Genomic DNA, 57,671 nt, shown 5'->3' on the forward strand with positions numbered 1-57,671 from the left:
GCCGCCTGGAAGCCATGCTGGCCGTGGCCAACAAGGACGCCTCGCTGATCATCACTGGTAACGGCGACGTGGTCGAACCCGAGGACGGCCTGATCGCCATGGGTTCCGGCGGTGCCTACGCCCAGGCCGCGGCCCGCGCCCTGCTGAACAAGACCGACCTCTCGGCCCGTGAGATCGCCGAGACAGCCCTGAACATCGCCGGCGACATTTGCGTGTTCACCAACCACAACCTGACCATCGAGGAGCAGGACCTGGCCGAGTGATCAGCTGTTCTGGCGCCCCATCCCGGTGATGGGGCTTTTCCACGCTGACCCACTTTGCCGAAGGACCACATTCATCATGTCCATGACCCCCCGCGAAATCGTTCACGAACTGAACCGCCACATCATCGGTCAGGACGACGCCAAGCGCGCCGTCGCCATCGCCCTGCGCAACCGCTGGCGGCGCATGCAGCTCCCTGCCGAGCTGCGTGCCGAAGTGACGCCCAAGAACATCCTGATGATCGGCCCCACCGGTGTCGGCAAGACCGAAATCGCCCGCCGCCTGGCCAAGCTGGCCAACGCGCCGTTCATCAAGGTCGAGGCGACCAAGTTCACCGAAGTTGGCTACGTTGGCCGTGACGTCGAGTCGATCATCCGCGACTTGGCCGACGCCGCGCTGAAGATGCTGCGCGAGCAGGAGATCGTGCGCGTGCGCCACCGCGCCGAGGACGCCGCCGAAGACCGTATCCTCGACGCCCTGCTACCGCAGGCGCGGGTCAGCAGCTTCAGCGAGGAAGCCCAGCAGTCCAGCACCGACTCCAACACCCGCCAGCTGTTCCGCAAGCGCTTGCGCGAAGGCCAGCTGGACGACAAGGAAATCGAGATCGAAGTCGCCGAGAACATGGGCGTCGAGATCGCCGCGCCGCCCGGCATGGAAGAGATGACCAACCAGCTGCAGAGCCTGTTCGCCAACATGGGCAAGGGCAAGCGCAAGAGCCGCAAGCTGAAGGTCAAGGACGCCCTGAAGATGGTCCGCGACGAGGAAGCCGGCCGCCTGGTCAACGAGGAAGAGCTCAAGGCCAAGGCCCTGGAAGCGGTCGAGCAGCACGGCATCGTGTTCATCGACGAGATCGACAAGGTGGCCAAGCGTGGCAACGTCGGCGGCGCCGATGTCTCCCGTGAAGGCGTACAGCGCGACCTGTTGCCGCTGATCGAGGGCTGCACCGTCAACACCAAGCTGGGCATGGTCAAGACCGACCACATCCTGTTCATCGCCTCCGGCGCGTTCCACCTGAGCAAGCCAAGCGACCTGGTGCCCGAGCTCCAGGGCCGCCTGCCAATCCGTGTCGAGCTCAAGGCGCTGACCCCGGAAGACTTCGAGCGCATCCTCAAGGAGCCGCATGCCTCACTGACCGAACAGTACAGCGCCCTGCTCAAGACCGAGGGCCTGAACATCGAGTTCGCCGACGAAGGCCTCAAGCGCCTGGCCGAGATCGCCTACCAGGTCAACGAGAAGACCGAGAACATCGGTGCCCGCCGCCTGCACACCTTGCTCGAGCGCCTGCTCGAAGAAGTGTCGTTCAGCGCCGGCGACCTGGCCAGCACCCACGACGAGACGCCGATCCACATCGACGCCGCCTACGTAAACAGCCACCTGGGTGAGCTGGCGCAGAACGAAGACCTGTCGCGCTATATCCTGTAAGACCGCTGGGGGCTGCTTTGCAGCCCCCTTGCACAATCCCCTGAATCTCCCGAAGCTTGCACCATCAGCTCACCAGAGATTCCAGCCATGGCCCGCCTCCCCACCGCCATCAACCTGCACAAAGCCTCCAAGACCCTCACCCTCACCTACGCCCCCGGCGAGGTCTACCACCTGCCCGCCGAATTCCTGCGCGTGCATTCGCCGTCCGCCGAGGTCCAGGGCCACGGCAACCCCATCCTGCAATTTGGCAAGATCAACGTCGGCCTCAGCGGTCTGGAACCGGCCGGTCAATATGCACTGAAACTGACCTTCGACGATGGCCATGACTCCGGATTGTTCACCTGGGAGTACCTCGAGCAGCTGTGCCTGCGCCAGGAGCAGCTGTGGGCCGAGTACCTCGACGAATTGCACAAGGCCGGCAAATCCCGCGACCCGTCCGAATCGGTGGTGAAATTGATGCTCTAGCTCAAGGCTCGCAGGCTTTAGAGCGCATTTTCTAATCTCATCTGCTTGAATGCCTTGATGACAGCCAAAGATTGGCTGTCTTGCGCATTACACGAAAGTCGGGTAACCAATGGAGCTGGCAAGTTCCCTGCATCGCCTTGAAGGCAGGCAGGGCCGGGCCGGTATGTAGAGGTCGCGAGCGAAAGCAGGTTGTCTTCACACGCAGAAACCCACGCAGCTCATCATCGGCACGCATCCGGTCGCAGCACCGCTGTTCCTTATCACTGGTCACCCGAGTAGCAGTACCGGGCTGTCACAGCACACCGGTACTCGTCTCAGGACAACGGAGCGTCGTAGATGAGTAACAAGAACAACGATGAGTTGCAGCGGCAGGCCTCGGAAAACACCCTGGGGCTGAACCCGGTTATCGGCATTCGCCGCAAGGATCTGCTGACATCGGCGCGCACGGTGTTGCGCCAGGCAATACGCCAGCCCTTGCACAGCGCCAAGCACGTGGCGCATTTCGGCCTGGAGCTGAAGAACGTGCTGCTGGGCAAGTCGGCCCTGCAGCCCGAAGGCGACGACCGTCGCTTCGCCGACCCGGCGTGGAGCAAGAACCCCCTGTACCGCCGCTACCTGCAGACCTACCTGGCCTGGCGCAAGGAGCTCAACGACTGGATCAGCGAAAGCGACCTGTCGCCCCAGGACATCAGCCGCGGGCAGTTCGTCATCAACCTGGTGACCGAGGCCATGGCCCCCACCAACACCCTTTCCAACCCCGCCGCGGTCAAGCGCTTCTTCGAGACCGGCGGCAAGAGCCTGCTCGACGGGCTGTCCAACCTGGCCAAGGACATCGTCAACAACGGCGGCATGCCCAGCCAGGTGAACATGGAGGCCTTCGAGGTCGGTAAGAACCTCGGCACCAGCGAAGGCTCGGTGGTGTACCGCAACGATGTGCTGGAGCTGATCCAGTACAGCCCCATTACCGAGCAGGTGCACAGCCGTCCGCTGCTGGTGGTACCGCCCCAGATCAACAAGTTCTACGTGTTCGACCTGAGCCCGGAAAAGAGCCTGGCACGCTTCTGCCTGCGCTCCCAGCAGCAGACCTTCATCATCAGCTGGCGCAACCCGACCAAGGCTCAGCGCGAGTGGGGCCTTTCGACCTACATCGACGCGCTCAAGGAAGCAGTCGACGCGGTGCTGGCGATCACCGGCAGCAAGGACCTGAACATGCTTGGCGCCTGCTCCGGCGGCATCACCTGCACCGCGCTGGTGGGCCACTACGCCGCGCTCGGCGAGAAAAAGGTCAACGCCCTCACCCTGCTGGTGAGCGTGCTCGACACCACCGTCGACACCCAGGTCGCGCTGTTCGTCGACGAGCAAACGCTGGAGGCGGCCAAGCGCCACTCCTACCAGGCTGGCGTGCTCGAAGGCAGCGACATGGCCAAGGTATTCGCCTGGATGCGCCCCAACGACCTGATCTGGAACTACTGGGTCAACAATTACCTGCTCGGCAACGAACCGCCGGTGTTCGACATCCTGTTCTGGAACAACGACACCACCCGCCTGCCGGCCGCCTTCCACGGCGACCTGATCGAAATGTTCAAGAACAATCCGCTGACCCGCTCCGACGCCCTCGAAGTGTGCGGCACCGCCATCGACCTGAAGAAGGTCGACTGCGACATCTACAGCGTCGCCGGCACCGCCGACCACATCACCCCGTGGCAATCGTGCTACCGCTCGGCGCACCTGTTCGGCGGCAAGATCGAGTTCGTGCTGTCCAACAGCGGCCATATCCAGAGCATCCTCAACCCGCCGGGCAACCCCAAGGCACGCTTCCTGACCGGCGAGGACCGCCCGGACGACCCGGTGGCCTGGCAGGAGAACGCCATCAAGCACGCCGACTCCTGGTGGCTGCACTGGCAGGCCTGGCTGGGCGAGCGCGCCGGCGAACTCAAGAAGGCGCCTACAAAGCTGGGTAACCGCACCTATACCGCAGGCGAGGCCGCACCGGGAACATACGTGCACGAGCGTTGAACCGAACCGCCGCGATGGGCCAGTCGGCGCATCGCGGCGCTACCTTCACCACAGAGTCACGCGCATGCCGCAACCGTACATCTTCAGGACCGTCGAGCTGGACGATCAGTCCATCCGCACCGCGGTCCGCCCGGGCAAGCCACACCTGACGCCGTTGCTGATCTTCAACGGCATCGGCGCCAACCTCGAGCTGGTATTCCCTTTCATCGAGGCGCTGGACCCGGACCTGGAAGTCATCGCCTTCGACGTACCCGGGGTCGGCGGCTCGTCGACGCCGCGCCACCCCTACCGCTTTCCCGGCCTGGCCAAGCTGACCGCGCGCATGCTCGACTACCTGGACTACGGCCAGGTCAACGTCATCGGTGTGTCCTGGGGCGGCGCCCTGGCCCAGCAGTTCGCCTACGACTACCCGGAGCGCTGCAAGAAGCTGGTGCTGGCCGCCACCGCCGCCGGCGCGGTGATGGTACCGGGCAAGCCCAAGGTGCTGTGGATGATGGCCAGCCCAAGGCGCTACGTGCAACCCTCCCATGTGATCCGCATCGCCCCGCTGATCTATGGCGGCGGCTTCCGGCGCGACCCTGAGCTGGCCATGCACCACGCCTCCAAGGTCCGTTCGGGCGGCAAGCTGGGCTACTACTGGCAACTGTTCGCCGGACTCGGATGGACCAGCATCCACTGGTTGCACAAGATCCACCAACCCACTCTGGTGCTGGCCGGCGACGACGATCCGTTGATCCCATTGATCAACATGCGCTTGCTGGCCTGGCGAATTCCCAATGCCCAGCTACACATAATCGACGACGGCCACCTGTTCCTGATCACCCGGGCCGAAGCCGTCGCGCCGATCATCATGAAATTCCTCGAGCAGGAACGCCAACGCGCGGTCATGCACCCCCGGCCAGCGGCAAGGGGGTAGGAAGGCTTTTTATGCGTCAGCACAGGCTAGTTGCAGCCAAGCCCAGTGCGCCTTCGCGCGGGCGAGCCCGCGACAAGGCCAACGCGGAAATGGATCTGACGAAGGAGTGTTGGCATGAAGGACAAACCGGCCAGAGGGATGACACCGGTCCCCGCCACGAGCATGAACGTGCAGAACGCCATCACCGGCCTGCGCGGTCGCGACCTGATCTCGACCCTGCGCCAGGTCGGCCGGATCGGCCTGCGCAACCCGCTGCACACCGCGCACCATCTGCTGAGCCTGGGCGGCCAGCTGGGCCGTGTGCTGATCGGTGACAGCGCCTATCAACCCCACCCCCGCGACGCGCGCTTCAGCGACCCGACCTGGAGCCAGAACCCGTTCTACCGTCGCGGCCTGCAGGCCTACCTGGCCTGGCAGAAGCAAACTCGCCTGTGGATCGAGGAAAGCAGCCTGACCGACGATGACCGCGCCCGGGCGCAGTTCCTGTTCAACCTGGTCAGCGACGCCTTCGCGCCGAGCAACTCGCTGCTCAACCCGCTGGCGATCAAGGAGCTGTTCAACACCGGCGGCCTGAGCCTGCTGCGCGGGGCCAGCCACCTGCTCGACGACCTGCGCCACAACGATGGCCTGCCGCGCCAGGTGGACGAACGGGCCTTCGAAGTCGGTGGCAACCTGGCCGCCACCCCCGGCGCGGTGGTGTTTCGCAACGAGCTGCTGGAACTGATCCAGTACAAGCCCATGAGCGAGAAACAGTACGCCCGGCCATTGCTGGTGGTACCGCCGCAGATCAACAAGTTCTACATCTTCGACCTCGGCCCGACCAACAGCTTCGTCCAGTACATGCTCAAGCAGGGCCTGCAGGTGTTCATGGTCAGCTGGCGCAACCCTGACCCGCGTCACCGCGAATGGGGCCTGTCCAGCTACGTGCAGGCCCTGGAGGAGGCGCTCAACGCCTGCCGCAGCATCAGCGGCAGCCGTGATCCCAACCTGATGGGCGCCTGCGCCGGCGGCCTGACCATGGCCGCCCTGCAGGGCCACCTGCAGGCCAAGAAGCAACTGCGCAAGGTGCGCAGCGCCACCTACCTGGTGAGCCTGCTCGACAGCCATTTCGACAGTCCCGCCAGCCTGTTCGCCGACGAGCAGACCATCGAGGCGGCCAAGCGCCGCTCGTACCAGCGCGGCGTGCTGGACGGCGGCGAAGTGGCGCGCATCTTCGCCTGGATGCGCCCCAACGACCTGATCTGGAACTACTGGGTCAACAACTACCTGATGGGCAAGACCCCGCCGGCGTTCGACATCCTCTACTGGAACGCCGACAACACCCGCCTGCCCGCCGCCCTGCACGGCGACCTGCTGGACTTCTTCAAGCTCAACCCGCTGACCTTCCCCGAAGGCCTGGAAGTGTGCGGTACACCTATCGACCTCAAGCAGGTCGGGCTGGACAGTTTCACCGTGGCCGGCAGCAACGACCACATCACTCCGTGGGACGCGGTCTACCGCTCGGCGCTGTTGCTCGGTGGCGACCGACGTTTCATCCTGGCCAACAGTGGGCATATCCAGAGCATCATCAACCCGCCCGGCAATCCCAAGGCCTACTACCTGGAAAACCCCAAGCTCTCCAGCGACCCGCGGGCCTGGTTCCACGATGCCCAAAGGCGCGACGGCAGCTGGTGGCCGTTGTGGCTGGAATGGATCAGTGAGCGCTCCGGCACGCTGAAGGCGCCACGCGAGGAACTGGGCAACGCCACCTATCCACCGCTGGGCCCCGCGCCGGGCAGCTACGTATTGGCGCGCTGACCGGATGAAGACCCGCGACCGTATCCTTGAATGTGCCTTGCAGCTGTTCAACCGCCAGGGCGAGCCGAACGTCTCGACCCTGGAGATCGCCAATGAACTGGGGATCAGCCCCGGCAACCTGTACTACCACTTCCACGGCAAGGAGCCGCTGGTGATCGGCCTGTTCGAGCGTTTCGAAGAGGAGCTGATGCCACTGCTCGATCCGCCCCTGGATGTGCGCCTGGACGCCGAGGACTACTGGCTGTTCCTGCACCTGATCGTCGAGCGCATGGCCCAGTACCGCTTTTTGTTCCAGGACCTGTCCAACCTCACCGGGCGCCTGCCCAAGCTGGCGCGGGGCATGCGCAGCCTGATCAACGCCCTCAAGCGCACCCTGGCGGCGTTGCTGGCCAGCCTCAAGGGCCAGGGCCAGGTGACCAGTGAGACCCAGGCGCTGGGGCAACTGGTGGAGCAGATCACCCTGACCCTGATGTGCTCGCTGGACTACCAGCGGGTGCTGGGGCGCGAGGGCGATGTGGGGGTGGTGGTATACCAGGTGATGATGCTGGTGGCGCCGCATCTGCAGGCACCGGCGCGCAGGGCGGCGGAGCAGTTGGCGATGCGCTATCTGGAAGGCTGAAACGATCACGGGGCAAGCCCACCCCCACGCGTCCTGTGCAGGCTTCGTGGGAGCGGGCTTGCCCCGCGATCAGGGCGACGCGGTGTGTCAGGCCTGGGTGGCCGCGTTTACCGGTGCCGACGGCGTGCTGCTGGCCGGGGCCGCGCTCGGAGCCGGAGCCGCGGTGGCGGCGGGCGCCGGAGCGGCCGGCTTGGCTGCCGCAGGCTTGGTCGGAGTCGCTTTCTTCACGGCCGGCTTTTTGGCCGCAGTGGGTTTGGCAGCGGGTTTGGCCGCCGCTGGCTTGGCTGCCGGTTTAGCCGCCGCGGTTTTCGCCGCAGGCTTGGCCGCCGGTTTGGCCGCAGCGGTCTTGGCCGCAGGCTTGGCTGCCGCCTTGGCCAAGGGCTTGGCCGCGGTCTTGCTGGCACTGGCCTTGGAGATCGGGGTCACCGACGCGCCGGTCAGCTTCTCGATCTGCTTGGTCAGCGAGTCGACCTGCTGGTGCAGGGCCTTGATCTCATTGCGGCTGGGCACGCCCAGGCGCGAGATGGCGCTGTTCAAGCGCTTGTCGAAGGCCTCTTCCAGCTCGCTCCACTTGCCCAGCGCGCGGTCCTTCACGCCAGACACCCGGGAGTTGGTCGACGACTTGGCGCTTTCGGCCACGTCTTCGGCGGTTTTCTTCGCCTGCTTCTCAGCCTTTTCGCCATCCTTCACCAGCGAATCGAACAGCTTGGGACCGTCCTGGTCGATCTTGGAGTAGATACCCAGGCCAGCCAACCAGATCTTGCGGGAATACTTCTCGATTCCGCCGATCCAGGAACTGCCTTCTTTCTCGGTGTTCTTCTTGCCAGCCATCCTGCTCTCCTTATGGTTTGTGCGCGACACGCTCGAGCAGCTCATGCAGCTGTTCAAGCTTGATGGACAACGCCTCAACGTCATGTTTAGACGGAATGCCGAGGCGATTCAAGGCGCGACCGACACGGGCGTCGAAGGCTTTCTCGATTTTGTCCAGTTGGACCTCGACCTTGCCGCGTACCCGGCTGACTTCCTGGGTGGCTTCGTCGAGATGGCCGTTGGCGGCTTCGATCTCTTTACCCAGGCGCTTCTTGCCGCGTTTTTCGACGCCTTCGCCGGCCTTCACCAGCTCCTTGAAGTAGTCGGAACCTTCCTGGCCGACGCGGGCGTAGGCACCGATGCCCGCCAGCCAGATCTTGCGGGCGTAGCCGCGCACCTCACCCAGGGTACTGCCTTGGGCGTCGTCTTTCTGCTTGAGATTCACTTTGGCCATGCTCTGCACCTCATGCTCGTTCAAGGGAGGGAGGAACTGCCCTGGGAGGCAGGGCTTGAGCGTGAAGGTAGGCGGAAAAATTAGAATCCTCACCCTAAGGTGGGCCGTATTGCCGCTTCAGGCCTGCTGGATGTAGGCGCGGCCTTGTGCCACGCCTACAAGGGATCGGGACGGTACGGGCGAATCAGGCCAGTGCCTTGTCCAGCGCCCGCTCGATCTCGCCCTTGATGCTGGCGCTCATCATCGACAGCATCATGCCCAGCTTCAGCTCGACGCGGATGGTGTCCTCGCCAATGTGCACGCTGCCATTGGCACCACTGCGCGTCACATCGACGCGGTCGCCGTTCCAGGTGGCCTTGAGGTCGTATTCGCGGCTGAGCCTGTCGACCAGCGCCTCGGCCTTGGCACGGGCGGCGTCACGGCCGAGGGAGTGTTTGCGTTCGACGCTGATCTGGGTCATGCGGGTGATCCTGGATATGAAGACATAATCGCCATTATGCCCGCCCCCTCTGCATGACACACCCCGCCAAGACAAATCCGCCCGCAGCCCCTAGAATGGCCGTAATTTTTTTCTGGTGAAGCGATATGACCGACCAGCGCAAAGGCGACCACGCCGAACCCACTACCCACTTCGGCTACCAGGACGTGCCCGAGAGCCAGAAGGCGAAGAAAGTCGCCGAAGTGTTCCACTCGGTGGCCGCCAAGTACGACCTGATGAACGACGTGCTGTCCGGCGGCATGCACCGCCTGTGGAAGCGCTTCACCATCGAGCTGTCCGGCGTGCGCAGCGGCAACCGGGTGCTGGACATCGCCGGTGGCACCGGCGACCTGGCCGCCAAGTTCTCGCGCCTGGTCGGCCCGACCGGCCAGGTGGTGCTGGCCGACATCAACGACTCGATGCTCAAGGTCGGCCGTGACCGCCTGCTCGACCGCGGCGTGGCCGGCAACATCGAGTTCGTCCAGGCCGACGCCGAGAAGCTGCCGTTCCCGGACAACCACTTCGACTGCGTGACCATCGCTTTCGGCCTGCGCAACGTGACCCACAAGGACGAAGCCATCCGTTCCATGCTGCGGGTGCTCAAGCCTGGTGGCCGCCTGTTGATCCTGGAGTTCTCCAAGCCGACCAACAAGTTGATGTCCAAGGCCTACGACGCCTATTCGTTCGCCTTCATGCCGCTGGCCGGCAAGCTGATCACCAACGACGCGGAAAGCTACCGCTACCTGGCCGAATCGATCCGCATGCACCCCGACCAGGAAACGCTCAAGAGCATGATGGTCGAGGCTGGCTTCGACCGCGTCACCTACCACAACATGACCAGCGGCATCGTCGCCGTGCACCGGGGGATCAAGCCCTGATGCTCCTGGCCGGCCTGCTCGCCAGCGCCGAGCACGGGCTCAACCGTGTCCTGCGCCTGGACAGCACCGCCCTCCCGCGCCTGGCGGCGCTGGAGGGCCGGGTGATCGAGATCGACTGCGTGCAGCCGGCCCTGAAGGTGTTCGTGCTGCCCGACGAGGAAGGCCTGATGCTCGCCGCCCACTGGGAGGGCGAGGTCGACTGCACCCTGCGTGCCCCCGCCGGGCGCCTGGCGCAGCTGGCCCTGGCCAAGGACAAGACCGCCGTACTGCACAGCCCCCAGGTCGAACTGCATGGCGACAGCGCCGTGCTGCTCGACCTGTTCGGCATCGTGCAAGACCTGGAGCTGGACTGGGAATACGAGCTGCAGCGCTGGCTGGGCCCGGTGCCCACCGCGCTGATCGCCGGCCACCTGCGCCTGCGCGCGCGCTGGACCCGCCAGGGTCTGGCCCGTTTCGGCGAGAACCTCTCCGAGTACCTGGCCGAGGAATCCCGCACCCTGGTCGGCAAACGCGAAGCCGAAGCGGCGTTCAGCGAGCTCGATGCGCTGAAAGTCGACATCGAACGTCTCGAGGCGCGCCTGCGCCGCCTCGCCCACACTCTTGATACCAGCGATAACGCATGAAGCTGCTCGCCGTCCGCCGTCTGTTGCGCATCCAGCGCGTCGTGATCCGCTACCGCCTCGATGACCTGCTGTTCGAACAGCCCCTGCTGCCCTGGTGGCTGGCCAGCCTGCGCCTGCTGATGCCCTGGCGCTGGCTGCCGCGCAAGCCCCTGGAGCTGAGCCGCGGCGCGCGCCTGCGCCTGGCGCTGCAGGACCTGGGGCCGATCTTCATCAAGTTCGGCCAGTTGCTCTCCACCCGCCGCGACCTGCTGCCCACCGACATCGCCGACGAGCTGATGCTGCTGCAGGACCGGGTACCGCCGTTCGACCCGCAGCACGCCGTGGCGCTGATCGAGGGACAGCTCGGGGCTAAGGTGGCCGAGGTGTTCAGCCGCTTCGACGTCGAGCCGCTGGCCTCGGCCTCGGTGGCCCAGGTCCACGCCGCGCGCCTCAAGAGCGGCGAGGAAGTGGTGGTCAAGGTGGTGCGCCCGGGCCTCAAGCCAGTCATCGCCCAGGACCTGGCTTGGCTGTTCCTGATCGCCAAGGCCGCCGAACGCGCCTCGGCCGATGCCCGTCGCCTGCACCCGGTGGAGATCGTCGGCGACTACGAGAAGACCATCTACGACGAGCTCGACCTGCTGCGCGAGGCGGCCAACGCCAGCCAGCTGCGGCGCAACTTCGAAGGCTCCGAGCTGATGTACGTGCCCCAGGTGTACTGGGACTTCTGCCGGCCCAAGGTGCTGGTGATGGAGCGGATCTACGGCGTACCGGTCACCGACATGGTCACGCTGGCGGACCAGCGCACCGACATGAAGATGCTCGCCGAGCGGGGTGTGGAAGTGTTCTTCACCCAGGTGTTCCGCGACAGCTTCTTCCACGCCGACATGCACCCGGGCAACATCTTCGTCAGCACGGTCAAGCCATGGAGCCCGCAGTACATCGCCATCGACTGCGGCATCGTCGGCAGCCTCACCGCCGAGGACCAGGACTACCTGGCCCGCAACCTGATCGCCTTCTTCAAGCGCGACTACCGCCGCGTGGCCCAGTTGCACATCGATTCGGGCTGGGTGCCGGCGCAGACCAAGGTCAACGAATTCGAGGCGGCGATCCGCACCGTGTGCGAGCCAATCTTCGAAAAGCCGTTGAAGGACATCTCCTTCGGCCAAGTGCTGATGCGCCTGTTCCAGACTGCCCGGCGCTTCAACATGGAAGTCCAGCCGCAGTTGGTGCTGCTGCAAAAGACCCTGCTGAATATCGAAGGCCTGGGCCGCCAGCTTTATCCCGACCTGGACCTGTGGAGCACCGCCAAGCCGTTCCTCGAACGCTGGATGCGCGAGCGCATGAGCCCGAAGGCGGTTATCGGCAACCTGTACAGCCAGGCCGAGCAGTTGCCGCACCTGGCCGACATGACCCGCGACCTGCTCGAGCGCCTGTCGCAACCGCACCTGCACGATGCGCAACTGCCCGAGCGACGCCGCGCCGGCGACAACTGGGCGCTGCGCCTGCTCGGTGCCGGCCTGCTCGGCGGCGGAGCGACGCTGGCCGCCGGCGCCGTCAGCCTCAGCGCCCCGGCCACCTGGCCGGCGTGGCTGATGCTGGCCGCGGGCCTGTACCTTATCGTGCGCCGATAGCCAGCCGCGCCGTCGGCTGGCACACTAGCGTACAGGGGCCCGGTACGGGAGCGGGCCTGGTTTGGAGTCGACGATGAAAGACTGGCTGGACGAGATCAAGTGGAACAGCGATGGCCTGGTGCCGGCGATCGCCCAGGACCACAAGACCGGGCGCGTGCTGATGATGGCCTGGATGAACCGTGAATCCCTCGCCCTGACCGCCGCCGAGCATCGCGCCATCTACTGGTCGCGCTCGCGGGGCAAGCTGTGGCGCAAGGGCGAAGAGTCGGGCCATGTGCAGAAACTGCATGAAATGCGCCTGGACTGCGACGCCGACGTGATCATCCTGATGGTCGAACAACTGGGCCATATCGCCTGCCATACCGGCCGCGAAAGCTGCTTCTACCGCGTCTTCGAGGACGGCCAGTGGAAAACCGTCGACCCGGTCCTGAAGGATCCGAACGCCATCTACAGCGCAGGACACTGACATGAGCGACACCCTGAACCGCCTCGCCGAGGTGCTGGAAGAACGCAAGCACGCGGCGCCGGACAGCAGCTACGTGGCCAGCCTGTATCACAAGGGCCTGAACAAGATCCTCGAGAAGCTCGGCGAAGAGTCCATCGAGACCATCATCGCCGCCAAGGATGCCGCCGTCAGCAAGGATTACAGCGATGTCATCTATGAAACCGCAGACCTGTGGTTTCATAGCCTGGTCATGCTCAGCGCGCTCGGCCAGCATCCGCAGGCGGTGCTCGACGAGCTGGAGCGTCGGTTCGGATTGTCCGGGCATGATGAGAAGGCTGCGCGTCAGCCGTCTGCCTGAAGATTGCCGGGGGCGCGTTGCGCCCCTTTCCGACCGGTCCGACGCCTCGGCAAGGCCGCTCCTACAGGGGGCCGCGTCGCCTGAACAATTCGCTGAACCCTGTGATGGGCTGCAAGGCAGCCCCAGGGCCCGATAGACCGACACACATTTTTCAGGAGTACGAAATGGGCATTTTTGACTGGAAACACTGGATCGTCCTGCTGGTCGTCGTGGTGCTGGTGTTTGGCACCAAGAAACTGAAGAACTTCGGCAGCGACCTGGGCGAATCGATCAAGGGCTTTCGCAAGGCCATGAACGAAGAAGAAACCAAGCCCGCCGAGCAGACCCCGCCGCCGGCCCAACCGGTTCCGCCGGTGCAGAACACCGCGCAGCAGGCCCAGGGCCACACCATCGAGGGCCAGGCCCAGCCGGTCCAAGAGCCACAGCGGAAAGACTGACCCATGTTCGGCATCAGTTTCAGCGAGCTGCTGCTCGTCGGCCTGGTCGCCCTGCTGGTGCTCGGTCCCGAGCGCCTGCCGGGGGCCGCGCGCACCGCGGGCCTGTGGATCGGCCGCCTCAAGCGCAGCTTCAACGCGATCAAGATGGAGGTCGAGCGCGAGATCGGCGCCGACGACATCCGCCGCCAGTTGCACAACGAGCACATCCTGCAGATGGAGCAGGAGGCCAAGCGCATCCTCAACCCGCTGACGCCACCGGCGCAGCCGCCGACCAGCGCTGAAACGCCCGCCACACCCGCCGTCGAAGCCGCCCCCGCGCAGCCGACCGCGACGCCACCCTCCGAGCCGCCCCAACCGCCACGAGCCCCATGAGCGAGAATCCGGAACATGACCAGCCGATGCCGCTGGTCTCGCACCTGACCGAACTGCGCACCCGCCTGCTGCGCTGCGTCGCCGCCATCTTCCTGATCTTCGCCGGGCTGTTCTCCTTCGCCCAGCAGATCTACACCCTGGTCTCGGCGCCGCTGCGCGCGCACCTGCCGGCCAACGCGACGATGATCGCCACCGACGTGGCCTCGCCGTTCCTGACGCCGTTCAAGCTGACCATGATCGTCTCGCTGTTCCTGGCGATCCCGTTCATCCTGCAGCAGATCTGGGGCTTCATCGCTCCGGGCCTGTACCGCCACGAAAAGCGCATCGCCATCCCGCTGCTGGTATCGAGCATTTTCCTGTTCTATGCCGGCATGGCCTTCGCCTACTTCCTGGTGTTCCCGCTGATCTTCGGCTTCTTCGCCAGCGCCACCCCCGAGGGCGTGTCGATGATGACCGACATTTCCAGCTACCTCGACTTCGTCATGACCCTGTTCTTCGCCTTCGGCGTCGCCTTCGAGATCCCGGTGGCGGTGGTACTGCTGGTGTGGATCGGCGTGGTCGACGTGCAGTACCTGAAGAAGATCCGCCCGTACGTGATCATCGGCTGCTTCGTGGTCGGCATGATCCTCACCCCGCCGGACATCTTCTCCCAGACCCTGCTGGCCGTGCCCATGTGGATGCTGTTCGAGGTCGGCGTGCTGTGCGGCAGCCTGATCCGCAAGCGCAGCCACGAGCCGGACGAAGCGAGCAACGACCACAACGACCAGCCGCCAGCGACCCAACCGTGAACCTGTTGCTTCTTGAAGAGGCCGACTTCGTGTCGGCCGACCGTGTCGTCCTGGCCGATCGCCGCTTCACCCACATGCAGGAGATCCACCGCGTGGCGGTGGGCGACAACCTGCGCGTCGGGCGCATCGGCGGCCTGATGGGCAAGGCCGAGGTCATCCGCCTCGAAGGCCATGAGGCCGAACTGCGGGTGGCCTTCGACCAGCCGCCGCCGGCCAAGCTGCCGCTGACCCTGGTGCTGGCCGTGCCGCGGCCAAAGATGTTGCGTCGGCTGTTCCAGACGGTCGCCACCCTGGGCGTGCCGCGGCTGATCCTGGTCAACAGCTACAAGGTCGAGAAGAGCTTCTGGCAGACGCCGTTTCTGCAGTCCGAGACCATCCGCGAAAACCTCATTCTCGGCCTGGAGCAAGCCCGTGACACGGTGCTGCCGGAAGTGATCATCGAGAAGCGCTTCAAGCCCTTCGTCGAAGACCGCCTGCCCGCCATCGCCGAAGGCTCCTTGGGCCTGGTCGGCCACCCCGGCCCCTACCCTGCCTGCCCGCGCGCCGTGGAAGGCCCGGTGACCCTGGCGATCGGCCCCGAAGGCGGCTGGATCCCCTACGAGGTCGAGCTGCTCGGCAAGGCCGGCCTGGCCCCGGTGCAGCTGGGCGATCGCATCCTGCGGGTGGAAACGGCGGTCACCGCCCTGCTCTCGCGAATTTTCTGACGCAATAGTCAAGTTTTTACCATCAAGTTTCCCCGCCCCGCGCCGATGGCCTGTGCAACAGAACAATAATCCGCACTGCCACGCGCCGGGGAGTCGTCTATGTACCGTTGGTTTGCCCAGTCACTGGGAAATGTAAGCGTCAATCGCAAGTTGGGGATCGGCTTCGGCCTGGTATTGCTGCTCACCCTCGGCATCACCTTCACCGGCTGGCTGGGCATCGACAGCGTCACCAGCCGTGGCGACAAGCTCGGCAACATCTCGGTGATCCACCAGTACACCCAGGACCTGCGCCTGGCCCGCCTGGGCTATGAGCGCAACCGAGACGACGCCGCCGTGGCGGAACTGGAAAAAGCCCTGGCCAACCTCGAGCGCCAGGTGCAGTTCATGCTCGGCCAGATCGAGCTACCCGCCGACCGCCAGCGCCTGGACAAGCAGCAGGACGCCGTGCGCCAGTACCAGCAGGCCTTCACCGAACTCAAGCAGGCCGGCCTGCGCCGCGAGGCCAGCCGCGCCACTTTGGGCGACAGCGCCGACAAGGCCGCCGAGCTGATCGCCAAGGTCCAGCAGCGCCTGCTGCAGGGCGGCGATATCCAGCAGTACCAGGAGGTGGTGCAGGTCGCCGCCCTGTTGCAGCAGGCACGCTTCCAGGTGCGCGGCTACACCTACAGCGGCAAGGCCGAGTTCCAGCAGACCGCGCTCGGCGCCATCGACCAGGCCATGACCGTACTCAAGGCCCTGCCAGGCAAGCTTCCGGGCGAATTCGCCGCCAGCCTCGACGACGCCGCGAGCGCACTGGCCGCCTACCGCGACGCGGTGAACCAGTTCGGCAACGCCCAGACGGCCAGTGAGCAGGCGCTGGCGCGCATGGCCGCGCAAGGCCAGGTGCTGCTGTCCGCCAGCCAGGAAATGACCGTCTCGCAAACCACCGTGCGCGACCAGGGCACCCAGCAGGCCAAGACCCTGCTGGCCGGCGCCACCGCCCTGGCGCTGCTGCTGGGGGTGCTGGCCGCCTTCGCCATCACCCGGCAGATCATCGTGCCGCTGCGCCAGACCCTCGCCGCCGCCGAGCGCGTGGCCGGCGGCGACCTGCGCCAGGACCTCAAGGCCGATCGGCGCGACGAACTGGGCCAGCTGCAGGCCAGCATGCAGCGCATGACCCAGGGCCTGCGTGAGCTCATCGGGGGCATTGGTGACGGCGTGACGCAGATCGCCAGCGCCGCCGAGGAACTGTCGGCGGTCACCGAGCAGACCAGCGCCGGGGTCAACAACCAGAAGGTCGAGACCGACCAGGTCGCCACTGCCATGAACGAGATGGCCGCCACCGTCCAGGAAGTGGCGCGCAACGCCGAGCAAGCCTCGGAAGCGGCGCTGATGGCCGACCAGCAGGCCCGCGAGGGTGACAAGGTGGTGGGCGAGGCGATCAGCCAGATCGAGCGCCTGGCCGGCGAGGTGGTCAACTCCAGCGAAGCGATGAGCCAGCTCAAGGCCGAGAGCGACAAGATCGGCAGCGTGCTGGATGTGATCAAGTCGGTGGCCCAGCAGACCAACCTGCTGGCGCTCAACGCCGCCATCGAGGCCGCCCGCGCTGGCGAAGCGGGCCGTGGCTTCGCCGTGGTCGCTGACGAGGTGCGCAGCCTGGCCCAGCGCACCCAGCAGTCCACCGAGGAGATCGAGGAACTGATCGCCAGCCTGCAGAACGGCACCGAGCGCGTGGCCAGCGTCATGGACAGCAGCCGCGCCCTGACCGACAGCAGCGTCGAGCTGACCCGCCGCGCTGGCGACTCGCTGGGCACCATCACCCGCACCGTGTCGTCGATCCAGTCGATGAACCAGCAGATCGCCACCGCCGCCGAACAGCAGAGCGCCGTGGCCGAAGAGATCAACCGCAGCGTGATGAACGTGCGCGACATCTCCGACCAGACCTCGGCAGCCAGCGAGGAGACCGCCAGCTCCAGCGTCGAGCTGGCCCGCCTGGGAACGCACCTGCAGGGCCTGGTGGGGCGTTTCAGGCTCTAATTCGCGGCTTGCGGGCTGTAGGTACTACCCTTCAGCCCTCAGAGAATTTTCCTACTCAATTTGCAGGTCCAGTCCGACGGACTTCCGGCCGATGAGCAAAGGCCATGGCGGCAATCTGCTGCCATGGCCTTTTCTCAATCGGACGGAGACCTGCCATGTTCGGATACCTTGACCGCCAACTCGGCAACCTCGGCGTCGGGCTCAAGCTCACCCTGGGTTTCGCCGTGGTGCTGCTGCTCACCCTGGCCACCACACTCAGCGGCTGGCGTGCGCTGGACGGCGCCATCGAGCGCTCGGAACAACTGAGCGACATCGGCCAACTCAACGATCTGACCCGTGACCTGCGCGCCGAGCGCATCACCTACCGGGTACTCGCCGACGACGTCAGCAGGACACGCATCGCGACCATCCTGGAACAGTTGCACGACCGCCTGACCCTGCTGCAGCAACGCAGCGGCCTCGATTCGTCGCGACAGATGCTGAGCCAGAAGCTGCAGTTGCTGCAGCGCCTGAAGGGCGACTTCGCCACCCTACAAGGTACCGTGGACAGCCGCGAAGGCTTGCATGCGGCGATGCAGGCGCAGTCTGGCGTGCTCGAAACCGTGATCGACGAACTGCAGACCCAAGCCCTGCTGAAGCTGTCGGGCGACGGCCCGCAGAGCAGCGTGGTCGGTCTCATGGACACTCTGGGCCGTCATATCGAGTCCGCCAGCCAGCAAAGCCTGGTGCCAGCCTATGCCTTCTCACCCCGGGACAGCTTTGCCAGCATGGGCGATGACGCGCTGCAGGCGGCGAATGCCAGCCTTGGCCAGTTGCTGCGGGCAATCACCCCGCTGGAACTGCCCGGCACATTGACCCAGCGCCCACAGGTGGAACTGGACCGCTACCGCGACGTCCTGCACCAATATCGCGAGGCCGCGCTCAAGGTCGAGCAGTTGCAGGACGGCATGGAGAAAATGGGTGACGAGCTGCAGGCCGTAAGCGGTGAACTGAGCGAGCGCAAAGTCGAGCAGCGCGACAACGAGGCCCTGGCCGACCGTTCGCTGCTGACCAGCGTGGCTGTGCTAGCACTGGTGTTCGGCATCCTCGCTGCCTGGCTGATCACCCGGCAGGTAACCCAGCCCCTGCGCCAGGTGCTGGCCCAGGCCGCGCGTATCGCCCGTGGCGACCTCAGCCAGGTACAGACGGTGCAGCGCCGCGACGAGATGGGGCAGCTGCAGGCCAGCATGCGCGAGATGACCTTGAGCCTGCGCGAGCTGCTCGGCGGCATCGACCAGGGTGTCGGCCAACTGTCCAGAGCCGCGACGGCGCTGGCCGGCGCCAGCGTGGACACCCGCGAGCGAATCGGCCAGCAGCGCGAGGAGACCGACCAGGTGGCCACGGCCATGAACCAGATGAGCGCCACGGTGCAGGAGGTCGCGCAAAATGCCGAGCAGGCCTCCCAGGCGGCCACCACCGCCGACCGCCAGGCACAGCTGGGTGATCAGGTGGTGGCCGAGGCGATTGCCCGCATCGAGCAGTTGGCGAGGCAGATGGACCACTGCCTCACGGCTATGGGTCACCTGGCCGGTGAAAGCCAGCGTATCGGTTCGATTCTCGATGTGATCAAGTCGGTGTCCGAGCAGACCAACCTGCTGGCGCTCAACGCCGCCATCGAGGCGGCCCGGGCCGGCGAGGCCGGGCGCGGTTTCGCCGTGGTGGCCGACGAGGTGCGCGGCCTGGCCCAGCGCACGCAGCAGTCGACCGAAGAGATCGAGCTGCTGATCGACAGCCTGCACCGCGGCACCGACGAGGTGACCGGCCTTCTGGACGACAGCAAGCGCCTGACCGGGCAAAGCGTCGAACTCAGCCGCAAGGCTGGCGCTGCGCTGGGGCAGATTACCGAGACGGTGTCGACGATCCAGGGGATGAACCAGCAGATTGCCACGGCCAGTGAGCAGCAGAGCGTGGTGGCCGAGCAGATCAACCGAAACGTGATCAATGTACGTGATGTTTCGGAACAGACGCGGGCGGCCAGTGAACAGACTGCGGTTTCGAGTGGGGAGTTGGAGCAGTTGGGGCAGCAGTTGCGGGGCATGGTGGGAAGGTTCAATCTCTAAGCCTTGCAGGCGCGCCCAGATCGCCAGGACCTGAAACCAGACCGACGGCTTTGGCTTTGGCTTTGGCTTTGGCTTTGGCTTTGGCTTTGGCTTTGGCTTTGGCTTTGGCTTTGGCTTTGGCTTTGGCTTTGGCTTTGGCTTTGGCGATCAGAAGATTAACACCACAGCCCACTAGCGACAGCTGCGTCAGCCCAGGCGCCGCCCGTACCTTCGCGACTTCAGGAGGCCGGAGTGAGGGGACCCGGAGCGCAGCGGAGGGCCGGATGAATGGAGCGCAGCGTTTTTTGGTTACTTTTGTCCGGCCGGCGCTCCGGGCGTTTGACAAAAAGTGACTCGCCGTAAGGGCGAAAAGGTGACTATGCGTCGATATCGTAAATGAATGCGCTTATAACAATAGAAACCGACGCCGACCGTCTTTAACTTTGACTTTGACTTTGAGAGAGTGTGTTTTGAAAGTTATATGCGCATTCATTTGCGATATCGACGCATAGTCACCTTTTCGCCTTTACGGCGACCTACTTTTGCTCTTGGGCAAAAGTAGGCAAAAACCGCTGGCTCCATTCATACGGCCCCTACGCTTCGCTCCGGGGTCCCCTCGCTCCGTTCTTGCTCCCGGGAGGACCGCGCTGAACGCCCCATCCTGGGGCGCAGCGCTTGACGGGCATCCATGCCCGTCACCTCCCTCCGCAAGAACTCCGCTCGGCCTCCTGAAGTCGCAATTGGCGGCGTCTGAACTATCGCGCACTTAGAAGCAAGATCAAGATCAAGATCAAGATCAAGATCAAGATCAAGATCAAGATCAAGATCAAGAAATGAGCATTCTTTGATTGGAAGGTGGTGGTATTTCGACAGTCAGGCCTCTCGCCAATATATAGCAAGAGGCCTGAACAGTTTTGATCACATACATTGCACCCACGGTTTACGCAGGTCTAAACACAATCACAAAACTTGCCGCAAGAACGCCTGGGCCCGCAAATCCTTCGGCGCGGCAAAGAATTCCTGCGGCGGCGAATCTTCCAGCAACTTCCCGTGGTCAAAGAACAACACCCGATCCGCCACTTCCCGGGCAAAGCCCATCTCGTGCGTCACGCAGACCATGGTCATGCCTTCCTGGGCAAGGGTCTTCATCACATCCAGCACCTCCCCGACCATTTCCGGATCAAGCGCCGAGGTCGGTTCGTCGAACAGCATCACCTTCGGGTCCATCGCCAGGGCCCGGGCGATGGCCACCCGCTGCTGCTGGCCACCGGAGAGCCGCGACGGGTACTCGTTGGCCTTCTGCGCGATACCGACCTTTTCCAGCAACGCCCGGGCCTTGGCCTCGCGCTCGGCCTTGTTGCGCTTGCGCACCACCTTCTGCGCCAGGCACAGGTTCTCCAGCACGGTCATGTGCGGGAACAGGTTGAAATGCTGGAACACCATGCCGACTTCTCGGCGATAGGCGTTGATATCGGTCTTCGGGTCGTCCAGCTGCAAACCGCCGATGGACACATGGCCCTCGTCGAAATGCTCCAGGCCGTTCAGGCAGCGCAGGAAGGTCGACTTGCCCGAGCCCGACGGCCCCAGCACCACCACCACCTCGCCCTTGGCGACCTGGGTGGTGACGTTGTCCACCGCGCGCACCACCTGGCCCCGGGTGTCGAAGACTTTCAGCAGGTCACGGACTTCAATCACTTTGCGCAAGCCTCCGCTCGAGCCGGCTGGCGATGTGCGACAGCGGCAGGTTGATCAGCAGGTACAGGCCCGCCACGCAGAACCAGATCTCGAAGGTCGAGAACGAGGTGGTGATGGCCTCGCGGCCGCTCTTGGTCAGCTCGGTGATGGCGATCACCGACACCAGCGAGGTGTCCTTGACCAGGCTGATGAACTGCCCGGCCAGCGGCGGCAGCACGCGCTTGAACGCCTGCGGCAGGATCACGTGACGCATCGACTGGGCGCCGTTCAGGCCCAGCGATCGCGCCGCCTCGTTCTGCCCCTTGGCGATCGACTGCACGCCGGCACGGACGATCTCGGCCACGTAGGCGCCGGTGAACAGCGCCAGCGCCGCCACCCCGGCGAACTCGCGGGACAGGTTGAGCACGGTACCGATGAAGAAGTAGAAGATGAAGATCTGCACCAGCAGCGGCGTGCCACGCACCAGCTCGACATAGACAGTGGAAAGATCACGCAAGGTCGGGTTGTTCGACAGCCGGCACAGCCCGGCGAACAGGCCGATCACCAGGCCCAGGGCGCCGGAGATCACCGAGATCCACAGCGTCGTCCACAGACCCCAGGCCAAGGGGCCGGCGGCCCAGTGGCGGGTGACGCCGATGGCATCGCCCTCGGCGACGTCGTCGCCGCGGGCCAGCAGCATGCTGTCCTTGGCCACTTCGACGACCTGGTTGTCGCCGTTCTCGTCCTTCAGGGTGACCCGGGCATTGTCGCCGGACACCACGATTTCCTCGACCGTGCCGGGGTTGGTGGCACGCTGGGTTTCCTCGGCCTTGTAGGCGAAGTATTGCGGAACGCGGTTCCAGCGCCACTCATAGGAAATCATCGAGGTGGCCAGGTACAGGCTGAACGCCAGGCCCACCAGGACCAGCGCGGTCAGCCCATGCCAGGGCCACTGTGCTTTCTTGTGTTTGATCACGTGGGGTACTTCCGTAAAAGCGAAACGCGCAGGGCTTGCCTGCGCGTCGAGGTCAGTGCCTGGGGTTTTGGCCCGGGCCTTATTCCATTTCCTTCAGCCAGTCCTTGCTCTTGAACCACTTGTCGTGAATACGATCGTAGGTCCCGTCATGCTTGATCTGGTGTAGGAAGTTGTTGATGTAGTTGATGCTGTCGTAGTCGCCTTTCTTCAGGCCGAAGGCCAGCGGCTCGTAGGTGAAGGGCTCTTCCAGGAACACCAGCTTGCCGGCGCCGGCCTTCTCCACCGCCACCACGTTGTAGGGCGAGTCGTAGACGAAGGCGTCGGCCTTGCCGTTGACCACGTCCATCACCCCTTCCTGCTCGTTATCGTAGCCGTGGTACTTGGCCTTGCTGATCAGCTTCTTCGCGACCATCTCGCCGGTGGTGCCAAGCTTGGAAGTGAGGCGGTACTTCTCGTTGTTCAGGTCCTTGTACGACTTGATCTCGCCCGCCAGCTCCTTGCGGATCAGCAGGGTCTGGCCAACCACGATGAAGGGTTCACTGAAGTTCAGGCGCAGGTTGCGTTCCTGGGTCAGGGTCATGCCGCTGCCGATGAAGTCGAACTTGTCGGTCATCAGGGCCGGGATGATGCCGTCGTAGGCGGTGGAAACCATCTCCAGCTTGACGCCCATGGACTTGGCCATGGCCTTGAGGATGTCGACCTCGAAGCCGATGATCTCACCGCGCTTGTTGGTCATTTCGAACGGCATGTAGGTCGGGTCCATGCCCACGCGCAGGGTGCCACGCTTGACCGCGTCGTCGATGGCGCCGGCCTGGGCGGCGGTCACCGCGATCAGGGCGGTCGCACCTACCAGCAGTCGCGACAGGTATTTCTTAATCATCACCAAGTCCCCTAGCAAGAAGTACGCAGATTTTTTCTTGTAAGCACGGTCCGACAGACCGATGCGCAATATCGGGACGGATGCTAACGCATGCGCGGCGCAGGACCTAGAGCCGGGGGGGACTTTGTTGGCCAAAAGATGGCGAAGAACGAGGGCTTTGCCCTCGTATCGTCGCAAGCCGGCTCTCACAAGGATAGTGTTGCACCTGTGGGAGCCGGCTTGCCGGCGAACGGGCCGCGAAGCGGCCCCAAGGAAGGGTCAGGCGCCGGCCAAGGCTGGCTGGGCCACGTTCTCCGGATGCAGCGGCAGCAGCGGCGAGTGCGGATCGTTGGCGATGGACGCCCGCCACACATCGATCCACGCCGTGTTGTGCCCGGCCCACACCTGCTCGTGCAGACGCGATAGCGCCACCGGATCGCTGAGCAGCGCCAGGCGGGTGTTCAGGTCCAGGCCTTTCGGGCCGACTTCCAGTGCCTTGCCCACGCGCTCGGCGCGCAGCGCCTCGATCGGAGCCGCCTGGCCGTGACGCGCAGTGGCCATGGCACAGGCCAGGGCGTTCTGGCGCGGGTCGACCACGGCACGGACGAAACCGTCATGCAGGGCGTGCCAGCGGTTCTCGTGGGTGTACTGGTCGGTCGCCAGCAGCTCTTGCGGCGTTGCATATTCCTCGGGGATGAGGAACAGCTTCTCGTCCTTGGCCGCCAGGCCCAGGCGCGTGCGGCTGGAAATTACCGACACCGGGATCGACAGCACCAGCGAGCCGACGATCGGCGCCAGCCACCACAGGAAGCTCGGGTTCAGCCAGGCCACCAGGCCAGCCCAGGCGATGCCCAGCAGGGTCTGCGGACCATGGCGACGTACCGCCTCGCTCCACGGAGTCGAGTCGTCGTCACGCTGCGGCGAGTTCCAGGTCGCGGCCCAGCCGAGGAACGCGGCCAGCACGAAGCGGGTGTGGAAGATCATCCGCACCGGCGCCAGCAGCATGGAGAACAGCATCTCCATCAGCATCGACAGGGTGACCTTGATGCGCCCGCCAAATTCGGTGGCGCCTTTGGCCCAGATCAGGATGACGCTGAGCAGCTTGGGCAGGAACAGCAGCACGATGGTGGTGGAGAACAGCGCGATGGCTTTCTCCGGGTGCCACTGCGGCCACAGCGGGTAAAGCTGGAACGGCTCGATGAAGTACTGCGGCTCCATCAGGGTGTTGGTCGCCAGCAGCGCCGTCGACAGCACCAGGAACAGGAACCACAGCGGCGCCGACAGGTACGACATCACCCCGGTGAGGAACACCGCGCGGTGCACCGGGTGCATGCCCTTGACCAGGAACAGGCGGAAGTTCATCAGGTTGCCGTGGCACCAGCGGCGGTCGCGCTTGAGTTCGTCGAGCAGGTTCGGCGGCAGCTCTTCGTAGCTGCCCGGCAGGTCGTAGGCGATCCACACGCCCCAACCGGCACGGCGCATCAGCGCGGCTTCGACGAAGTCGTGGGAGAGGATCGCACCAGCAAACGCACCTTTGCCCGGCAACGGCGCCAGGGCGCAGTGCTCGATGAACGGCTTCATGCGGATGATCGCGTTGTGGCCCCAATAGTGCGATTCGCCCAGCTGCCAGAAGTGCAGGCCGGCGGTGAACAGCGGGCCGTACACGCGGGTGGCGAACTGCTGCATGCGCGCATACAGGGTGTCCATGCCCGAGGCTTTCGGCCCGGTCTGGATGATACCGGCGTCCGGGTTGGCCTCCATCAGGCGCACCAGGCTGCTCAGGCACTCGCCACTCATGACGCTGTCGGCGTCGAGCACGACCATGTACTTGTATTCGCCGCCCCAGCGACGGCAGAAGTCGTCGAGGTTGCCGCTCTTGCGCTTCACCCGGCGCCGGCGGCGGCGGTAGAAGATGCGGCCGAAGCCCTTGGTTTCACGGCACACGTCGAGCCAGGCCTGCTGCTCGGCGACGGCGATATCGGTGTCGTTGGTGTCGCTGAGCACGAAGAAATCGAAGCGGTCGAGGTTGCCGCTGGCGGCCACCGATTCGAAGGTGGCGCGCAGGCCGGCGAACACCCGTGGCACGTCTTCGTTGCAGATCGGCATCACCAGCGCGGTGCGCGCCTCGGGCGCGATCGGCTCGTTGCCGGCGCTGCTGCCGGAAATCTTGTACTTGTCACGCCCGGTGAGCAGCTCGAGGAAGCCCATCAGGGCGGTCCAGAAGCCCGCCGACACCCAGCAGAACAGGATGCCGAACAGGACCAGGATGGAGGTCTGCAGCGCATACGGCCACACCTGCACCACCGTGTCCCACAACGGCTGGTTGAGGATCTCGTCGAGATCGACGAACGACCAGCCCTGGTAAGGCAGGATGCCCTTCATGTACCAGCCGGCGACGAGGGTCTGGCCGATCATCAGGGTCAGCAGGATGTAACGGCGGATCGAACCGACCGTGCGCCAGCGCGCCGGCGGCAGCTCGCGCTTGGGCGGCTGCGGGGCGTTGGTGCGGCCGGTCATGCGGCGCCACATGCGGATCAGGATGTTGGTGCGCCAAGGCTCGGGCACGACCTTGGTGCGCTTGATCGGCGGGGCGATCTTCAGGCACAGCCGCCCACCGGCATCGACGCCGAGCATCTCGGCGTCTTCCAGTTCGGCGGCGCTGCCGACGGTAAGACGGGCGCCCACCGAAGCCTGGGCGGCCTCGGTGGTGCCGGCGGCCGGTTGGGCCGCCAGGTGTTGGTGCAGCTCGCTGAAGGAGGTGCAGCGGGCAAGTTCCGCACGCTGCTCGTCGCTCAGGGGAAGGTGGGCCAGGTATTCGCTCAGCGATTCCGGCCTTGCGCTTGAGTTACTCATCGGCAGGCAACTGATAGCTCCAGGTCTCGGTCAGCACTTTCTCGGTGGTGGCCGGAGTCCCGTTGGTGGATGCCGCATCGGCGGCGGGTTGCTCGGCAGCCTTCTCGGCCTTGGCGTGAGCGTGCTTGGCCGCGGCCTTGTCCTGCTTGGCATCCTTGGCCGGCTTGGGCTGCTCGACCGGAACGTCACGCAGCAGCGCGGCGCGCATCTCGGTGGATTTCTTCGGATCCTGCACCTTCAGGCGCAGGGTCAGGCGCCAGCCTTTGGTTTCCGGGTTGTAACGCAGGTTGTTCTCGACCACTTCGGCGTTGTCGCCAACGCTGACCTGACTGCGCACGGCGGTGTCGGCCGGCAGGCTGGCAAGGTTCGGGCCGATGAAGTCGACCAGGAAGGCGATGGTGCCATCGGGCTGACGGATCAGGTTGGACTGCTTGACGTCGCCGGTGGAACGCAAGGTCTGCTTGACCCAGCCCAGCTCAGGCGAGTGCAGCTGGTCTTCCTTGATGGTCCAGCGCAGGCGGTAGTCGTACTCGAACGGCTTGCCTACCTCCGGCAGTTTTTCCGGACTCCAGAAGGCCACGATGTTGTCGTTGGTCTCGTCGGCGGTCGGGATCTCGACCAGGTCGACAGTGCCCTTGCCCCAGTCACCCTTCGGCTCGATCCAGGCGCTCGGGCGCTTCTCGTATTCGTCGTCGAGGTCTTCGTAGTCGCTGAAGTCGCGCTGGCGCTGCAGCAGGCCGAAACCACGCGGGTTCTCGACACTGAAGTTGCTCACGGCCAAGTGTTTGGGGTTGTTCAGCGGACGCCACAGCCATTCGCCGTTGCCGGCGTGAATCGACAGGCCTTCGGAATCGTGCAGGGCCGGACGGTAGTTCATGACCTTGGACGGCTGGTTGGGGCCGAACAGGTACATGCTGGTCAGCGGGGCGATGCCCAGGCGGCTGACGTTGTCACGCAGGTAGACCCGCGACTTGACGTCGACCAGGGTATCCTCGCCCGGACGCAGGGTCAGCTTGTAGGCGCCGGTGGAGCGCGGCGAGTCGAGCAGTGCGTAGATCACCAGGTGCTTGTCATTCGGCTTGGGTTTTTCGATCCAGAACTCGCGAAAGCGCGGGAACTCCTCGCCGGACGGCAGCGCGGTGTCGATGGCCAGGCCACGGGCCGACAGGCCGTAGCGGTGGCCCTTGCCGACCACGCGGAAATAGCTGGCGCCAAGCAGAGTCATGATCTCATCTTGCTTGTCGGCCTTGTTGATCGGGTAGAGCACGCGGAAACCGGCGTAGCCGAGGTTCTTGGTGGCGTCGGCGTCGTGCGGCACGTCACCGAACTCGAAGCGGCTCGGGTCGTACTTGATTTCCCTGACCTTGTTGGCGGTGATCTCGTTGATGGTCACCGGCGTGTCGAAATGCATGCCCTGGTGGTAGAACGAGAGCTTGAACGGCGTCTTGTCCTTGGCCCACTCGGCCTTTTCCTGCAGGAAGCGGATCTTCTGGTAGTCGGCGTACTTCATGTCGCGGAACACCGGCGGCAGGTTGCTCTTCGGTGCCTCGAACTTCTGACCGGCCAGATCCTTTGCCTTGGCTGCAACATCGTCCAGATTGAATGCCCACAGCTGGCCCGCGCTCATCAGGCCGACCAGCGCCACGCCGGCCAGCATGGCCTTGCGCAGCCGGGTACCGGGGATTCTAGGTGCAATACAGGGGCTTACAATCACGAGCAATCCTCGCCGAAAACAGATCATGAAACCAACGGCCAGCGACCAATGCCGGGTTGGCGAGCACTGTTCGGACCCCGTGAGGGCCTAATGATTCCCCAAACGGATCCTGACAATGCTCGAGTCAAAGTGAAACGAACCTGCGAACGCAGGTTCATGCAGCGCGCGATTATCCAGCAGGTCGCGTTACAACGCATCAGGCTGAACAAACTATTTATCGTACAAAACCCCTTGTTTTTCGACAAACAAAGGGTTTTTTGACCTCATATTTGTAACATAAATGTTACCGGGCCATCATTGACCAGATGCACCTGCATGTCGGCACCGAAGCGACCACTGGCCACAACCGGGTGCTGACCCTGTGCCTGGCGCAGCAGATAGTCGAACAGTTCGGCGCCGAGGGCCGGTGGCGCAGCCTTCGAAAAGCTCGGGCGCATGCCGTTGCGGGTGTCGGCGGCCAGGGTGAACTGCGACACCAGCAGCAGGTCACCACCGACATCCTTGAGCGAACGGTTCATCTTGCCCTGTTCGTCGCTGAACACCCGGTAGTTCAGCAGTTTGTGCAACAGCTTGTCGGCATGCTCAGGCGAATCTTCAGGCTCGACCGCCACCAGCGCCAGCAACCCCTGGTCGATGGCGCCGACGATTTCCCCCGCCACCTCAACCCGGGCGCCGCGCACGCGCTGGATCAGCCCCTTCATGCTTCTTCCAGGGGCAGGTCGAGCAGGCGTCGGGCCATCTGGTCGGCGGCGCGCACCAGGGCATCGGTGATGCCGGGCTCGGAGGCGGCGTGGCCGGCGTCGCGGATCACCTTCAGCTCGCTGTTCGGCCAGGCCTGGTGCAGCTCCCAGGCGTTGTCCAGCGGGCAGATCACGTCGTAGCGACCATGCACGATCACCGCCGGCAAGTGGGCGATCTTCGGCATGTCGCGAATCAGTTGGTCCTGCTCGAGGAAGGCGTTGTTGGTGAAGTAGTGGCATTCGATGCGAGCAATCGACAGGGCGCGCTGCGGCTCGGAGAAGCGGTCGACCACCAGCGGGTTCGGACGCAGGGTCGCGGTGCGGCCCTCCCAGGTGGACCAGGCCTTGGCAGCATGCATCTGGGCGATCTGGTCGTTACCGGTCAGGCGCTTGTGGAAGGCCTTGACCAGGTCGCCGCGCTCTTCTGCCGGGATCGGCGCGATGTAGTCCTGCCAATAGTCGGGGAACAGGCGGCTGGCGCCTTCCTGGTAGAACCAGGTGATCTCCTGCGGGCGACACAGGAAGATGCCGCGCAGGATCAGGCCGTGCACGCGATCGGGGTGCTTCTGGGCGTAGGCCAGGGCCAGCGTGGAGCCCCAGGAGCCGCCGAACAGCACCCATTTCTCGATGCCGAGGTGCTCGCGGATGCGCTCCAGGTCCTCGACCAGGTGCCAGGTGGTGTTGTTCTCCAGGCTCGCATGGGGCGTGGAGCGACCGCAGCCGCGCTGGTCGAAGGTGACGATGCGGTACAGGTTGGGGTCGAAGTAGCAACGGCTCTGGGCATCACAGCCCGCGCCCGGACCGCCGTGGATGAACACCACGGGCAGACCTTCCGGCGAGCCGCTCTCATCGACATACAGCACATGCGGCGCTTCCACGGCCAGATCGTGCCGGGCGTAGGGTTTGATCTGCGGGTAGAGGGTCTGCATCGCGCACTCCGTGTGAGGTTTGGTTCGGCCGTGGGCCATCATAAACCTGAATTGCGCTTTGAGCACCGTCCTCTCGGACACCACCGCGAGCCGGGCACATACATTTACCTCCAACACGCCAGCCAACTCATCGATAGTCCCTTGCCCCATACCTAGCAAGGGCCCACCATGCCACCCCCCTCCACAACTTCGTCCAGCGCTCATTACACTGCCATCGAGCGCAAGATCCCCGCCTGGCTCAAGCAAGCCCCGCCAGACACCCATCGCGCCATGCGCAATTGGCAGCAGGCCCCAGCTTGGCTGACCGCAGCAATCCGGCGGCTACCGGAAATTGCCAAAGCGTGGCAGGAGGAACATGCCCGCCACCGTGAACACCAGGCACAGGTGCAGAAACTGTTCGAACAACTACCCGACCTGCAAGCCTACGCCGCCCAGCGACTGACTGAAGCCATCAAGCAGCGGTTCGGGCTCGACCTGGATGTGCACAACACACACTTGGTCGATGCACGCCTGATCGACCCTACCAATACAAGCGACGCGCGCATGGCCGTGAACCAGGCTACACGCTCGTTGCTGCAAAGTGCCCTGCACAACTTTGACCAGTACACCGCTGCCGAACATGGGATGAACGCGCCCAAGGCACTGCTGAAGAAGTCCGTCATCCTCGATCACCGGCGCTTCATGGGCACCGTGCCGATCACCAATGCCGTGGATATCGCCGCCGAAGACTTCGCCGACCTGTGCCGTACGCTGGACATCGGCGGCAAGTATCACCAACTGGTGCATGCGATCTATTACCCTGCGGCCACGACGCAGCTCAGCGCCGATGAAGCCAAGCTGTCCGTTTACCAGACCCTGGGGCAAGCAGAGGTCTCGGCCTTCCGGCAGTCTTTACATTTCGCCCGCCTCAAAGGCGATATCAGCGAACCGCTGTACACCGCAGCCCTTGCCGTCCCGCTTGACCAGCCGCTATCGGCAGCCTCGCAGGTGACGTTCAGCTATCTCTACCTGTGGGAAACGCAGCTGACCGGGATTGTGCTCATGACCTTTCAGGCCAAAGGGCATCAGGCCGTGGCCCTGTACAACCCAGAGGACAGCGCAGAGCCCCTCAAGGAATTTACAACCCTGGAGGCCTTGCAGGCCGACTTGCGCGACCGGCTCCAGGCCAACATCAGCTACCTGGACAAACACATCGCCGACCGTGACAAAGCGTCGACGATATCTCGTCTCAAGGACCGGTTCACGCCCATCACCTGGAGTGCCCGCGGGGTACTTGAGGGTGTCCCTGACCCACATGCCACCCTGTATCCGGTTGCCGAGCCTTTCAGCCACGCGTTCCAAGGCGCCATGGCGTTTCAGAAAGCCCAACGCCATGAAAAAGATGCGTTGTTCAACGCCATCCCGACTGAAATCGTCGACCGGCGCACCGCCCAGGCTCACCGGAAAATGATCGCCGGCCGCGTGCTGACGGCCCTGAACATCGCCGGTTTCTTCGTGCCCGGACTGGGCGAGGTGATACTTGCCGTCTGCGTGACCCAGCTAGCCCATGAGGTATACGAAGGCATCGAGGCCTGGAAAAACGACGAACGCGAAAAAGCCTTCACCTACATGGTCGATGTGATCGAAAACGTGGCGATCATGGCCGTACTGAGCGCGGCAGCCAAAGCGACGAGAACAGAAGTCGGCGAAACAGGCGCCGCGCTGGAAGAGCCCGAGGTAGAACATATTGCTGTGACAACGCCCTCCTTCATCGAGGAACTGGTGGAGGTTGAGCTACCGGATGGCAGTACGCGCTTGTGGAAGAAGGACCTGACTCCCTTTGCACAAGACATCGCGTTTCCCTCACAGGCCAAACCAGATGAGCTCGGGCTGTACCGCCAGGATGGGAAGATCTGGTTACGCCTTGAAGGCAAGGCATTTTCACTCAAATGGAATGTGGAGAGAGGCACCTACAGCATCGAACACCCCAGCAAGGCTGGCGGTTATCAGCCATCGCTACGACATAATGGGGCCGGGGCCTGGTTGCAAGTAACCGATCAGCCACTGAGCTGGTCGGGCGGCGCCCTGTTACGCCGTATCGGTCATTTGAACAACCACTTCGACGAGCCAACGCTACAACGGATACTCGCCGTAAGCGACACCCACGAAGACGTACTGCGCCGGGTCTTGGCCGAGAACCAGCGGCTGCCGGCCTTGCTGGAAGACACGATGCAACGCTTCAAGCTTGACGAAACCATCCGCCAGCTACCTGACGCAAGCACCTGGCCAACGGAGTATTCCAGAGCTTATGCCCGCCTACCGAGCAATCTGGCGCCGGGAGCCGAGACCATACAGCGGGTGTATCCGAACCTGCCGGTCCCCGTAATCGCTGAGCTGGAACGCGGCGCCAGCGCCAGCGAACGGCAAATGCTTGGCAGCGGCAAGATACCCATACGCCTTGGAGAGGAAATCCGCGTCTACCTGCAACACATTCGCCTGGCCCGCGCCTGCGAAGGGCTGTACCTGTCCGGGGTGCCAAACTGGGACAGTGACCGACTGATCCTGCACACGCTTGAGCGACTGCCAGGCTGGCCGGCCGAGACAAAACTGCAAGTGCTGCAGCGCATGTCCTGGCCTGCCCAGTCGCAGAGCATCGGCCCCCAGGACACGCGCCCCTACCAGACCATCACTCATGCCGAGGCAGGCTACATCGTTCACGATAAAAGCCGCCCGAGTGCAGGGCTCACGGCATACGCTGACCTTTACTCAGCGATATATCAAGCGCTGCCAAAGGCCATGACGCAGTTGCGTGTCGCAGATCGGCAAGCATTAAAGCACCTGGTACAGGCCCTCCCCTTGCTGCCCCGCTCGACCTTGAGGACGTTTCTGGGCATGCAACCAGTGCTCCCTGGCTACCGTTCGCCCATGCGCCTGGCCGATGGGCGCCTGGGCTATCCGCTGAGCGGGGGTGGCCCTGCAACACAAGGCATTACCCACCAGCGCCTGATCGACGCTGTCGAAGCAACAGGCCTTGCCACACACACTGGGCTTTCGGCGGATCAGGTACTGTTTTCGCTTGCCAATCGCGGACGTACGCAATTGCAGACGCTCGAACACCTGCAGGTGCTGCTGGAGCAGCGCAATGAATTGCAAAGCAGGCTGGCTGACTGGAGCGAGGCCTTTTCCCCCGTGACAGAGCAAGCTGCACAGGACTACAGCCGCCTGCGCGAGTCAATCATGCAACACTGGTATGACACCGCTCTGGATGAAAGCGGCGAGCACACGGCTGAGCTCCGCATCACGCGGGTTTCCTTGGCCGATGTCCCCCTGACCTTGCCCGATTTCTTCTACCGTCGCATACGCAGCTTGAGCCTGGTCGATCTACCGTCAGGCAGCCTCGCCGGCTGGGCACAGCACGAACGCTTGCTGCAACGCCTGCTCAGGTTGATGCCGCAGATCGAATCACTTGAAATCAGCCGGCCGTACAACCCCAGAGCTACACCGTCCTTATTCCTTCTCGCTGTCCCTTCCATCACCGAGCGCTTGCCCGAGCTGCAAAGACTGGTGCTAACCAACCAGAACATCGCGCTCTCCGAAAACGACCTCAATCAGTTGGCAGCATTGCGCCAGTTGAGGTACCTGAATCTGAGTGGCAACCGCCTGGCCCAGAACAACAGCCCTAGCTTCCATCAGCTGTCTCTGGATTTCCTGGGCCTGGATAATATGCAACTGACGCAGTGGCCTATCGGGATTGGCAGTGATGCCCTGAGACGCATCACCCACCTGTCCCTGCGCAACAACAACCTCAGGTCATTGCCATCGTTCCTGCTCAATGAAGCAGACGCCCTGCCAAGCCCGACGGTGATTGCACTCGAAGACAACCCAATCAATGAAACCCATTTGCAGCGTTTGCTGTTGAACGAGTGGGCCGGGACAGCCGGTATCACCGTGGATGTGTCCGCGGCGCTCACCGACCGGCTTGCACGCATCCGCGATGAGCGCCAGCAGATGCGCGACGCGATCGACGGCTGGGCCCAGGCGTCCAGTTCGCGCAACCCGCTGACACCCGCAGCGTTGGCGGACAGGCAGCGTATCCAGGCAGCGATCGGCCGATTCTGGGAACAGCAGGAACAGGGCCAGCAATACCTTCGCTTGCAATTGGAGGATGTGGCTGTCGAACACTTCCCCAGACGGCTTCCGGCATTTTTTGAAGAACGCGTTCGGGCGCTCTTCCTGACCCGCACCAGCGGCGCCGCTTCAGAGGTCGCTAAACTGCTCAGCCGTTTCCCCAACGTCACCCGGCTGACCATTGATACGCATCAGGCGGCCACTTCTTCTCTGGCGTCTGCCTTGGCACACCTTCCCCAACTCAACTACCTGGAAATGCGCAACATGGGCCTGGAAGTCGATCAAGCGATGCTGGAAGCCTTCGCAGGGCTGGAGCACCTGACCTCGCTGGACCTCTCAGGCAACCGCGTGGGGACCATCAGGCAGGTTCCCGCGCAGCTGTCCAGCAACCTGCAATCACTCGCGCTGACCAACATGGACCTGCAAGCCTGGCCCAGCTGGTGCGACAGTTTGCTGCCGCTGGAGCTGCTGGACTTGAGTTCCAACAGCATCACCCAGTTGCCAGAGCACATCCTCTCGAACCTGGGCAACTCCATGCCTATTTCTTCGATTGCCTTGTTCGACAACCCTTTGCCACTGGAAACCATTCTTCGGGTGCGTGCGCTCTCGGACAGCCAGCACAGTTATTCCTTCGCCCTGGATATCCCGGACAACCTGATGCTTGACGACTCATCGAGCGAAGGCTCACTGGATCACCCTCACTTCCCGCTACTGGGCGACGATAAACCCAGGCTTGAAGAGTGGATGCTTGGCAACGATGCGCAGAACGAGGCCTTGCGCGACTGCTGGGACATGCTCGAAGGCAGCGACCTGCTGCGCCTGGCAGGCCGTTTGCGCAATGCTGCGCCCTACGTCGACCCGAACACACAAGCCAGCTTCTGCGAGCGCGTGCGCATGATGCTGGTGGTAGCCGCAAGCAACCAGGATGAGCGCCCGCTCATGGAAAATATTGCCGCAGCCGCATTGCCCGACCCTGAAACAGGCTCGCAGACTTGCCACGATGGCGCATTGCAGGAGTTCAACAATATCGAGTTGTACCTGATGGGGCAGCGCCTGATCATCGAGGCTGGCGATACCTTGCAAACGTTACGCCGGCGTCTATTGCAGCTGTTCAGGGTCGAACAGCTGGAGAAACTGGCCAGCCAGCGATCCGGCCCGGGTGACCGGGTTTCGGTGCGACTGGCCTACCGGCGGGAGCTGGCCAAGGAACTTGACCTTCCACTTGCCGACAGCATGCGTTTTCGAAGTGCCGCGAATCTGGCGCCTAATGAATTGTCGCAAGTGCTGGAAAACGTTCGCAAAAGTGAACTGAGCGATGCTCTGGTCGACTATATGTTGGCAAATACGGACTGGGTTGCACGCCTGCGAGCCGAACATGCCGACCGCTTCGCTGAAATTGAAACCCGTTTCCGCCAGCAGGTGCTTGAGCTGGCCAACAAGGATCATTCGCTTGGGGAGGAGCTAAGCCTGCAACAGAGATTGCAAAATGATAGGGATCTGGAGGAGCAGGAGCTGTTGCGTGAGCTCACAATAGCGCAGATCAACAACTGATTAACTGCTTGAACTGGCGACGCACATGGCCCGCGGCGCGTCGCCAACTTCACAGGAAAACTTCAGCGCCTGTACCGTTCATTGCCCCAATCCAGAAGGGCCTGCAAAAGCTGCGTCAATACCTTCTGCGTCGGTTGGGCCAGGTCTTCGCGGTAGGCAAATGGCTCGGTTTCATTCATGTAGTTGCACTGCGCCAGCTCCAACTGCACGGCATGAATATCGTTACCCGGGTCGCCGTAATGCCGGGTAATGTGCCCGCCCTTGAAACGGCCATTGAGGACATGGCTGTAGCCTTTGGCTTGGGCACATGCAGTCTGCAACCGCTCGGCCAGCTCCGGGTGGCAACTGGCACCATTGAAAGTACCCAGGTTGAAGTCCGGCAACTTGCCATCGAACAGGTGGGGTATATGTGAACGGATCGAGTGGGCATCCCAGAGCAGTGCATAACCGAACTCGGCACGCAGACGGTCCAGCTCGCGACGTATCGTGTCGTGGTAGGGGCGCCAGATCTCTTCCAGGTACGTTGCCCGCTCCTCAACGGAGGGCACCTGGCCTTCCCTGAACAATGGCTTGCCGTCGAACAATGTCGCCGGATACAGGCCGGTGGTGGCGCCGGCGTACAGCGGCTTGTCGTCATCCGGGCGGTTCAGGTCGATGACGAAACGCGAATATTCGGCCGCCACCACACTGGCGCCCAGGTCACGGGCGAAGTCGTACAGGCGTGGAATGTGCCAGTCGGTGTCTGGCAGGCTGCGTGCCTGGTCAACCAGGCCTTCACGCACGGCCGGCGTCAGACCCAGCCCGGCGTGGGGCATGCTGATCAGCAGGGGCAGGCGGCCCTGGTGGAAACTCAATACCTTGTCCATGTAGCCTCGCTCAATTGGATATCTCATGGCCCAGGCGCACCACACGCTTGGGCAGGTCGCCGCCGAGCCAGTAGCTGAGGTCGGCCGGGCGTTCGATCTGCCAGGCGATGAAGTCCGCCACCTTGCCCACTTCCAGCGAGCCGTGGCTGTCGCCCAGCCCCAGCGCCGTGGCGGCGTGAACGGTGACGCCGGCCAGCGCTTCTTCCGGGGTCATGCGGAAACAGGTGCAACCCATGTTCAGCATCAGGCGCAGCGACAGCCCCGGTGAAGTCCCGGGATTGAGGTCGCTGGCCAGGGCGATCTTCACGCCGTGCCGGCGCAGGGCGTCCATCGGTGGCAGCTGGGTTTCGCGCAGGAAGTAGAACGCCCCAGGCAACAGCACGGCAACGGTACCGGCCTCGGCCATGGCGATGGCGTCTTCCTCGGTCATGAACTCCAGGTGGTCGGCCGACAGCGCCTGGTAGCGCGCCGCCAGGCTCGAGCCGTGCAGCGAAGACAGCTGCTCGGCGTGCAGCTTGACCGGCAGCCCCAACTCGCGCGCCTTGATGAACAGGCGCTCGACCTGAGCCGGGGAGAACGCCAGGTGCTCGCAGAAAGCGTCCACCGCGTCCACCAGCCCCTCGGCAGCCAGCGCCGGGAGCATCTGCTCGCAGATATGATCGATGTAATCATCTGCCTTGCCCGCGTATTCCGGCGGCAGGGCGTGGGCAGCCAGGCAGGTGCTGCGTACAGTCACCGGCAGCTCCTCGCCCAGGCGCCGGGCGACGCGCAGCATCTTGCGTTCGTTCTCGAGGTCCAGGCCATAGCCGGACTTGATCTCGATCGTGGTCACGCCGTCGCGCATCAGCGCCTGGACCCGCTGGCGGGCACTGGCCAGCAGCTCGTCCTCGCTGGCGGCGCGGGTGGCCCGCACGGTGCTGGCGATACCGCCGCCCTGGGCAGCGATCTCGGCATAGCTCACGCCCTGCAGGCGCTGCTCGAATTCGCCGCTGCGGTTGCCGCCAAATACCGCGTGGGTATGGCAGTCGATCAGCCCGGGGGTGAGCCAGGCGCCGCCCAGGTCGACGACGCGGTCGGCCGCGACCGAAGGCACGTCAGCGCGGGGGCCGATCCACTCGATCAGGCCAGCGCTGGTGACGATCGCCGCGTCCTCGATGACCGCGTAGCGACCATCGGTCATGGTCGCGGCGTGGCAGTGCTGCCAGAGGGTTCTCATCAGGATCTCCTTTCTAATTCAGCGATGCAGCTCGGCAGGCTCCCGGGCCGGCTCGCCACCACCGGCGCGCGGCTTGCACCACAGCAGGTAGGACGCCACCAGGAACACCACCCAGATCACGCCGACGATCAACGCCGCCTGGGTGTCAGGGAAGTAGCCGAGCACACCGAAGATGAACACCATGAAGGCAATGGCCAGGGCCGGGCCATAGGGCCAGAACGGTACCGGGAACTTGAGCTGGGCGACCTCCTCGCGGCTCATGCTGCGACGCATGGCAACCTGGGTGACCAGGATCATCAGCCACACCCATACCGTGGCAAAGGTGGCGATCGAGGCGATCAGCAGGAACACGTTTTCCGGGATCAGGTAGTTGAGCAGCACGCCGATCAGCAGCGCCGCGCCCATCACCACCACGGTCATCCACGGTACGCCGTGTTTCGACAGTTTGCCGAAGCCACGCGGCGCCTGGCCGTGCTGGGCCAGGCCATACATCATGCGCCCGGCGCCGAAGATGTCGCTGTTGATTGCCGAGATCGCCGCCGAGATCACCACGATATTGAGCACGGCCGCGGCCGAGCCGATCCCAAGGTTGCTGAAGATCTGCACGAACGGGCTGCCCTGGCTGCCGATCTGCGGCCACGGGTACAGGCACATCAGCACGAACAGGGTGAGCACATAGAACAGCAGGATGCGCAGCGGCACGGCGTTGATCGCCTTGGGGATGACCCGCTGAGGATCTTTCGCCTCGCCGGCGGTGACGCCGATGATCTCAATGCCGCCGAAGGCGAACATCACCACCGCGAACGAGGCGATCAGGCCACTGACGCCATTGGGCATGAAGCCGCCATGGTCGAACAGATTGCTCACCCCGACCGCGTGCCCGGTGCCCACCTGGCTGAAGCCAAAGGCCATGATGCCCAGGCCCGCGAGGATCATCGCGACGATGGCGCCGACCTTGAGCAGCGACAGCCAGAACTCCATCTCGCCGAAGACCCGCACGTTGCACAGGTTCAGGCCGCCAATCAGGAAGACGATACCCAGCACCCAGATCCAGCGGGCGACCTCGGGGAACCAGAAGCCCATGTAGATACCGAAGGCGGTGACATCGGCGATGGCGACGATGACCATCTCGAAGGCGTAGGTCCAGCCCAGGATGAAGCCGGCCATCGGGCCGAGGTAGGTGCTGGCGTAGTGGCCGAAAGAGCCGGCCACCGGGTTGTGCACGGCCATCTCGCCGAGGGCGCGCATGACCATGAACACGGCAGCGCCGCCGATCAGGTAGGCCAGCAGCACGGCCGGGCCGGCCATCTGGATGGCCGAGGCCGAACCGTAGAAAAGCCCGGTACCGATTGCCGAACCGAGCGCCATGAAACGGATATGCCGGGCCGACAGCCCGCGCTTGAGACCTTGAGCTTGTTGCATGTCACGTCCTTATTGTTGTTCTGGTCGTGAGAATGAGGGGGCTGCTACGCAGCCCATCGCCGGCAAGCCGGCTCCCACAGGGCGCATGCGGCACACCTGCGTGGGAGCCGGCTTGCCGGCGAAAGGGCCGCACAGCGGCCCCAGCGGCATTACAGGCTAGGCAGGACCCCAGCCGGCAGCAGGCCGGTCAAGGTACCTTTGGCCAGCAGCTCGGACGCCACTTCGATATCCGGCGCGAAGAAACGGTCACGGTCATAGTGCGGCACGTCCTTGCGCAGCGCCTGGCGCGCTTGTTCGAGCTTGACCGAGGTCTTTAGCCCCTTGCGCAGGTCCAAGCCCTGGCAGGCGCCCAGCCATTCGATGGCCAGCACGCCACGGGTGTTCTCGGCCATTTCCCACAAACGCTTGCCGGCGGCCGGGGCCATCGACACGTGGTCTTCCTGGTTGGCCGAAGTCGGCAGGCTGTCGACGCTGTGCGGGTGCGACAGCGCCTTGTTCTCGCTGGCCAGCGCGGCGGCGGTGACCTGGGCGATCATGAAGCCGGAGTTGACCCCGCCGTTTTCCACCAGGAACGGCGGCAGCTGGGACATGTGCTTGTCCATCATCAGCGAGATGCGCCGCTCGCTCAGCGAACCGATCTCGGCAATGGCCAGGGCAATATTGTCGGCGGCCATGGCCACGGGCTCGGCGTGGAAGTTGCCACCGGAGATCACGTCACCTTCGGCGGCGAACACCAGCGGGTTGTCCGATACGGCGTTGGCTTCGATGCCCAAGACTTCGGCGGCCTGGCGGATCTGGGTCAGGCAGGCGCCCATGACCTGTGGTTGGCAGCGCAGGGAGTACGGGTCCTGGACCTTGTCGCAGTTCTTGTGCGACAGCGACACTTCACTGGAGTCGCCCAGCAGATCGCGGAAGCAGGCGGCGGTGTCGATCTGGCCACGTTGGCCACGCACGGCATGGATGCGCGCATCGAACGGCGAACGCGAGCCCAGTGCCGCTTCCACGGTCAGGCCGCCACAGGCGATGGCCGCAGCATAAAGGTCTTCGGCCTGGAACAGGCCGCGCAGGGCGTAGGCGGTGGACGCCTGGGTACCATTGAGCAAGGCCAGGCCTTCCTTCGCGGCCAGGGTAAGCGGCTCGAGGCCGGCAACGGCCAGGGCTTCGGTGGCAGACAGCCACTGCCCTTTGTAGCGCGCCTTGCCCTCGCCCAGCAGCACCAGCGACATGTGCGCCAGCGGGGCCAAGTCGCCGGAAGCGCCGACCGAGCCCTTGAGCGGAATGTGTGGATAGACTTCTGCGTTGACCAGGGCGATCAGCGCGTCGATGACTTTACGGCGAATGCCGGAGAAGCCACGGCTGAGGCTGTTGATCTTCAGCACCATGATCAGCCGCACCAGGTCGTCGTCCAGCGGCGCGCCGATCCCGGCGGCGTGGGACAGCACCAGCGAGCGCTGCAAGTTCTCCAGGTCGTGGCTGGCGATGCGGGTCGAGGCCAGCAGGCCAAAACCGGTGTTGATGCCGTAGGCGGTGCGGTCTTCGGCGATGATCTGCTCGACGCAGGCGACACTGGCGTCGATGGCCGGTGCGGCGCTGGCGTCCAGCTGCAGGCGCACGGGGGCGGCGTGGATGGCGCGCAGTTGGGCCAGGGTCAGGGTGCCGGGCTTGAGGGTCAATTCGGTCACTTCGCTACTCCAATCGCTTGGGGCCACGCAGGGCCCCTTCTTGTTGTTCAGTATCACCCGTACAGGGTGCGATCCAAAGCGCGGCGATCAGCCGGTGATCATCGGCAGGTCCAGGCCCTGCTCCTTGGCGCAGTCGATGGCGATCTGGTAGCCGGCATCGGCGTGGCGCATGACGCCGGTCCCCGGGTCGTTGGTCAGCACGCGGGCGATACGCTCGGCGGCTTCATCGGTACCGTCGCAGACGATGACCATGCCCGAGTGCTGGGAGAAGCCCATGCCCACGCCACCGCCGTGGTGCAGCGAAACCCAAGTGGCGCCGCCCGCGGTGTTGAGCAGGGCGTTGAGCAGCGGCCAGTCGGAGACCGCGTCGGAGCCGTCGCGCATGGCTTCGGTCTCGCGGTTGGGGCTGGACACCGAGCCCGAGTCCAGGTGGTCACGGCCGATGACGACTGGCGCCGACAGCTCGCCGCTGCGCACCATTTCGTTGAACGCCAGGCCAAGCTTGGCGCGCAGGCCCAGGCCGACCCAGCAGATACGTGCCGGCAGGCCCTGGAAGCTGATGCGCTCGCGGGCCATGTCCAGCCAGCGGTGCAGGTGGGCGTCGTCCGGGATCAGTTCCTTGACCTTGGCGTCGGTCTTGTAGATGTCCTCGGCGTCGCCGGACAGCGCGGCCCAGCGGAACGGGCCGACGCCGCGGCAGAACAGTGGGCGGATGTAGGCCGGAACGAAGCCCGGGAAATCGAAGGCGTTGGCCACGCCCTCTTCCTTGGCCATCTGACGAATATTGTTGCCGTAGTCGAAGGTCGGGATGCCTTGCTTCTGGAAGTCGAGCATGGCCTTGACGTGGACGGCCATCGATTGCTTGGCGGCCTTGACCACCGCAGCCGGGTCGGTCTGCGCGCGGTCGCGGTATTGCTCCCAGGTCCAGCCGGCTGGCAGGTAGCCGTTGAGCGGGTCATGGGCGCTGGTCTGGTCGGTGACCATGTCCGGGCGCACGCCACGCTTGACCAGCTCCGGCAGGATTTCGGCGGCGTTGCCGTGCAGGGCGATGGAGATGGCCTTGCCTTCGGCGGTGTACTTGGCGATGCGCGCCAGGGCGTCATCGAGGTCCTTGGCTTGCTCATCGACGTAGCGGGTTTCCAGGCGGAAATCGATGCGGCTCTGCTGGCACTCGATGTTCAGCGAGCAGGCACCGGCCAGGGTGGCGGCCAGTGGCTGGGCACCGCCCATGCCACCGAGGCCGGCGGTCAGTACCCACTTGCCTTTCAGGCTGCCGTTGTAGTGCTGGCGGCCGGCTTCGACGAAGGTTTCGTAGGTACCCTGGACGATGCCCTGGCTGCCGATGTAGATCCAGCTGCCGGCGGTCATCTGGCCGTACATGGCCAGGCCCTTGGCATCCAGCTCGTTGAAGTGTTCCCAGTTGGCCCAGTGCGGCACCAGGTTGGAGTTGGCGATCAGCACGCGTGGGGCGTTGCTGTGGGTCTTGAACACGCCGACCGGCTTGCCCGACTGCACCAGCAGGGTTTCGTCGTCTTCCAGACGGGTCAGGGTCTCGACGATCTTGTCGTAGCACTCCCAGTTGCGCGCGGCGCGGCCGATGCCGCCGTACACCACCAGCTCTTTCGGGTTTTCGGCGACCTGCGGGTCGAGGTTGTTCATCAGCATGCGCAGCGGGGCTTCGGTCAGCCAGCTCTTGGCGGTCAGCTTGTTGCCACGCGGGGCACGGATTTCTACGTCACGGTATTTGTTGTTGTCAGTCACGGGAGAGGTCCTCTGCGGTCGTCCGCGGGCGGGTATGTCGTGCTCAATATACAAACACACCTTTACTTGTATGTACAAGCATGGACAACCAAAAAAATCAGACCTATCCGCTGAGCGGCTGAAATAACTGGGGCCGCTTTGCGGCCCCAGTTATTTCAACGCGAAGTGAGTTCGATCAGGCAGAATCGCCCCTGCATATCCATTTCCAGCAACCCCTCGTTGCCATCGATCCGCAGGCAGTCATACCGCCCAAGCTGCTGCGTCTCTTCCCCAGCCAACCTCACCTCGACATGAGTGCCGGCGGCAAACAGCAACAGCGTCGACGCCGAACTGAACACGCGGTTGCCGCCATCGAACCACTGCAACCGAGCCCGATACCGCTGCGGCGCGTAGATCAGATTGAAATCTCGAATCGCCCCGCCCAGCAGCTTGCAACTGACCTGGCTCTCGCCACTGAAGGCAAACGCATCGAACGGCAGCAGCGGCCGGCTGGCCTGGCCATCGACCAGCAACCGCATGCCGTCGCCTTGCAACACGGTGATGATCCGCTGGTACCCGGCAAAGCTGGAAAAGCCACCGGACTCCTCGATATCGGCAATCGACAAGCGCCAGCCAAAACCGTCCAGGCTGTCGCCGGCATCGCGGGTGATCTCTTCGGTGAAGCCACCACCGTTCTTCCAAGGCATGCGCGGATAATCCCGGGCGCGCAACAACTGCAACTGAGTCATTTGCTGAATCGTCCTTCAAGGCGATGGCGGGAACCGGGGTGGATCAGGCGCGCGGCGGTCACCGGCTGGCGCCCCGACCAGGTGCGGCGGCGGATCAGCAGGCAAGGTTCGCCCCGCTCGATCTGCAACAGCGTGCATTCTTCAGGCTCGGCGAGGATGGCCTCGACCACGTGCTCGCCTTCGGTAAGCGGCGCGACCTGCGATAGATAGGCGTAAGGCGTCTGCAGGGTGAAATCCTGCTTGAGGTAATCCGGAGCGATGGCCGCGTTGACGTAGCGGTCCTCGATCTGCACCGGCACGCCGTTCTCGTAATGCACGATCAGCGAATGGAACACCCGCTGGCCTTCGCGCATGTCCAGGGCCAGGGCGCGCTCGGAACCGGCGGCCTCCTCGGCCAGGGTAATCACCTGGCAGCTATGCTGGTGGCCACGGCCGGCGATCTCGTCGGCGATGTTGTTGACCTCGAACAGTGCCGAGCGGCTCTTGGGCTCGGCGACGAAAGTGCCGACGCCCTGCATGCGCACCAGCAGGCCTTCGGCGGTCAGTTCGCGCAGGGCGCGGTTGATGGTCATGCGGCTGAAGCCCAGCTCGCTGACCAGTTCGCTCTCGGAAGGCACCCGGTGATGAGGCGGCCAGCTGCCGCTCTCGATCTGCTGGATGATCATCTGTTTCACCCGGGCGTAGAGCGGCGCCGGCCCTTCGCCCATCTGGGCAACCAGCGCGGAGACAGGAGGTGTCGGCACGGCGTTGAATCCTTGTGCGGTTGGAGTGAACGGTAGCTTGCCGGAGTTTACCCGGCAGGCAAACGGCTGTATATGTATATACAAGTTAACAATAACAGGATTTCACCGATGTCCGCCTACTTCGCCGAACGCGCCCTGCTGCCCTCGGGCTGGGCCCGCAATGTCCGCCTGGAGGTCGCCGCCGACGGCCGACTGGCCTCGATCGAGGCCGATGCCAGCGCCGATGGCGCCGAGCGCCTGGCCGGGCCGTTGCTACCGGGCATGCCCAACCTGCACTCGCACGCGTTCCAGCGGGCCATGGCAGGGCTGGCGGAAGTGGCCGGCAATCCCAACGACAGCTTCTGGACCTGGCGCGAGCTGATGTACCGCCTGGTCGGCCGGATCACCCCGGAGCAGTTGCAGGTGATCGCCCGCCAGCTGTACATCGAGATGCTCAAGGCCGGCTACACCTCGGTGGCCGAGTTCCATTACGTGCACCATGACCAGAATGGCCAGGCCTATGCCGACCCTGCCGAGCTGTCGCGCCGCATCAGCGCCGCCGCCAGCGCCAGCGGTATCGGCCTGACCTTGCTACCGGTGCTGTACAGCCATTCCGGCTTCGGTGGCCAGGCGCCCAACGACGGTCAGCGACGTTTCATCAATTCCACCGAGCAGTACCTGCGCCTGCAGCAGCAGCTTGCACCCTTGCTGGCGCAACAACCGGCGCAAGCACTGGGGCTGTGCTTCCATTCCCTGCGCGCGGTGACGCCGGGCCAGATCGCCGATGTGCTGGGCGCCAGCAATGCGGCCTGCCCTATTCATATCCACATTGCCGAGCAGCAGAAGGAAGTCGATGACTGCCTGGCCTGGAGTGGCCGCCGTCCGCTGCAGTGGCTATACGAGCATGTCGAGGTGGATCAGCGCTGGTGCCTGGTACACGCCACCCACGCCGAAGCCGACGAAGTCGCCGCCATGGCCCGCAGCGGCGCGGTGGCCGGGCTCTGCTTGACCACCGAGGCGAACCTGGGCGATGGAATCTTCCCGGCGGTGGACTACCTGGCCCAGGGCGGACGCATGGGCATCGGCTCGGACAGCCATGTGTCGCTCAGCGTGGTCGAGGAGTTGCGCTGGTTGGAGTATGGCCAGCGCCTGCGCGACCAGCGCCGCAACCGGCTGTATCGCGCCGACCAGCCAATGGTGGGCCGCACGCTCTACGATGCCGCGCTGATGGGCGGTGCCCAGGCGCTGGGGCAGCCGATCGGCGAACTCGCCGTGGGCAAGCGCGCGGACTGGCTGGTGCTCGATGGGCAGGATCCATACCTGGCCGTGGCCGAAGGCGATGCGATCCTGAACCGCTGGCTGTTCGCCGGCGGCGACCGCCAGGTGCGCGATGTGATGGTCAACGGGCAGTGGGTGGTGCGCCAGGGGCGTCATGGGCAGGAAGAGGAAAGCGCGGTGGCGTTTGCGGCAGTCCTGCGCCAGCTTCTAGCCTGAACGCCGGCTCTGAGCGGCCTTGCCGAGGCGTCGGACCGGTCGGAAAGGGCCGCATAGCGGACCCGGCGATATGTGCATTGACACTGAAATCCTGGGGGCGCTTCGCACCCCTATCACGACACAAGGCCGCTCCTGCAGGGACCGCGTCAGTCTGCTGCTCAATGCCGGACGACAATCTGCTTGTCAGGCGTGCGCCAGATCAACCGATTGGTGTCATACCCCTGCTGCCTCGCCTTGGCCAACAGGTTCTCGCGCTCCCAGGCCGGCAGCGAAGGCGTACGTGAAAGAATCCACAGGTACTTGCGATCCGGGCTGCCGACAATCGCCGTGCGGTAGCGTTCGTCTACGAACAGAATCCAGTAATCACCCTTGGCCACGCCGGGCACCAGCCGGGTGAACCAATTGTCGAACTCCACCCACAGCTTGTCGGTGTGCCCGGCCTCCTGCGGCGTGGCATGGCCTTCGGCGCGCAGCCACTCATCGCCCAGGGTGCGGCAGCGGTTGAGCACGCCGACCGTGCCGTCGGGCTTGAGGTTGTAGTGGGCTTCGGATTGGGCGCAGCCATCTTGGTACTTCATCGGCAGACGCGCCAGTTCGAACCATTTGCCCTGGTAACGCTTGAGGTCGACCGCACCTGCGGTCTTCGGCGCCAGCGGGTCGGTGGCCGAGGTGGCGCAGCCACCGAGCAGCATCACCAGGCACACGCCCAGCAGCAGGTGCAGACGCCTCATTTGAGGCCCTGCCCGGAATACATCAGGACCTTGTCCGCCGCGTACTGCACGCTGATGAAGCTCTTCTCGTCACCCCAGGTGCAACTGCTCATGCCCAGCGCGCCGGAGCACTCCTTGGGCGAACCGAGCAGTTGCTCGACCTCAGCCTTGTTCATGCCGGCCTTGAGCTTGGAATAGTTTTCCTGGTTGATCTTGCTGCAGGCGGTCAGGACGACGCACAAGGACAACAGGGCGAGGGAACGCAACGACATGAAGGGACACTCCTGGAGGTGGATACGCAGGTACGAGGGCCTGCAGGGAGCTTAGAAGGGAAAAAGGCTCCGTGGTTCCCTGGCAGGCCAGGTTTCGTTGTGCGCCGTTGGTCGCCTGGCGCGCAAACGATTAATGTTTTATTCCTGCGCGTCGACATAGAGCGGTGGTGTGGCCTTTTGCCGCACCCCTCCCCTTCGTGCCCGTGCGCAGATTCCAAGAAAAATGACCAAGAACCTCAAGTTCAGCCACAAGATCCTGCTGGCCGCCGCCCTCGTGGTGGCCGTCGCCTTTACCTGTTTCGTTCTGTTCAACGACTACCGGCAGCGCCAGTCGCTACGCAGCGACACCGAATCGACGTTGCAGTCACTGGGCAACCTGACCGCGGGCAACATCCGAACCTGGCTCGACAGCCGCATCCAGCTGGTGAACTCGGTGGCCCAGCAGATCGCCGTCGACGGCCCGGCCAAGGGCAGCCTTGAGCGCATCCTGGCGCTGCCGGTGTACAGCGCCAACTTCATCCTCACCTACTTCGGCGGCCAGGACGGCAGCATGCAGTCGGTGCCGGTGGGCAACCGCGCCGCCGACTACGACCCGCGCGTGCGCGGCTGGTACAAAGCGGCCAGCGCGGCGGGCCAGACCATCGTCACCGAGCCGTACATCTCGGTCTCGGCCGGCAAGCTGGTGATCACCCTGGCCACCCCGGTGCAACAGGGCGGGCGCATGATTGGTGTGAGCGGTGTCGACACCGACTTGCAGACCATCAGCAACCTGATCAACACCCTGGACTTCGGCGGTCGCGGCCATGCCTTCATCGTCAACGGCGAAGGCAAGGTGCTCATCCATCCCAAGGGCGAGCTGGCGCTCAAGACCCTGGCCGATGTCTACCCCGGCAACGACCTGCGCATCGGCAGCGGCCTGAAAGAGGTCGAGGTCGAAGGCCGCCGGCAGTTCATCAGTTTCACCCATGTCGACGGCGTGCCGTCGGCGGACTGGTACGTGGCGCTGGTGCTGGACCAGGACGCGGCGTTCGCCATGCTCGGCGAGCTGCGCACCTCGGCGCTGGTGGCGACGCTGATCGCGGTGGTGGTGATCATCGCCCTGCTCGGCCTGCTCATCCGCGTGCTGATGGAGCCGCTGCACGTCATGGGCCGCGCCATGCGCGATATCGCCGAGGGCGAGGGCGACCTGACCCGACGCCTGAACATCCACGCCCAGGACGAGTTCGGCAGCCTGGCGCAGTCGTTCAACCGCTTCGTCGAACGGATCCATGAGTCGATCCGCGAAGTGGCCTCGGCCACCGGCCAGGTGAATGCCGTGGCCAGCCAGGTGGTCAACGCCTCCAACGCCTCGATCCACAACGCCGACCAGCAGTCGAGCCGCACCAGCAGCGTGGCCGCGGCGATCAACCAGCTGGGTGCCGCCGCCCAGGAAATCGCCCAGAACGCCGCCCTCGCCTCGCAGCACTCCAGCGCCGCCCGTGGCCTGGCCGAGGAAGGCCAGCAGGTGGTCGGCGAGACCATCAACGTGATGAACCAACTGTCGGCGCGCATCAGCGACGCCAGCGGCAATATCGAGACGTTGAACAACCATACGGCGAACATCGGCCAGATCCTCGATGTGATCAGTGGCATCTCGCAGCAGACCAACCTGCTGGCGCTCAACGCCGCTATCGAGGCCGCCCGCGCCGGCGAGGCCGGGCGCGGCTTCGCGGTGGTCGCGGACGAGGTGCGTAACCTGGCCCACCGGACCCAGGACTCGGCGCAGCAGGTGCAGCGCCTGATCGAAGAGCTGCAGGCCGGCGCCCAGGTGGCCGTGAGCACCATGAACCAGAGCCAGCAGCACAGCGACCGCAGCGTGGGCATCGCCAACCAGGCCGGCGAACGCCTTGGCAGCGTCACCCAGCGCATCGGCGAGATCGACGGCATGAACCAGTCGGTGGCCACCGCCACCGAAGAGCAGACGGCCGTGGTCGAGTCGATCAATGTCGACATCACCGAGATCAATACGCTGAACCAGGAAGGGGTGCAGAACCTGCAGAGCACCTTGCGTGCCTGCACCGACCTGGAACATCAGGTCGAGCGGTTGAAGCATCTGGTGGGCAGTTTCAGGATCTGATTCGAAGGCCCTGGGGGCCGCTTTGCGGCCCATCGCGACACAAGGCCGCTCCTACAGGGGGATGCGACTCCCTGTAGGAGCGGCCTCGTGTCGCGAAAGGCCTGCGCAGCAGGCCCGGCTATTCAGAAGCGGGAACCCGGCTCCAGCAAGAAGTCCATCTCCTCGCTGGTGCTCGGGCGGTTCAGCACCAGGTTGCGGTGCGGGAAGCGCCCGAAGCGGGCGATCACCCGCTGATGCTGCTCGGCATAGTCGAGGAAGCCTTCGAACAACCGGCGGTTGGCCTCGGGCTGCTCGTCCAGCAAGGTCTGGTAACGCTCGACGCACAGGTTCTGCCAGTCCAGCACCTCGGCATGCTCCAGCACAAGCAGCACGAACACCCGCTGGATCGGCAGCAGCTGATAGTCCCAGCCCTTCTGCAACCCCTGCATGGCCACTACCTGGGCACGCCGGTCACCCTCGAAGGCACGCGGCGTGTCGCGATAGATCATGCGCGGCAACTGATCCAGCAGCAGCAGCAGCCCGAGCCAGCCCTGGGGGCTCTGCTGCCACTCGTCGAGCCCACCCGCCAGGGCTTGCTCGACCAGGTCGCCGAACAGCGCCTGGGCATCGGCGTCGTGATGCTTGCCGAACCACAGCGTGTTCTTCTCGTCAGCCACGGCCTGGGCACTCGTGCCCCAACCGAACCACCACTCCAGCAACGGCTGCCAAGGTGCGAGCATGACTTACTCCTTGTGGTAGGCGGTGACGCGCTCGACCTCTTCCTTCGAGCCGAGGATCACCGACACGCGCTGGTGCAGGCTCTGCGGCTTGATGTCGAGGATGCGCTCGTAACCGTTGGTGGACGCGCCACCGGCCTGTTCGATGATGAACGACATCGGATTGGCCTCGTACATCAGGCGCAGCTTGCCCGGCTTGCTCGGCTCGCGGGCGTCGCGCGGGTACATGAACAGGCCGCCACGGGTCAGGATACGGTGCACGTCAGCCACCATCGAGGCGATCCAGCGCATGTTGTAGTTCTTCTTCAGCGGACCGGTCTCGCCGGCCAGCAGCTCGCCCACGTAGCGCTGCACCGGGGCCTCCCAGTGACGCTGGTTGGACATGTTGATGGCGAATTCGGCGGTAGTTTCCGGAACGCGAATGTTCTCGTGGGTCAGGACGAAGCTGCCCAGTTCGCGGTCCAGGGTGAAGCCCTTGACGCCGTTGCCCAGGGTCAGGATCAGCATGGTCTGCGGGCCGTAGATGGCGTAACCGGCGGCAACCTGCTCGGTGCCTGGCTGCAGGAAGGCATTCTCGTTCAGGCTTTCGTTCTGGCTCAGGTACTGGTTAGGGCAACGCAGTACCGAGAAGATGGTGCCGACCGAAACGTTGACGTCGATGTTCGACGAGCCGTCCAGCGGGTCGAAGACCAGCAGGTAGGCGCCTTTCGGGTATTTGCCCGGGATCTGGTAGGCGTTGTCCATCTCTTCGGACGCCATGCCGGCCAGGTGGCCGCCCCACTCGTTGGCCTCGAGCAGGATGTCGTTGGAGATCACGTCGAGCTTCTTCTGCACTTCGCCCTGGACGTTTTCGGTGCCCATGCTGCCCAGCACGCCGCCCAGGGCGCCCTTGGACACGTGGTGGCTGATCTCCTTGCACGCACGCGCCACCACCTCGATCAGGAAGCGCAGATCGGCAGGGGTATTGTTGCTGCGGGTCTGCTCAATCAGATAGCGACTCAGGGTAACGCGGGACATGTATGGCTCCGAAAGGAATAGGGGGAGAAAACCCCCGCAGTTTACAGGGAGAGTGGCGGGCTAGCGAGCAAAGAGACTCGTCGGGTGGGGTTGAGTTCAGCAAGCTGCCGGCCGGTGGTCGGTTTAAGCCATCGCGGCGGCCCGACTTGCCCCGCGATGGACCTCAATCCAACGCCTTCCAGATCTCGGAGGCATACTCGCGGATGGTCCGATCCGACGAGAACCAACCCATCCGCGCGGTATTGAGCACCGCCATGCGCCACCAGTCCTGCGGGGCGTGCCACAGCTCCTCGACCCGTCGCTGGGCGTCCCAGTAGGCATCAAAGTCGGCGCATACCAGAAAGCGGTCATAGGCGATCAATCCATCCACCAATCCGGCATAGCGCGCCGGGTCGTCCGGCGAGAACACCCCGCTGCGGATCGCCTGCAGCACATCACCCAGGCGATGGGAGGCGGCGATCGCCGCGGCGGCGCCGAAATCGCCGCTGCGCTTGCGTGCCTCCACCTGCTGGGCGGTCAGGCCGAAGATGAACATGTTCTCGGCGCCCACCTGCTCGCACACCTCGACATTGGCGCCATCCAGGGTGCCGATGGTCAGCGCGCCATTGAGTCCGAACTTCATGTTGCTGGTACCGGACGCCTCGTAGCCGGCGGTGGAGATCTGCTCGGACAGGTCCGCCGCCGGGATGATGCTCTCGGCCAGGCTGACGTTGTAGTTGGGCAGGAACACCACCTTGAGCAGGCCACGCACCGTGGGGTCGTTGTTGACCACCCGGGCGATGTCGTTGGCCAGCTTGATGATCAGCTTGGCCTGGTGATAACTGGCCGCCGCCTTGCCGGCAAAGAGCTTCACCCGCGGCACCCAGTCGGTGCTGGGGTCATTGCGGATCGCCTGGTACAGCGCCACCGTGTGCAGCAGGTTGAGCAACTGGCGCTTGTACTCATGGATACGCTTGACCTGGACGTCGAACAGCGCCTCCGGATTGACCGTCACCCCCAGCCGGTCCTGGATGATGCTGGCCAGGGCGCGCTTGCTGTGCAGGCGCTGGGCGGCGAACTGCTTGCGGAAGGTGGCCTTGTCGGCAAACGGCGCCAGCCCCTTTAGCTTGCCTTCCGGATCGTCCAGTACCTCGGGGCCCAGCGCCTCGATCAGCATCGCCGTGAGCTGCGGGTTGGACTGGTACAGCCAGCGACGGAAGGTAATGCCGTTGGTCTTGTTGTTGATCCGCTGCGGGTAGAGCTTGTGCAGTTCGGCGAACACCGTGCTCTTCATCAGTTTGCTGTGCAGCGCCGACACGCCGTTGACGCTGTGCGAACCGAGAAACGCCAGGTTGCCCATGCGCACCCGCCGGCCATTGTCCTCTTCGATCAGCGACACCGCGCGCAGCACGTCGAAGTCATGCAGGCCTTTGGCCCGCAGGGCATCGATATGGTAGGCGTTGATCAGGTAGATGATCTGCATGTGCCGCGGCAGCATGCGCTCCATCAGCGCCACCGGCCAGGTTTCCAGGGCCTCGGGGAGCAGGGTGTGGTTGGTGTAGGCCAAGGTTCCGACGGTCAGCGCCCAGGCCTTGTCCCAGGGGATTTCGTGCTGGTCCACCAACAGGCGCATCAGTTCGGCCACGGCGATCGACGGATGGGTGTCGTTGAGCTGGATCGCCGCGGCGTCCGGCAGGTTGAGCAGATCCTTGTGCATGTTCAGGTGGCGGCGCAGCAGATCCTGCAACGAGGCGGAGACGAAGAAGTACTCCTGGCGCAGGCGCAGCTCCTGGCCGGCCTCGGTGCTGTCGGCCGGGTACAGCACCCGCGAGATGCTCTCGGCGCGGGCCACCTCGGCTACCGCGCCCAGATGGTCGCCAGCGTTGAAGCGCTCCAGGTGCAGCTCTTCCAGGGCCCGGGCCCGCCACAGGCGCAGGGTATTGACGCTGGAACCGCGCCAGCCGACCACCGGCGTGTCGTAGGCCACCGCCCGCACCGTTTCGCCCGGTGACCAGACTTGGCGCTGCTGGCCGTTGCCCTCGTGCACGGTTTCAACGCTGCCGCCGAAACTGATCGGGTAGATCACCTCGGCGCGCTCGAACTCCCAGGGGTTGCCGAAATCCAGCCAGTTTTCGGTCTGCTCCTGCTGCCAGCCATCGACAACCGCCTGGCGGAACAAACCATGCTCGTAGCGGATGCCGTAGCCATGAGCGGCGATGCCCAGGGTCGACATGCTTTCCATGAAACACGCCGCCAACCGACCCAGGCCGCCGTTGCCCAGCGCCGCGTCGGGCTCGAGCAGGCGGATGCGCTCCAGGTCCACGTTCAGACCTTCGAGGGCCTCGCGGGCGATCTCCAGGTAGCCGAGGTTGCTCAGGCTGTCGTACAGCAGGCGGCCGATGAGGAACTCGAGGGAGAGGTAGTAGACGCGCTTCTGGCTGCGCCGGTAGGCCTGGCGGGTATGGTCCATCCAGTGATCGACCATGTGGTCGCGGGCGGCCAGGGCGATGGCCTCGAACCAGTCGTGGTCGAAGGCGTGTTCCGGATCCTTGCCGACCGCGTAGGTCAGCTTGGCCAGCACGGCGGCGCGAAAGGCCGCCACCTCTGCACTATGGTGCTTTTTGTCACGGGCTTCGGTTTCCTGGGACATGGGGCATCCTCGGGCAAATGGGCGAAAGCGCAGGGAGATTGTTCAGCCTAGACGCTCTGACACGGAGCGACAGCGACGGTTCGCGGTTTTCATCCACCGCTGGAGAAACCGGCAAAAGGTTGTTCACAAATTGAACAACTCCGGTATCATCGCGCGCCCCAAAACCGTGATTTCCCTTGCAAGAATAAAACCGTAACCATGAAACCGACCCTGATCGCCGCCGCCGAAGTCGACCGCCTGGAGACCTGGCAGCGCTATGCCAGCCACATGTGCGGTGGCTGCCACTCGACCTGCTGCACCTTGCCGGTGGAGGTGAAGATCAAGGATCTGATCCGTATCGGCGTGGTGGACGAGTTCGAGAAGGACGAGCCGCCGAAGAATATCGCCAAGCGCCTGCAGAAGGACGGCATCATCGAACGCTTCAACCAGAAGTCGGGGATCTTCACCCTGACCCGGATGAGCAACGACGACTGCCTCTATCTGGACCGCAAGAGCCGGCTGTGCACCATTTATGACAAGCGCCCGGATACCTGCCGCAATCACCCCAAGATCGGGCCGCGCCCGGGGTATTGTGCGTACAAGCCCAAGGTGGCTACCCGCTGATCCTGCTTTGCTTGTGAAATCCCGGGGCTGCAAAGCGGCCCCAATTTCTCAAGGCAAACAAAAACGCCCCCGGCCTTTCGACCGGGGGCGTTTTCATTCAGCCTGAACTAATGACTCAGTTCTTGGCTTTCTTGGCAGCGCGGGTACGCTCGCCTTCATCGAGGATCTTCTTGCGCAGACGGATCGACTTCGGCGTCACTTCGCACAGCTCGTCGTCCTGGATGAATTCCAGGGCCTGTTCCAGAGTGTGGCGAACCGGCGGAACCAGGGCGATGACTTCGTCCTTGCCCGAAGCACGCATGTTGTCGAGCTTCTTGCCTTTGGTCGGGTTCACGCCCAGGTCGTTGTCACGGCTGTTCAGGCCGATGATCTGACCGTTGTAGATCTCCTGGCCGTGTTCAACGAACAGCTTGCCGCGAGCCTGCAGGGTTTCCAGCGAGTAGGTCAGGGCCTTGCCGGTCTCGACCGAAACCAGGACACCGTTCAGGCGGCCGGACATCTGGCCCGACTTCATGGTGTCGTAACGATCGAAGATCGAGGTCAGGATGCCTGCACCGTTGGTCAGGGTCAGGAACTGGTTACGGAAACCGATCAGACCACGGGCTGGAATGTTGTATTCCAGGCGAACACGGCCCTTGCCATCCGGAACCATGTTGGTCAGGTCGCCTTTACGCAGGCCCATCTCTTCCATGACCTTGCCCTGGGATTCTTCAGGGATGTCGATGGTGACGTTCTCGAACGGCTCCTGCTTGACGCCGTCGACTTCGCGGATGATCACTTCAGGACGGCCCACGGCCATCTCGAAGCCTTCACGGCGCATGGTTTCGATCAGTACCGACAGGTGCAGCTCGCCACGGCCCGATACCTTGAACTTGTCAGGGGAATCGGTTTCCTGAACGCGCAGGGCAACGTTGTACAGCAGCTCTTTGTCCAGGCGGTCCTTGATGTTACGGCTGGTGACGAACTTGCCTTCTTTACCGCAGAACGGCGAGTCGTTGACCTGGAAGGTCATCGAAACGGTTGGCTCGTCAACGGTCAGCGGCTTCATCGCCTCGACGGTATCCGGGGCGCACAGGGTGTCGGAGATGAACAGCTCGTCGAAACCGCTGATGCAGACGATGTCGCCAGCCTGGGCTTCTTCGACGTCGACGCGGTGCAGGCCGTGGTGGCCCATCAGCTTGAGGATACGACCGTTGCGCTTCTTGCCTTCGGTGTCGATGGCAACAACCGGGGTGTTCGGCTTGACGCGACCACGGGCGATGCGGCCAACGCCGATAACACCAAGGAAGCTGTTGTAGTCCAGTGCGGAGATCTGCATCTGGAACGGGCCGTCACGGTCAACAGACGGTGCGGGTACGTTGTCGACGATCGACTGGTACAGCGCGGTCATGTCCTCACCCATTTCGGTGTGGTCCAGGCCGGCGATGCCGTTCAGGGCCGAGGCGTAGACAACTTTGAAGTCCAGCTGCTCGTCGGTGGCGCCGAGGTTGTCGAACAGATCGAAGATCTGGTCCAGAACCCAGTCAGGACGCGCGCCCGGACGGTCGACCTTGTTGATCACGACGATCGGCTTCAGACCGGCTTCGAAGGCCTTCTTGGTCACGAAGCGGGTTTGCGGCATCGGGCCGTCCTGGGCGTCGACCAGCAGCAGCACGGAGTCGACCATCGACATTACACGCTCGACCTCGCCACCGAAGTCGGCGTGGCCGGGGGTGTCGACGATGTTGATGTGGTAGCCGTTCCAGTTGATGGCGGTGTTCTTCGCCAGAATGGTAATGCCGCGCTCTTTTTCCTGATCGTTGGAGTCCATGACGCGCTCGTCGTTGAGCTCGTTACGCTCCAGGGTGCCGGACTGGCGCAGAAGTTTGTCGACCAGGGTGGTTTTACCATGGTCAACGTGGGCGATGATGGCGATGTTACGCAGATTTTCGATCACAACTGTATCTCGATCAGAGGATTCGGTTGCCGCCAGTGTAGGCGGCCAATATGTACTGTTTAAGGCTCAGCGGGCCCGGCGGTCGGGAGGGCGATGGCGGATGCTGCCGCCATACAGCCCTGGCGTCTTATGTCGGACGATAAACACGCACATTGGCATGTCCCTCACTGAGCAGGTGGTGTGCGTGCAGACGGCTCATCACACCCTTGTCGCAATACAGCAGGTACTGGCGCGTGGGGTCCAGGTGCTTGAACTTGCTGTTGATCGCGTAGAACGGCATGGCCTGGACTTCGATACCGTCCAGCGCCAGGGGTTCGTCTTCCTGGGCATCAGGGTGACGAATGTCGATAACGATCTGACCAGGCAGCGCCTCGGCCACTTCCTCGACTTCGATGTCCTTGCCCAGTTCATCGATCACGTGGTCGATGGAAATGAACTTGGCGCGCTCCAGGGCACGCTCCAGTACTTCCATCTCGAACTGCTTCTCTTCGTGCTCCATGCGGTGACGCTTGGCATGGGTGGTCGGGTTTACCGAGATCACGCCACAGTACTCGGGCATGTGCTTGGCGAAGTCGGCGGTGCCGATTTCGGTGGCCTGGTCGATGATGTCCTGCTTATGGCTGGCCAACAGCGGGCGCAGCACCAGCTTGTCGGTGGCCGAATCGATAATCGACAGGTTCGGCAACGTCTGGCTGGAGACTTGGGAAATCGCCTCGCCGGTGACCAGGGCATCAATCTGCAGGCGGTCGGCCATGCGGGCGGCCGCGCGCAGCATCATGCGCTTGAGCGTGACACCCATGTAGCTGTTGTCGACCTTGTTGAGGATTTCGCCGACCACTTCCTCGAACGGCACGCTGATGAACAGCACGCGCTGGCTGCTGCCGTACTTCTTCCACAGGAAGTGGGCCACTTCCATCACGCCCAGTTCGTGGGCGCGGCCACCGAGGTTGAAGAAGCAGAAGTGCGTCATCAGGCCGCGACGCATCATCTGGTAGGCCGCCACGGTGGAGTCGAAGCCACCGGACATCAGCACCAGGGTCTGCTCCAGGGCGCCCAGCGGATAACCACCGATGCCGTTGTGCTGATTGTGGATCACGTACAGGCGCTGATCGCGGATCTCGATGCGCACCAGCACTTCGGGCTTCTTCAGCTCGATGCCGGCAGCGCCGCATTGCTGGCGCAGTTGGCTGCCGACATAGCGGTCGACATCCATCGAGGTGAAGTCGTGGTGGCCGCCGCGCTTGCAGCGCACGGCGAAGTACTTGCCGGCGAGCAGGTGACCGAAGTGCTGCTTGCACTTCTCGACGATGTCGTCAAAGTCGCCCAGTGGGTACTCCTGCACCTGCAGGAAGTGAGTGATGCCCGGGGTACAGCGCAGGCGCTCAATCATTTCGCGCTGGATCTTTTCGTCCTCGATGCGGGTGACCACTTCGAGATTGTCCCAGACACCATCGACCGCGAGCTCAGGATCGAGATCCTTGAGCACGTTGCGGATATTCTTGCTGAGCTGACGGATGAAGCGCTTGCGCACCGGCCGGCTCTTGATGGTGATCTCTGGGAAGACTTTGACGATAAGTTTCATTGGTTTAACAGCGCGCACAGGGCCTGCCGAAAATAGGGGGCGCGAATTATAGCGGAAATCGCTCAAGGTTTGAGCAACTTTTGTACAGAAGGTGCGATTTATGTTGGCCGCGCCACCCCTCGTCGGCCTGCTGCGTGGGAGCAGGCTTGCCCCGCGATGAGGCCCACGCCAGCACAAAAGCACCACAATGGTGCAGTTACACCAAAAAACGCATCTTATGAGTGCAAAGCTACACTCCACCCCTCCAAGAAATGCCCGCCAACGCCCCCTTTCATCCCACTCTCGCCATTTTTGGGCACTGGCATGCAATTTGCTCCCTTGTGAGGCAGGTACGCTTGGCCGACTATCCGCGCCCAGCGACACCCTTTTTCCAGGGCAGCGGCCAACTGCGCCCTAGACCATCCGGAGGACAACATGTCGAAGTCGGTTCAACTCATCAAAGATCATGACGTCAAGTGGATTGATCTGCGTTTCACGGACACCAAGGGCATTCAGCATCACGTGACCATGCCGGCGCGCGATGGCCTGGACGAAGACTTCTTCGAAGTCGGCAAGATGTTCGACGGTTCCTCCATCGCTGGCTGGAAAGGCATCGAAGCCTCCGACATGATCCTGATGCCGGTCGACGAAACCGCCGTGCTGGACCCGTTCACCGAAGAGCCGACCCTGATCATCACCTGCGATATCGTCGATCCGTCGAGCATGCAGGGCTACGATCGCGATCCGCGCGGCATCGCCAAGCGCGCCGAAGAGTACCTGAAGAGCACCGGCATCGGTGACACCGTGTTCGCTGGCCCAGAGCCTGAGTTCTTCATCTTCGACGAAGTGAAGTTCCAGTCGGACATCTCCGGTTCGATGTTCAAGATCTTCTCCGAGCAAGGCTCGTGGATGACCGGCGCTGACGTCGAAGGCGGCAACAAAGGCCACCGTCCGGGCGTGAAAGGCGGCTACTTCCCGGTTCCGCCGTTCGACCACGACCACGAAATCCGTACTGCCATGTGCAATGCCCTGGAAGAAATGGGCCAGACCGTCGAAGTTCACCACCATGAAGTGGCGACCGCCGGCCAGAACGAGATCGGCGTCAAGTTCAACACCCTGGTCAAGAAAGCGGATGAAGTGCAGGCCCTGAAGTATGTCGTGCACAATGTTGCCGACGCTTATGGCCGTACCGCCACCTTCATGCCCAAGCCTCTGTACGGCGACAACGGCTCGGGCATGCACGTGCACATGTCGATCTGGAAAGACGGCA

At 63.9% G+C, this 57,671-nt stretch carries 48 protein-coding genes and 3 pseudogenes (2 of these 51 running past the window's edge); 26 read left to right on the forward strand and 25 right to left on the reverse strand.

Going from position 1 to position 57,671, the window contains the following annotated elements:
• From hslV to AC25ND_RS15885, 7 genes are all read left to right on the forward strand, one after another.
• Nucleotides 1–263, forward strand: partial view of an ATP-dependent protease subunit HslV gene (hslV, locus tag AC25ND_RS15855; RefSeq protein WP_028688361.1) — the 3' portion only. It extends 268 nt beyond the left edge of the window; the window shows 263 of its 531 coding nt (coding positions 269–531); its start codon lies off the left edge, out of view; the stop codon is at nucleotides 261–263.
• Nucleotides 264–339: 76 nt separating this feature from the next.
• On the forward strand, nucleotides 340–1,683 hold the full coding sequence (hslU, locus tag AC25ND_RS15860) for an ATP-dependent protease ATPase subunit HslU (RefSeq protein ID WP_028688362.1): 1,344 nt from the start codon (nucleotides 340–342) through the stop codon (nucleotides 1,681–1,683).
• 87 nt (nucleotides 1,684–1,770) lie between these two features.
• On the forward strand, nucleotides 1,771–2,148 hold the full coding sequence (locus tag AC25ND_RS15865; protein WP_011536058.1) for a gamma-butyrobetaine hydroxylase family protein: 378 nt from the start codon (nucleotides 1,771–1,773) through the stop codon (nucleotides 2,146–2,148).
• A 336-nt stretch (nucleotides 2,149–2,484) separates the two neighbouring features.
• Nucleotides 2,485–4,164, forward strand: a complete 1,680-nt coding sequence (phaC, locus tag AC25ND_RS15870) for a class II poly(R)-hydroxyalkanoic acid synthase (RefSeq protein WP_186596518.1) — start codon at nucleotides 2,485–2,487, stop codon at nucleotides 4,162–4,164.
• Between the two features lie 64 nt (nucleotides 4,165–4,228).
• A complete protein-coding gene (gene phaZ / locus AC25ND_RS15875; RefSeq protein ID WP_062360233.1) occupies nucleotides 4,229–5,080 on the forward strand; it encodes a poly(3-hydroxyalkanoate) depolymerase in 852 nt (283 codons plus the stop codon).
• A 114-nt stretch (nucleotides 5,081–5,194) separates the two neighbouring features.
• Complete coding sequence (phaC, locus tag AC25ND_RS15880) at nucleotides 5,195–6,877, forward strand: class II poly(R)-hydroxyalkanoic acid synthase (protein WP_062360235.1); 1,683 nt, start codon at nucleotides 5,195–5,197, stop codon at nucleotides 6,875–6,877.
• A gap of 4 nt (nucleotides 6,878–6,881) precedes the next feature.
• Entirely contained in the window at nucleotides 6,882–7,496 is a 615-nt protein-coding gene (locus AC25ND_RS15885; protein WP_028688366.1) for a TetR/AcrR family transcriptional regulator, read from the forward strand.
• Between the two features lie 87 nt (nucleotides 7,497–7,583).
• On the opposite strand, the gene AC25ND_RS15890 is transcribed toward AC25ND_RS15885, so the two are convergent.
• The 3 genes from AC25ND_RS15890 to AC25ND_RS15900 all read right to left on the reverse strand — a co-directional run bounded on the left by AC25ND_RS15890 (nucleotide 7,584) and on the right by AC25ND_RS15900 (nucleotide 9,220).
• Nucleotides 7,584–8,327 carry a phasin family protein gene (locus AC25ND_RS15890; RefSeq protein WP_028688367.1) on the reverse strand — a complete coding sequence of 248 codons (744 nt, stop codon included), beginning with the start codon at nucleotides 8,325–8,327 and terminating at the stop codon, nucleotides 7,584–7,586.
• A 10-nt stretch (nucleotides 8,328–8,337) separates the two neighbouring features.
• Nucleotides 8,338–8,760 carry a phasin family protein gene (locus AC25ND_RS15895; RefSeq protein WP_028688368.1) on the reverse strand — a complete coding sequence of 141 codons (423 nt, stop codon included), beginning with the start codon at nucleotides 8,758–8,760 and terminating at the stop codon, nucleotides 8,338–8,340.
• Between the two features lie 184 nt (nucleotides 8,761–8,944).
• The gene (locus AC25ND_RS15900) at nucleotides 8,945–9,220 is read right to left on the reverse strand and encodes a polyhydroxyalkanoic acid system family protein (protein ID WP_062360240.1); all 276 of its coding nucleotides are present in this window, start codon (nucleotides 9,218–9,220) and stop codon (nucleotides 8,945–8,947) included.
• 125 nt (nucleotides 9,221–9,345) lie between these two features.
• Between AC25ND_RS15900 and ubiE the strand changes: the two genes are divergently transcribed.
• From ubiE to AC25ND_RS15965, 13 genes and pseudogenes are all read left to right on the forward strand, one after another.
• Nucleotides 9,346–10,116, forward strand: coding sequence for a bifunctional demethylmenaquinone methyltransferase/2-methoxy-6-polyprenyl-1,4-benzoquinol methylase UbiE (ubiE, locus tag AC25ND_RS15905; RefSeq protein ID WP_028688370.1), 771 nt, complete (start codon nucleotides 9,346–9,348; stop codon nucleotides 10,114–10,116).
• Nucleotides 10,116–10,739: a ubiquinone biosynthesis accessory factor UbiJ gene (locus AC25ND_RS15910; protein ID WP_182321849.1), complete on the forward strand. Its 624-nt coding sequence runs from the start codon at nucleotides 10,116–10,118 to the stop codon at nucleotides 10,737–10,739. The genes ubiE and AC25ND_RS15910 overlap by 1 nt, the downstream gene beginning before the upstream one ends.
• Nucleotides 10,736–12,349 (forward strand): ubiquinone biosynthesis regulatory protein kinase UbiB, encoded by a 1,614-nt coding sequence (gene ubiB / locus AC25ND_RS15915; RefSeq protein WP_028688372.1) that lies wholly within the window; start codon nucleotides 10,736–10,738, stop codon nucleotides 12,347–12,349. The genes AC25ND_RS15910 and ubiB overlap by 4 nt, the downstream gene beginning before the upstream one ends.
• 73 nt (nucleotides 12,350–12,422) lie before the next feature.
• The gene (hisI, locus tag AC25ND_RS15920; RefSeq protein ID WP_011536069.1) at nucleotides 12,423–12,815 is read left to right on the forward strand and encodes a phosphoribosyl-AMP cyclohydrolase; all 393 of its coding nucleotides are present in this window, start codon (nucleotides 12,423–12,425) and stop codon (nucleotides 12,813–12,815) included.
• A gap of 1 nt (nucleotide 12,816) precedes the next feature.
• The gene (locus tag AC25ND_RS15925; protein WP_028688373.1) at nucleotides 12,817–13,152 is read left to right on the forward strand and encodes a phosphoribosyl-ATP diphosphatase; all 336 of its coding nucleotides are present in this window, start codon (nucleotides 12,817–12,819) and stop codon (nucleotides 13,150–13,152) included.
• 164 nt (nucleotides 13,153–13,316) lie between these two features.
• On the forward strand, nucleotides 13,317–13,589 hold the full coding sequence (locus AC25ND_RS15930) for a twin-arginine translocase TatA/TatE family subunit (protein WP_028688374.1): 273 nt from the start codon (nucleotides 13,317–13,319) through the stop codon (nucleotides 13,587–13,589).
• A 3-nt stretch (nucleotides 13,590–13,592) separates the two neighbouring features.
• Nucleotides 13,593–13,961 (forward strand): Sec-independent protein translocase protein TatB, encoded by a 369-nt coding sequence (gene tatB / locus AC25ND_RS15935; protein ID WP_028688375.1) that lies wholly within the window; start codon nucleotides 13,593–13,595, stop codon nucleotides 13,959–13,961.
• The gene (tatC, locus tag AC25ND_RS15940) at nucleotides 13,958–14,749 is read left to right on the forward strand and encodes a twin-arginine translocase subunit TatC (RefSeq protein ID WP_028688376.1); all 792 of its coding nucleotides are present in this window, start codon (nucleotides 13,958–13,960) and stop codon (nucleotides 14,747–14,749) included. The genes tatB and tatC overlap by 4 nt, the downstream gene beginning before the upstream one ends.
• The gene (locus AC25ND_RS15945; protein ID WP_028688377.1) at nucleotides 14,746–15,453 is read left to right on the forward strand and encodes a 16S rRNA (uracil(1498)-N(3))-methyltransferase; all 708 of its coding nucleotides are present in this window, start codon (nucleotides 14,746–14,748) and stop codon (nucleotides 15,451–15,453) included. Before tatC ends, AC25ND_RS15945 begins: the two co-directional genes overlap by 4 nt.
• Nucleotides 15,454–15,552: 99 nt before the next feature.
• A pseudogene (locus tag AC25ND_RS15950) lies at nucleotides 15,553–16,614 on the forward strand (methyl-accepting chemotaxis protein); the annotation flags it as partial.
• Between the two features lie 141 nt (nucleotides 16,615–16,755).
• Nucleotides 16,756–17,469 (forward strand): methyl-accepting chemotaxis protein, encoded by a 714-nt coding sequence (locus tag AC25ND_RS15955; RefSeq protein WP_410175749.1) that lies wholly within the window; start codon nucleotides 16,756–16,758, stop codon nucleotides 17,467–17,469.
• Nucleotides 17,470–17,624: 155 nt separating this feature from the next.
• Nucleotides 17,625–18,665: pseudogene (locus tag AC25ND_RS15960) on the forward strand (methyl-accepting chemotaxis protein); the annotation flags it as partial.
• 198 nt (nucleotides 18,666–18,863) lie between these two features.
• Nucleotides 18,864–19,568 (forward strand): methyl-accepting chemotaxis protein, encoded by a 705-nt coding sequence (locus AC25ND_RS15965; RefSeq protein ID WP_373875684.1) that lies wholly within the window; start codon nucleotides 18,864–18,866, stop codon nucleotides 19,566–19,568.
• Here the strand turns inward: AC25ND_RS15965 and AC25ND_RS15970 are convergent.
• From AC25ND_RS15970 to pip, 8 genes are all read right to left on the reverse strand, one after another.
• A complete protein-coding gene (locus AC25ND_RS15970) occupies nucleotides 19,558–19,740 on the reverse strand; it encodes a hypothetical protein (protein WP_486976430.1) in 183 nt (60 codons plus the stop codon). The two genes, AC25ND_RS15965 and AC25ND_RS15970, sit on opposite strands and share 11 nt — an antisense overlap.
• A gap of 767 nt (nucleotides 19,741–20,507) precedes the next feature.
• Complete coding sequence (locus AC25ND_RS15975; protein ID WP_028688380.1) at nucleotides 20,508–21,242, reverse strand: amino acid ABC transporter ATP-binding protein; 735 nt, start codon at nucleotides 21,240–21,242, stop codon at nucleotides 20,508–20,510.
• Nucleotides 21,235–22,197 (reverse strand): amino acid ABC transporter permease, encoded by a 963-nt coding sequence (locus tag AC25ND_RS15980; RefSeq protein ID WP_028688381.1) that lies wholly within the window; start codon nucleotides 22,195–22,197, stop codon nucleotides 21,235–21,237. Before AC25ND_RS15980 ends, AC25ND_RS15975 begins: the two co-directional genes overlap by 8 nt.
• A gap of 79 nt (nucleotides 22,198–22,276) precedes the next feature.
• Nucleotides 22,277–23,074: a transporter substrate-binding domain-containing protein gene (locus AC25ND_RS15985; protein WP_028688382.1), complete on the reverse strand. Its 798-nt coding sequence runs from the start codon at nucleotides 23,072–23,074 to the stop codon at nucleotides 22,277–22,279.
• Between the two features lie 261 nt (nucleotides 23,075–23,335).
• On the reverse strand, nucleotides 23,336–25,909 hold the full coding sequence (gene mdoH / locus AC25ND_RS15990) for a glucans biosynthesis glucosyltransferase MdoH (protein WP_028688383.1): 2,574 nt from the start codon (nucleotides 25,907–25,909) through the stop codon (nucleotides 23,336–23,338).
• Entirely contained in the window at nucleotides 25,902–27,623 is a 1,722-nt protein-coding gene (locus AC25ND_RS15995) for a glucan biosynthesis protein G (RefSeq protein ID WP_081791504.1), read from the reverse strand. The genes mdoH and AC25ND_RS15995 overlap by 8 nt, the downstream gene beginning before the upstream one ends.
• Before the next feature lie 263 nt (nucleotides 27,624–27,886).
• Complete coding sequence (dtd, locus tag AC25ND_RS16000; protein WP_186594655.1) at nucleotides 27,887–28,324, reverse strand: D-aminoacyl-tRNA deacylase; 438 nt, start codon at nucleotides 28,322–28,324, stop codon at nucleotides 27,887–27,889.
• The gene (gene pip, locus AC25ND_RS16005) at nucleotides 28,321–29,292 is read right to left on the reverse strand and encodes a prolyl aminopeptidase (RefSeq protein ID WP_028688386.1); all 972 of its coding nucleotides are present in this window, start codon (nucleotides 29,290–29,292) and stop codon (nucleotides 28,321–28,323) included. The genes dtd and pip overlap by 4 nt, the downstream gene beginning before the upstream one ends.
• A gap of 168 nt (nucleotides 29,293–29,460) precedes the next feature.
• On the opposite strand from pip, the gene AC25ND_RS16010 reads away from it, so the two are divergent.
• Complete coding sequence (locus tag AC25ND_RS16010) at nucleotides 29,461–34,950, forward strand: dermonecrotic toxin domain-containing protein (protein WP_486976431.1); 5,490 nt, start codon at nucleotides 29,461–29,463, stop codon at nucleotides 34,948–34,950.
• A 62-nt stretch (nucleotides 34,951–35,012) separates the two neighbouring features.
• Here the strand turns inward: AC25ND_RS16010 and hutG are convergent, their stop codons facing one another.
• From hutG to hutC, 7 genes are all read right to left on the reverse strand, one after another.
• A complete protein-coding gene (gene hutG / locus AC25ND_RS16015; RefSeq protein ID WP_028688388.1) occupies nucleotides 35,013–35,816 on the reverse strand; it encodes an N-formylglutamate deformylase in 804 nt (267 codons plus the stop codon).
• A 10-nt stretch (nucleotides 35,817–35,826) separates the two neighbouring features.
• Nucleotides 35,827–37,032 (reverse strand): imidazolonepropionase, encoded by a 1,206-nt coding sequence (hutI, locus tag AC25ND_RS16020; protein WP_069015857.1) that lies wholly within the window; start codon nucleotides 37,030–37,032, stop codon nucleotides 35,827–35,829.
• Nucleotides 37,033–37,050: 18 nt separating this feature from the next.
• The gene (locus AC25ND_RS16025; RefSeq protein ID WP_186594654.1) at nucleotides 37,051–38,454 is read right to left on the reverse strand and encodes an amino acid permease; all 1,404 of its coding nucleotides are present in this window, start codon (nucleotides 38,452–38,454) and stop codon (nucleotides 37,051–37,053) included.
• A gap of 149 nt (nucleotides 38,455–38,603) precedes the next feature.
• Nucleotides 38,604–40,136, reverse strand: a complete 1,533-nt coding sequence (hutH, locus tag AC25ND_RS16030; protein ID WP_062362629.1) for a histidine ammonia-lyase — start codon at nucleotides 40,134–40,136, stop codon at nucleotides 38,604–38,606.
• Nucleotides 40,137–40,223: 87 nt separating this feature from the next.
• Nucleotides 40,224–41,897, reverse strand: coding sequence for a urocanate hydratase (gene hutU / locus AC25ND_RS16035; protein ID WP_028688392.1), 1,674 nt, complete (start codon nucleotides 41,895–41,897; stop codon nucleotides 40,224–40,226).
• 155 nt (nucleotides 41,898–42,052) lie between these two features.
• Nucleotides 42,053–42,625: a HutD/Ves family protein gene (locus tag AC25ND_RS16040; protein ID WP_028688393.1), complete on the reverse strand. Its 573-nt coding sequence runs from the start codon at nucleotides 42,623–42,625 to the stop codon at nucleotides 42,053–42,055.
• Nucleotides 42,622–43,332 (reverse strand): histidine utilization transcriptional repressor HutC, encoded by a 711-nt coding sequence (gene hutC / locus AC25ND_RS16045; protein WP_172402402.1) that lies wholly within the window; start codon nucleotides 43,330–43,332, stop codon nucleotides 42,622–42,624. Before hutC ends, AC25ND_RS16040 begins: the two co-directional genes overlap by 4 nt.
• A gap of 144 nt (nucleotides 43,333–43,476) precedes the next feature.
• Between hutC and AC25ND_RS16050 the strand changes: the two genes are divergently transcribed.
• Nucleotides 43,477–44,841 carry a formimidoylglutamate deiminase gene (locus AC25ND_RS16050; RefSeq protein WP_186594647.1) on the forward strand — a complete coding sequence of 455 codons (1,365 nt, stop codon included), beginning with the start codon at nucleotides 43,477–43,479 and terminating at the stop codon, nucleotides 44,839–44,841.
• Nucleotides 44,842–44,999: 158 nt separating this feature from the next.
• Here the strand turns inward: AC25ND_RS16050 and AC25ND_RS16055 are convergent, their stop codons facing one another.
• Complete coding sequence (locus tag AC25ND_RS16055) at nucleotides 45,000–45,572, reverse strand: lipocalin family protein (RefSeq protein ID WP_062362621.1); 573 nt, start codon at nucleotides 45,570–45,572, stop codon at nucleotides 45,000–45,002.
• A complete protein-coding gene (bamE, locus tag AC25ND_RS16060) occupies nucleotides 45,569–45,823 on the reverse strand; it encodes an outer membrane protein assembly factor BamE domain-containing protein (protein WP_028688397.1) in 255 nt (84 codons plus the stop codon). The genes AC25ND_RS16055 and bamE overlap by 4 nt, the downstream gene beginning before the upstream one ends.
• 223 nt (nucleotides 45,824–46,046) lie before the next feature.
• Here bamE and AC25ND_RS16065 point away from each other — a divergent pair.
• Nucleotides 46,047–47,084 (forward strand): annotated as a pseudogene (locus AC25ND_RS16065) (cache domain-containing protein); the annotation flags it as partial.
• 129 nt (nucleotides 47,085–47,213) lie between these two features.
• Nucleotides 47,214–47,939, forward strand: a complete 726-nt coding sequence (locus AC25ND_RS16070) for a methyl-accepting chemotaxis protein (RefSeq protein WP_373876210.1) — start codon at nucleotides 47,214–47,216, stop codon at nucleotides 47,937–47,939.
• Between the two features lie 122 nt (nucleotides 47,940–48,061).
• Here the strand turns inward: AC25ND_RS16070 and AC25ND_RS16075 are convergent, their stop codons facing one another.
• From AC25ND_RS16075 to AC25ND_RS16085, 3 genes are all read right to left on the reverse strand, one after another.
• Nucleotides 48,062–48,658: a DUF924 family protein gene (locus AC25ND_RS16075; RefSeq protein ID WP_023631035.1), complete on the reverse strand. Its 597-nt coding sequence runs from the start codon at nucleotides 48,656–48,658 to the stop codon at nucleotides 48,062–48,064.
• 3 nt (nucleotides 48,659–48,661) lie between these two features.
• Entirely contained in the window at nucleotides 48,662–49,672 is a 1,011-nt protein-coding gene (locus tag AC25ND_RS16080; protein WP_028688400.1) for a class 1 fructose-bisphosphatase, read from the reverse strand.
• Between the two features lie 163 nt (nucleotides 49,673–49,835).
• On the reverse strand, nucleotides 49,836–52,301 hold the full coding sequence (locus tag AC25ND_RS16085; RefSeq protein WP_486976432.1) for a glycogen/starch/alpha-glucan phosphorylase: 2,466 nt from the start codon (nucleotides 52,299–52,301) through the stop codon (nucleotides 49,836–49,838).
• Between the two features lie 198 nt (nucleotides 52,302–52,499).
• On the opposite strand from AC25ND_RS16085, the gene AC25ND_RS16090 reads away from it, so the two are divergent.
• Entirely contained in the window at nucleotides 52,500–52,904 is a 405-nt protein-coding gene (locus AC25ND_RS16090; RefSeq protein WP_028688402.1) for a YkgJ family cysteine cluster protein, read from the forward strand.
• A gap of 115 nt (nucleotides 52,905–53,019) precedes the next feature.
• Here the strand turns inward: AC25ND_RS16090 and typA are convergent, their stop codons facing one another.
• Nucleotides 53,020–54,840, reverse strand: coding sequence for a translational GTPase TypA (typA, locus tag AC25ND_RS16095; protein WP_028688403.1), 1,821 nt, complete (start codon nucleotides 54,838–54,840; stop codon nucleotides 53,020–53,022).
• A 127-nt stretch (nucleotides 54,841–54,967) separates the two neighbouring features.
• Complete coding sequence (thiI, locus tag AC25ND_RS16100; protein ID WP_028688404.1) at nucleotides 54,968–56,422, reverse strand: tRNA uracil 4-sulfurtransferase ThiI; 1,455 nt, start codon at nucleotides 56,420–56,422, stop codon at nucleotides 54,968–54,970.
• A gap of 414 nt (nucleotides 56,423–56,836) precedes the next feature.
• Between thiI and glnA the strand changes: the two genes are divergently transcribed.
• Nucleotides 56,837–57,671 carry the 5' portion of a type I glutamate--ammonia ligase gene (gene glnA / locus AC25ND_RS16105; RefSeq protein WP_028688405.1) on the forward strand. Its footprint extends 572 nt past the window's final position, so only the first 835 of its 1,407 coding nucleotides appear in the window; the start codon lies at nucleotides 56,837–56,839; the stop codon falls past the right edge of the window.

This window comes from Pseudomonas sp. P110(2024) (genome assembly GCF_057480795.1).

Coding starts and splice junctions, on each gene's coding strand:
- hslU (WP_028688362.1), top strand. CDS start 340: ATGTCCATGACCCCCCGCGAAATCGTTCACGAACTGAACCGCCACATC.
- AC25ND_RS15865 (WP_011536058.1), top strand. CDS start 1,771: ATGGCCCGCCTCCCCACCGCCATCAACCTGCACAAAGCCTCCAAGACC.
- phaC (WP_186596518.1), top strand. CDS start 2,485: ATGAGTAACAAGAACAACGATGAGTTGCAGCGGCAGGCCTCGGAAAAC.
- phaZ (WP_062360233.1), top strand. CDS start 4,229: ATGCCGCAACCGTACATCTTCAGGACCGTCGAGCTGGACGATCAGTCC.
- phaC (WP_062360235.1), top strand. CDS start 5,195: ATGAAGGACAAACCGGCCAGAGGGATGACACCGGTCCCCGCCACGAGC.
- AC25ND_RS15885 (WP_028688366.1), top strand. CDS start 6,882: ATGAAGACCCGCGACCGTATCCTTGAATGTGCCTTGCAGCTGTTCAAC.
- AC25ND_RS15890 (WP_028688367.1), bottom strand. CDS start 8,327: ATGGCTGGCAAGAAGAACACCGAGAAAGAAGGCAGTTCCTGGATCGGC.
- AC25ND_RS15895 (WP_028688368.1), bottom strand. CDS start 8,760: ATGGCCAAAGTGAATCTCAAGCAGAAAGACGACGCCCAAGGCAGTACC.
- AC25ND_RS15900 (WP_062360240.1), bottom strand. CDS start 9,220: ATGACCCAGATCAGCGTCGAACGCAAACACTCCCTCGGCCGTGACGCC.
- ubiE (WP_028688370.1), top strand. CDS start 9,346: ATGACCGACCAGCGCAAAGGCGACCACGCCGAACCCACTACCCACTTC.
- AC25ND_RS15910 (WP_182321849.1), top strand. CDS start 10,116: ATGCTCCTGGCCGGCCTGCTCGCCAGCGCCGAGCACGGGCTCAACCGT.
- ubiB (WP_028688372.1), top strand. CDS start 10,736: ATGAAGCTGCTCGCCGTCCGCCGTCTGTTGCGCATCCAGCGCGTCGTG.
- hisI (WP_011536069.1), top strand. CDS start 12,423: ATGAAAGACTGGCTGGACGAGATCAAGTGGAACAGCGATGGCCTGGTG.
- AC25ND_RS15925 (WP_028688373.1), top strand. CDS start 12,817: ATGAGCGACACCCTGAACCGCCTCGCCGAGGTGCTGGAAGAACGCAAG.
- AC25ND_RS15930 (WP_028688374.1), top strand. CDS start 13,317: ATGGGCATTTTTGACTGGAAACACTGGATCGTCCTGCTGGTCGTCGTG.
- tatB (WP_028688375.1), top strand. CDS start 13,593: ATGTTCGGCATCAGTTTCAGCGAGCTGCTGCTCGTCGGCCTGGTCGCC.
- tatC (WP_028688376.1), top strand. CDS start 13,958: ATGAGCGAGAATCCGGAACATGACCAGCCGATGCCGCTGGTCTCGCAC.
- AC25ND_RS15955 (WP_410175749.1), top strand. CDS start 16,756: ATGAACGAGATGGCCGCCACCGTCCAGGAAGTGGCGCGCAACGCCGAG.
- AC25ND_RS15965 (WP_373875684.1), top strand. CDS start 18,864: ATGAGCGCCACGGTGCAGGAGGTCGCGCAAAATGCCGAGCAGGCCTCC.
- mdoH (WP_028688383.1), bottom strand. CDS start 25,909: ATGAGTAACTCAAGCGCAAGGCCGGAATCGCTGAGCGAATACCTGGCC.
- dtd (WP_186594655.1), bottom strand. CDS start 28,324: ATGAAGGGGCTGATCCAGCGCGTGCGCGGCGCCCGGGTTGAGGTGGCG.
- pip (WP_028688386.1), bottom strand. CDS start 29,292: ATGCAGACCCTCTACCCGCAGATCAAACCCTACGCCCGGCACGATCTG.
- AC25ND_RS16010 (WP_486976431.1), top strand. CDS start 29,461: ATGCCACCCCCCTCCACAACTTCGTCCAGCGCTCATTACACTGCCATC.
- hutG (WP_028688388.1), bottom strand. CDS start 35,816: ATGGACAAGGTATTGAGTTTCCACCAGGGCCGCCTGCCCCTGCTGATC.
- hutI (WP_069015857.1), bottom strand. CDS start 37,032: ATGAGAACCCTCTGGCAGCACTGCCACGCCGCGACCATGACCGATGGT.
- AC25ND_RS16025 (WP_186594654.1), bottom strand. CDS start 38,454: ATGCAACAAGCTCAAGGTCTCAAGCGCGGGCTGTCGGCCCGGCATATC.
- AC25ND_RS16040 (WP_028688393.1), bottom strand. CDS start 42,625: ATGACTCAGTTGCAGTTGTTGCGCGCCCGGGATTATCCGCGCATGCCT.
- hutC (WP_172402402.1), bottom strand. CDS start 43,332: ATGGGCGAAGGGCCGGCGCCGCTCTACGCCCGGGTGAAACAGATGATC.
- AC25ND_RS16050 (WP_186594647.1), top strand. CDS start 43,477: ATGTCCGCCTACTTCGCCGAACGCGCCCTGCTGCCCTCGGGCTGGGCC.
- AC25ND_RS16055 (WP_062362621.1), bottom strand. CDS start 45,572: ATGAGGCGTCTGCACCTGCTGCTGGGCGTGTGCCTGGTGATGCTGCTC.
- bamE (WP_028688397.1), bottom strand. CDS start 45,823: ATGTCGTTGCGTTCCCTCGCCCTGTTGTCCTTGTGCGTCGTCCTGACC.
- AC25ND_RS16075 (WP_023631035.1), bottom strand. CDS start 48,658: ATGCTCGCACCTTGGCAGCCGTTGCTGGAGTGGTGGTTCGGTTGGGGC.
- AC25ND_RS16080 (WP_028688400.1), bottom strand. CDS start 49,672: ATGTCCCGCGTTACCCTGAGTCGCTATCTGATTGAGCAGACCCGCAGC.
- AC25ND_RS16085 (WP_486976432.1), bottom strand. CDS start 52,301: ATGTCCCAGGAAACCGAAGCCCGTGACAAAAAGCACCATAGTGCAGAG.
- AC25ND_RS16090 (WP_028688402.1), top strand. CDS start 52,500: ATGAAACCGACCCTGATCGCCGCCGCCGAAGTCGACCGCCTGGAGACC.
- thiI (WP_028688404.1), bottom strand. CDS start 56,422: ATGAAACTTATCGTCAAAGTCTTCCCAGAGATCACCATCAAGAGCCGG.